The following is a 56587-nucleotide window of genomic DNA, read 5'->3' as shown; positions in this document are numbered from 1 at the left end:
TGCAGGAGCGAGCTTGCTCCTACAGGGAACGCAGCTTAGTTGCACGGTTCAGTACAAAAAATGCGATGCTGGAACATAGTTTGTTTCTGAAAGCGGGCAAATCATGGATCGTCTACAAGCAATGCGGGTGTTCGTCACGGTGGTCGACCTCGGTAGCCAGTCGGCCGCCGCCGATCATCTGGAGCTATCCCGGCCGGTAGTTTCGCGGTATCTGGCGGAGCTGGAAGACTGGGTCGGCGCGCGCTTGATGCACCGCACCAAACGCAAGTTGAGCCTGACCGCCGCCGGCAGCGAAATCCTGCCCCGATGCCGGCAAATGCTCGAATTATCCAGCGACATGCAAGCCGCCGTCAGCGAACCGGACGAAGCTCCGCGCGGCCTGCTGCGGATCAGCGTCAGTACTTCATTCGGTCAGGCGCAGCTGGCTGATGCCATGGCGGCATACGTCAAGCGCTACCCCGGCGTGAGCATCGACATGCAGATGCTCGATCGCACCGTGAACCTGGTCGATGAGCGCATCGATCTGGCGATTCGCACCAGCAATGACCTGGACCCCAACCTGATCGCCCGCCGACTGACCGTCTGCCGCTAGGTGATCTGCGCCTCCCCCGCCTACCTGCGCGAGCACCCCGCACCGCAACGGGTCGAGGACCTGAGCCAGCACAATTGCCTGACCCATTCCTACTTCGGCAAAAGCCTGTGGCATTTCGAACAGGACGGCGAAGAGGTCTCGGTGCCCGTCCAGGGCAACATCAGCGCCAATGAAGCCAGCACTCTCATGCGCGCGGCGATGGCCGGCGCCGGGGTGGCGATGCTGCCGACCTATCAGGCTGGCGTGCACATCCATAGCGGCGAGTTGGTCCGCTTGCTGCCAGGGGCCGAGCCGCGACAGATGAGCGTGTACGCGGTGTACGCCTCGCGCAAACACATGCCGGCGGCATTGCGCAGCCTGCTGGATTTTCTGGTGGTGAGATTCCCCGAAGAACCGGTGTGGGATGTCGGCCTGTAAGCTCCGTTCCCTGTACGAGCTGGCAACTCAGTAGCGCTGACCTATGCTCAAAGTAATACCGAAAGGTATTCGTTCAGAGGTCAGCGCCATGAACATCAAAACCAGAAGGTACCTCGCCATCTTCATCACCTGCGCGGTCACGCTCGGGCTCTATGGCGCTGCGGCCTGGCGGGTCGAGCAGTTACGCAACCTGCCCCGTGAATATGCCAGCTGCAACTTCGAGCGCTGCATTCCACACAACGCGACCCTCAACGCCCTGCGGTAAACGAAGAGGTCAGGCCTCGTTGCCCTGATCGGCCTTCAAGCGGTCGCGGAAAGCCTTGGGTGAGATCCCCACCCGGCGTCGGAACAGGCGCGTGAAGTTGGTCGGATCTGAAAACCCCAACACGTCGGACATTTCATAAATGGTCATGCTGGTGTAGGTCAGCAAGCGCTTGGCCTCCAGCAACTGGCGTTCGTGCATGATCTGCAACGCCGGCTGGCCGGCCAGTTCGCGACAGGTGCCATTGAGGTGGGACACGGAAATCCCCAGTCGATGGGCCAGATCCTCGACCTTGACGTGTTGGCGATAGGTTTCTTCCACCAGTTGAATGAACCCGTTGAGATATTCCCGGGCGCGTTGTGGTCGCTGCGTGGCGTTACGACGCTGAATCACCTGGCGGCTGATCCATACCATGATCACGCTGACCAGCGAATGCATGAGCATTTCCCGCGCCGGCTGGTGCCCTGTGTATTCGGCTTGCAAGGCCGAAAACAGGCTGTTGAGGTACTCGCTGTTCTCGCCCGCCGGGTAGCTCTCGGCCTGGGCCAGTGCATTTACCGACTGCCCCAGTTGCGCCTGCAGGTGGGCGATCAGCGGCGCCGCCAGGGTCACGACAAAGCCTTCGACATCTTCGGAAAAACGATAGCCATGCACCGATAACGGCGGCAGGACCAGGATCGCCGGCTCGCTCAGCTGCGTACGTTTGCCTTCGATTTCAAGCTCTGCCTGACCTTTGAACACGAAGAGCAACTGGCATAAATCGGCGTGGCGATGGGGTTTGATTTCCCATTGATGTTCGCGACTGCGTTTGGAAATGGTTTCACAGTGCAGCAAGTCCGGGGTTGGCCAATCCAGGCTTTCACCGTAGAGCTTGAACACTGGAATCGAAGGCAGGTCAGGCTTGTTCATCACTTCAATCCAGGCCTCGGAATAGATGACGGGCGATAATCGCACCGATTGGCAGAATGTACAGGTATCAGCTCAGTTTTCACCTTCAATTGACAGACCCGCAAGTGAAAAATGCAAGCACTCGATCCATAAAACTCACTCACCGACCCTGGTCGTGTGCAGCTTGCGAGTCATAAAAACAATGAAAACCCTGAAAACCCAAGTCGCCATCATTGGCGCCGGTCCTTCCGGTCTGCTGCTCGGTCAATTGCTGCACAACGCCGGCATCGACACCCTCATTCTCGAACGTCAAAGCCCGGATTATGTGCTCGGGCGAATCCGCGCCGGGGTCCTCGAACAAGGCATGGTAGAGCTGTTGCGCCAGGCCGGCGTGGGTCAGCGCATGGACGCTGAAGGATTGCCCCACGGCGGCTTCGAACTGGCCCTCGACGGACGCCGGATCCACATCGATCTGCACGCCCTGACCGGCGGAAAAAACGTGATGATCTACGGCCAGACCGAGGTCACCCGCGACCTGATGGCCGCTCGTCAGGTCGCCGGCGCCCAGACGATTTACCAGGCAAGCCACGTCGTGCCCCACGGCATGAAAACCGATGAAGCGTTTGTCACCTTTGAAAAAGACGGCGAACAGTATCGCCTCGACTGCGATTACATCGCCGGATGCGACGGCTTCCATGGCGTGGCGCGACAGTCGATTCCCGCCGAGTGCCTGAAGGTCTTCGAACGGGTCTATCCCTTCGGCTGGCTGGGGATTCTTGCCGACACGCCTCCGGTCCACGAAGAACTGGTCTATGCCCGCCACGAACGTGGTTTTGCCCTGTGCAGCATGCGCTCGGCGACCCGCACCCGTTACTACTTGCAGGTGCCGGCCGACGAAAGCGTCGAGAACTGGTCCGATCAGCGCTTCTGGGATGAGCTTAAATGCCGTCTGCCACAAGCTTTGGCAGACAACCTGGTGACCGGACCGTCGATCGAGAAAAGCATCGCGCCACTGCGCAGTTTCGTGGTTGAGCCGATGCAGTACGGGCGGATGTTCCTGGTCGGCGACGCGGCGCACATCGTCCCGCCCACCGGCGCCAAGGGCTTGAACCTGGCTGCCAGCGACGTCAGCACACTGTTCAATATCCTGCTGAAGGTTTACCGCGAAGGCCGTGTCGACCTGCTGGAAAAGTACTCCGAAGTCTGCCTGCGGCGAGTGTGGAAGGCTGAACGGTTTTCCTGGTGGATGACCTCGATGCTGCACCGCTTCGATGATCATGATGCCTTTAGCCAGCGCATTGCCGAGTCGGAGCTGGAGTACTTCGTTGATTCTGAGGCTGGCCGGAAAACCATTGCAGAAAATTATGTCGGCCTTCCGTATGAGGCTATCGAATAGCCTGCTACCGACTTACACTGGCGAGCATCCCCGCTCGCCTTGCCACTTGCGGGTTATCACTGCCCGCAGGTTTTCCTCGTGACCAATCTCAAACAGCCTGAAACGCCCAAACCGGCCATCCGTAGCGTATTGATCGCCCTGATGCTGGCGATTTTCCTCGGCGCCCTGGACCAAACCATCGTCGCCGTGTCGATGCCGGCCATTTCCGCGCAGTTCAAGGACGTCAGTCTGCTGGCCTGGGTGATTTCCGGGTACATGGTGGCGATGACGGTCGCGGTGCCGATCTACGGCAAACTGGGCGACTTGTATGGGCGTCGCAAGTTGATGCTGTTCGGCATGGGCTTGTTCACCCTCGCGTCGTTGTTCTGCGGCATGGCCCAGAGCATGGAGCAACTGGTGCTGGCGCGGATTTTTCAAGGCATCGGCGCCGGCGGCATGATCTCGGTCAGCCAGGCGATCATCGGTGACATCGTGCCGCCACGGGAACGCGGTCGCTATCAGGGCTATTTCAGCAGCATGTATGCGGTGGCCAGCGTGGCCGGTCCGGTGCTGGGTGGCTACATGACTGAGTACTTGTCCTGGCGCTGGGTGTTCCTGATCAACCTGCCGCTCGGCCTGGGTGCCTGGCTGGTGGCCAATCGCACCTTGGTCGGCTTGCCGATTCCACAGCGCAAGCCAGTCATCGATTACCTCGGCACCCTGCTGATGATCATCGGGCTGACGGCGTTGCTGCTGGGCATTACCCAGGTTGGTCAGGGTCATTCATGGCGCAGCGCCGAAGTGCTGGCCCTGCTCGGTTGCGCAGTGTTCGTGCTGGGCTTGTTCGTGGCCTATGAACGACGGGCACCGGAACCGTTGCTGCCCATGCATCTGTTCGCCAATCGCAATGCGGTCCTGTGCTGGTGCACGATTTTCTTTACCAGTTTCCAGGCGATTTCGTTGATCGTGCTCATGCCGCTGCGCTTTCAGAGCGTCACCGGTGCCGGCGCCGACAGCGCGGCCCTGCATCTGCTGCCGCTGGCCATGGGTTTGCCGATCGGTGCGTATTTCGCCGGCCGTCGTACGTCTGTGACCGGACGCTACAAACCGATGATCCTGACCGGCGCCGTGCTGATGCCGATCTCGATTCTCGGTATGGCCTTCAGCCCACCCCAGGCGTTTTTGCTCAGCAGCCTATGCATGTTGCTCTGCGGCATCGCCGGGGGCATGCAGTTTCCGACGTCACTGGTGGGCACACAGAACTCAGTGGAACAACGTGACATCGGCGTCGCCACCAGCACCACCAACCTGTTCCGGTCGCTGGGCGGCGCGGTGGGCGTTTCGGTGATGTCGGCGCTGCTGCTGGCATTGTTGCAGGATTCGAGTTTCGCGCACCTCGCCGGCTCGTCGCTGATCGCCGAAGGTCATTCGGGGAATGTGCTGCTGGACGGTTTGAACGCTGCGGCGGGTGATACACAAAACGCTCTGCGGGCCGAACTGCTGCTGACGTTTCGGCATTTATTGATGGTCAGCGCGGCGGTGTCGCTGCTGGGGCTGGCGGCGGCGATTGCCATGCCGAACATGCTGTTGCGCGGGCGTGAGGACAAAGTCCGGTAGTTGGAACGTGTCGCCTGCCATCGCGAGCAAGCTCGCGATGGCGTCATCGACAGACACCACATCCTCAAGGGCTGTAATACCCCACAGCCACCAGAAAATGCCCGACTTTCTTCAGGTAGGCGTGCTTGTCCTCGACCTTGCCGGTCACCGGATTTTTCCAACGATATTCGTACTCGCCGTAATCCTGCCTGGCGATCAATGCCAGAATCGGCTCGCCCACCGGCTTGCCTTCGGGGTCGTTGATCTTGCTGAAATCGGTGTTGATCAAGCGCAGGTTGGTGCCGTGGGCGACGTAACGCCGGGTATTGAGATCGACCACAAACACATACAGGTCATCCTGCAAATAACCACCCTTGAGGGAGTTGATGGCCTTCAGGGTGCCCTTTTCGTCCTTGGCCAGATCGGCCGCGGCTTTATTCAGCAGGGCCATGGCCTGTTCCGCCGACGCCCGGGGCAAGTAGTAACCGACCGCAATGATCCGCTGACCCACGCGCTGGTAGAACACATGCTTGCGCTCGACCTTGCCGTCGGCCCAGTTCTGCCAGCGGTATTCCGCCTGTTGAATGCCATTGCCCTCTGGCACTTTCAGGGCGTCCTTGAAGGTTTTCTGCAAATCCGGCCCGAGCACATCAGAGACATCACGGCCAATCAGCGCCGAAGACGGCCCGCCACTGGCGAGCATGACGCCCTTGGTGTCGAGCACAAAGACATAGCGGTCCTTATCGACAAATTCGCCCTGTCGGCTGAACGCCGCAAAGGCCTTGTCGCCATTCTCGTGGTAATAGGCCAGGGCTTTTTCCAGCAAGGCGATGGCCGCCTGACTGTCAGCCTTTTCTGTGTCGGCGGCTTGGACCTGGCCCAGGCACAGCAAAAGCATGCTGCCCAGCCAGGCCAACTTGTGCAGAACCCCCATTGCGCATTCCTCGTTCTTGATGGTGTTTCAAGAGCGTAGACGCGTTGGGGATATGCACGAATATTCAGGATCCGCAGTGAAGGTATCGGAGTGGCTTCGCCACCCAGCGGGAGCAAGCTCCCTCGCCACAATGTCTGCCTGCCTGCGCGATTACTGGCGGGCGCGCAGTTGCTGCTGCAGGTTCTGGATCTGCGCCTGAAGGGTATTGATATTGCGAGTGACCTGGCTGCGGAACGCATCGAACTCCGCGGTATTAGTCGAGCCTTGAACCGGCGTCGGGCGATTGTCCTGTTCGCTTTTGAGCACCACGATCTCCTGCTCCAGACGCTCGATGGCGGCGCTCGGATTGCCTTGCTTCTTCAGTGCAGTGATGTCGGCACCGAGGCTTTTCAGCTGGGCATCGAATTTTCCCGTGTCTGCCGGGGCACTCTTCAGTGCGGCCACGTCGCTGATCAACACTTTGACCTGGGCCTGCAACTGCGTGTTGGCGGCTTGGTGCTCAGTGTTTTGCGCAGTGATTTGCGCCAGGCGCTTGTCCAGATCGGTGGTTTGCGCCGTCATCTGCGCCAGGCGCTTGTCCAGTTCCGAGGTTTGCCCGGCCACGCCTTGTTGCTGCTGGCTCTGGTCCTGCAGCCTGCTTTCCAGCTGTTTGATCTGCAACTTCAGGGCTTCGCTGTCGCTGGTGACGTTGGTCTGACTGGCGACGACCTTGCCGGAAATGTCCTGCAAGCGCCCCGCCGCTTCCTCACTGATCCGGGCGAAGCTTTCCTGGGTAGCCACCAGTTGCTGCTCCATCAGCGAAATCTGTTGAAAGCTCCACCAGGCCAGCCCCGCGAAGGCAAAGAACAGAGCCCCGACCAAGGCCCACAATGGCCCGGTACTCGGGCCTTTGGCCTGCACTACCGGCACGGGCCGTGAGTGCACGGAAGTACGCTTGGTGACCGGAAAATCATCGTCGTCGAGGCTGTCGGCGCGCAGGCTCGGTACGTCGTCGAAGTCATCGTTGGCATCGTTACGCATGGACATTGAGTCAACCTTTGTGGAACGCGGTGATAACTGGATGCGGCGAGTATAACCTTCACTGCCGCACCGATTGACCTTCACCCCCCGGCTCGGTTCAGTGCCGCGCTGCTCAGCGAATATCCTGGGCCTTCCACCAGCCGCAGAACTCATCCAGCGCTGTCCACAGACTGACCTTGGGGTCGTAATCCAGATAATGCCGGGCACGGCTGATGTCCAGGGTGAAATTTTTGTTCATGACCTGCATGCCCAGCCGCGACAGGGTCGGTTCGGGGCGCCCCGGCCACACTTTGCAGACGCCCTCATTGAGTGCGGCGACGGTGTAGGCCAGGCCGTAGGAACGGTAGCGTGTTACTTGTGGGACTTCCATTTTGCGCATGACGTAATTGACCACGTCCCACAATGGAATCGGTGTTCCGTTGCTGATGTTGTAGGCCTTGCCCAAGGCCGAACCACTGGCCAGCAAACTGCTGAGCAACGCTTCATTGAGGTTCTGCATGCTGGTGAAATCGACCTTGTTCAGGCCGTTGCCGATAATTGCCAGGCGTCCCTTGCGCTGCATGTTCAGCAAGCGCGGGAAGATGCTCATGTCACCGGCACCGGTGACGAAACGCGGACGCAGGGCCAGGGTTTCGAGGCCGAACTCCTGGGCACCGAAGACCTTTTGCTCGGCCAGGTATTTGGTCGCGGCGTAAGGATGCTTGAAGCGTTTGGGCACCTGTTCTTCGGTCAACCCCAGGTGATCGCGACCATCGAAATAAATCGACGGCGACGACAAATGCACCAGCCGCCGGACCCGCTGCTTCAGGCAGGCTTCGACTACGTTTTCAGTGACCTGGACGTTGCCTTGGTGAAAGTCCTGATAACGTCCCCACAAACCGACGGCACCGGCGCAATGCACCACGGCCTCGACGTCGGAACACAGGTCGCGCGCCAGTTCAGGATCACTCAAGTCGCCCTGGATGAACTCGGCGCCGCGCCGCACCAGATGCTCCACTCCTTCGGCCCGGCGACCGTTGACCCGCACATCAAGGCCCTGCTCCAGGGCGAAACGCGCAAAACGCCCGCCAATGAAACCGCTTGCGCCGGTGACCAGAATCTTCATGTATTGCTCCGAATATTTCGTTTTGCGTATTGCGAGAGGTCTTGACGCTGCCCGTCAGTCCAACGGCACCAGCCATTGTTTCGACGCGCGCACCAATTGATCGGTAAGAAGCCCCAGCAATTGACCGCCATTGCGCCAATGATGCCAGTACAGCGGCACGTCGATCGGTTTATCTGGCAAAAGCTCCAGCAACACACCGCGCTCCAGCTGTTCACGAACCTGCAATTCGGGCACCAGCCCCCAGCCGAGGCCCGCTTCGGTGAGACGGATAAAGCCTTCAGAGGACGGGCATAAATGGTGTTCGAATCCGCCATCGACGCCGAGAGACGCCAGGTATCGATGCTGCAGGAAATCATCCGGGCCAAACACCAGTGCGGGTGTACGAGCCAACTGATCGGCGCGCACACCTTGAGGAAAATGCCGCGCAATAAACGCCGGGCTGGCCAACGCCCGGTAGCGCATCGCCCCCAGCAATACGCTACGGGCGCCCGCCACCGGCCGCTCGCTGGCACAGAGGCATGCAGCCACTTCACCGGCGCGCATGCGTTTAAGGCCCACGGTCTGGTCTTCAACCACCAGATCCATCAACAGATGTTGCTCCGCGCAAAAATCCCCCACGGCCTGCGCCCACCAAGTGGCCAGGCTATCGGCATTGAGGGCGATACGCAGGCGCTCCGGCAGGCCTTCTTCGTCCAGCGCCGGCACCAGGCTCTGCAAATCGCGCTCTAGCAAACGCACCTGCTGCACATGGTTAAGCAGACGCCGGCCGATTTCCGTCGGCGATGGCGGCGTGCCCCGCACCAGCACCGGTTGACCCACTCGCGCTTCGAGCAATTTGATGCGCTGGGAGATGGCCGATTGCGACAACCCCAGCACCTGGGCGGCGCGCTCGAACCCGGCCTGCTCGACCACGGCGGCCAGAGCCGAAAGCAATTTATAGTCGAACATCAGTTTTCCTAATGAGCGATCAGCAAGATTGGTTTTTCTTATACAGCCTGAGACCGGAGAATGACCAGCAAGAACTCTTGAACAAGGAACATCCCCATGGCTGGCGAAACTTCACTGGCAACGCTGCTGCGCAGCATGAGCCCGCAACTCAATGCCGGCGAGTACGTGTTCTGCACCTTGCGCGACGGTCAATTGCCGGCAGGCCTGGACATCATCGGCAGCTTTCGTGAGCAGGAAGGTCTGACCGTGATTCTCGAACGTTCCCGCGCCGAGCAGGCCGGTTTCGCTTTCGATTACGTCGCGGCCTGGATCACCCTCAATGTGCATTCAGCCCTCGAAGCCGTCGGCCTGACCGCCGCATTCGCCACGGCACTGGGCCAGGCCGGCATCAGTTGCAACGTGATCGCCGGCTATTACCACGACCATTTGTTCGTCGGCCAGGCCGATGCCGAACGCGCCATGCAAGTGCTGCGTGATCTGGCAGCCAACGCGGAGTAATCATTATGTGGCAAAGCTATGTGAACGGCCTGCTGGTGGCCTTCGGACTGATCATGGCGATCGGTACCCAGAATGCGTTTGTGCTGGCCCAAAGCCTGCGTCGGGAACACCACCTGCCGGTGGCGGCACTCTGTGTGGCCTGCGACGCGTTATTGGTGGCCGCCGGGGTTTTCGGCCTGGCGACGGTACTGGCGCAAAACCCGACCTTGCTGGCCGTCGCCCGCTGGGGTGGCGCGGCGTTTCTGGTGTGGTATGGCAGCCAGGCGTTGCGTCGGGCCTGCTCGAAACAAAGCCTGCAACAGGGTGGAAACCAGACCGTTCGCTCGCTGCGGGCGGTCATGCTCAGCGCGCTGGCGGTGACCCTGCTCAACCCGCACGTCTACCTGGATACCGTGCTGCTGATCGGCTCCCTCGGCGCCCAGCAGACAGAGCCCGGCGCCTATGTGGTGGGGGCGGCCAGTGCCTCGTTGCTGTGGTTTTTCACCCTGGCGCTCGGCGCGGCATGGTTGGCGCCCTGGCTGGCTCGCCCCAGTACCTGGCGCATTCTTGACCTGTTGGTGGCCGTGATGATGTTTGCCGTAGCGCTGCAACTGATTACCGCCGGGTGATTTATTCCAAACAGCTCTGGAACCTCTATTCCACACAGTTGTTGCGTGGTTATGCCGCACCCCCGGTGCTATGATCCGAGACCTGCGCCGCAAAGAGTACAAACTCCCCGGCGCTAGTCTGGCCGCCCGTGATCGGCCTTGCGCTCACCGCACCTGACCTGATTAGGAGATCCACCATGGCTTTCGAATTGCCGCCACTGCCTTACGCACACGATGCACTGCAGCCGCACATTTCCAAGGAAACTCTGGAATACCACCACGACAAGCACCACAACACCTACGTCGTGAACCTGAACAACCTGGTGCCAGGCACCGAGTTCGAAGGCAAGACCCTGGAAGAAATCGTCAAGTCTTCCTCTGGCGGTATCTTCAACAACGCCGCTCAGGTCTGGAATCACACTTTCTACTGGAACTGCCTGGCGCCAAACGCCGGCGGTCAACCAACCGGCGCTCTGGCTGAAGCCATCAACGCTGCTTTCGGTTCGTTCGACAAGTTCAAGGAAGAGTTCAGCAAGACTTCCATCGGCACCTTCGGTTCCGGTTGGGGCTGGCTGGTGAAAAAGGCTGACGGTTCCCTGGCCCTGGCCAGCACCATCGGCGCCGGCAACCCGCTGACCAACGGCGACACCCCGCTGCTGACCTGCGACGTCTGGGAACACGCTTACTACATCGACTACCGCAACCTGCGTCCGAAGTACGTCGAAGCGTTCTGGAACCTGGTCAACTGGAAATTCGTAGCTGAGCAGTTCGAAGGCAAAACCTTCACCGCCTAAGCTTGATGCCCAGTCAAAAAACCCGGCTTTTTAGCCGGGTTTTTTTATGGGGCACAGGTGAGCCACGCAGCGATGGGGCCGCCTTCGCTGGCAAGCCAGCGCCTCCAGAGAAACCCGCGTTTGCACCCTTGCTCCAGCGCCACAGCCGTCTAACATCAACAAGAAGGAAAATATCTCGCCCCCCTCCCTCAAGTTGAAGGACTCGACAACCGAAACAGTACTCATCGGGCAGTAACTCCAGCAACAGCATTTCGGCCAAGCTGCAGGCAAAATTCCGCAAGGTGAATTGTCCCTTTGACTGCCATCGCGGGATTGCCAATACTCATGGCAACTTGATGCTACCCGCACGGAACAAGGAATAACCCTTTGAAGCTGGAACTCAAGAACAGCTTGTCGGTGAAGTTGCTCCGGGTCGTGCTCCTGTCGGCATTGATCGTCGGCGTGGTCTTGAGCTGCGCGCAGATCGTTTTCGATGCTTATAAAACACGCCAGGCCGTCGCAGCCGATGCCCAACGCATCCTCGACATGTTCCGCGACCCTTCGACCCAGGCCGTCTACAGCCTGGACCGGGAGATGGGCATGCAGGTTATCGAGGGACTGTTTCAGGATGATGCCGTGCGCCAGGCCTCCATCGGCCATCCCAATGAAGCCATGCTCGCGCAAAAATCACGCGAGTTGCAGCACTCCAGGAGCCGATGGCTGACCGATCTGATCCTGGGCAAGGAGCGCACCTACACCACCCAACTGGTGGGTCGCGGCCCCTATAGCGAGTATTACGGCGACCTGAGCATCACCCTCGACACCGCCACCTACGGGCAAGGTTTCATCGTCAGTTCGGTGATCATCTTCATTTCCGGCGTGTTGCGCGCCCTGGCGATGGGCCTGGTGCTGTACCTGGTCTATCACTGGCTGCTGACCAAACCCTTGTCGCGGATTATCGAGCACCTGACCGAAATCAATCCGGACCGCCCCAGCGAACACAAGATCCCGCAGCTCAAGGGCCACGAGAAAAACGAACTGGGTATCTGGATCAATACCGCCAACCAGTTGCTGGAATCCATTGAGCGCAACACCCACTTGCGCCACGAGGCGGAAAACAGCCTGCTGCGCATGGCCCAGTACGATTTCCTCACCGGCCTGCCCAACCGCCAGCAATTGCAAACGCAACTGGACAAGATCCTCGTCGACGCCGGCAAATTACAGCGGCGGGTCGCCGTACTGTGCGTCGGTCTGGATGATTTCAAGGGCATCAACGAACAGTTCAGCTACCAGACCGGCGACCAGTTGCTGCTGGCCCTTGCCGATCGTCTGCGGGGACACAGCGGTCGCCTCGGCGCTCTGGCCCGTCTGGGCGGCGACCAGTTCGCCCTGGTCCAGGCCGATATCGAGCAACCCTACGAAGCCGCGGAGCTGGCGCAAAGCATCCTCGACGACCTGGAAGCGGCGTTTGCCCTTGATCATCAGGAAATCCGCCTGCGCGCCACCATCGGCATCACCCTCTTCCCCGAAGATGGCGACAGCACCGAGAAACTGCTGCAAAAGGCCGAGCAGACCATGACCCTGGCCAAGACTCGCTCGCGCAATCGCTATCAGTTCTATATCGCCAGCGTCGACACCGAGATGCGGCGCCGTCGCGAACTGGAGAAAGACTTGCGCGACGCCCTCATCCGCGGGCAGTTCTACCTCGTCTATCAACCGCAAATCAGCTATCGCGATCACCGGGTAGTGGGCGTGGAAGCGTTGATTCGCTGGCAGCATCCCGAGCACGGGCTGGTTCCACCCGACTTGTTCATTCCGCTGGCCGAACAGAACGGCACCATCATCGCCATCGGCGAGTGGGTGCTGGATCAGGCCTGCAAACAACTGCGCGACTGGCATGACCAGGGGTTCAGCGAGCTGCGCATGGCGGTGAACCTGTCCACCGTGCAACTGCATCACGCCGAGCTGCCGCGGGTGGTCAACAACCTGCTGCAAATGTACCGACTGCCACCGCGTAGCCTGGAGCTGGAAGTCACCGAAACCGGCCTGATGGAAGACATCAGCACCGCCGCCCAGCACTTGCTCAGCCTGCGCCGTTCCGGCGCGCTGATTGCGATCGATGACTTCGGAACCGGTTATTCATCGCTGAGCTATCTGAAAAGCCTGCCCCTGGACAAGATCAAGATCGACAAGAGCTTCGTTCAGGACCTGCTCGATGACGACGACGATGCAACCATCGTTCGCGCCATCATCCAGTTAGGCAAGAGCCTGGGCATGCAGGTGATTGCCGAAGGTGTGGAAACCGCCGAACAGGAGGCTTACATCATTTCCGAAGGCTGCCACGAAGGTCAGGGTTATCACTACAGCAAACCGCTGCCGGCGCGGGAACTGGGCGCTTACTTGAAACAGGCCCAGCGCAGCAACGCCGCTATCTTGTGATCGGGTATCAAACGCGCCTCGCTCACCACGTTAGGCGCGAGCTTGCGATGGACGTCAACGATGACGTGGGCTGTCTGAAAGAATGCAATGCCGGGACGCTGATCGTGAGCAAGCTGACTCCTGCAGGGTGGAGTGTGCTCCGGTGCGAATAAGAAATATTTTCAAGAACGACCTTTACACATAATGCGAAAGATTTGCATTATGTCGCAGTTTTGCGCGCCGGGCGCGCCCTACCACCCCCCTTTCGAAGCAGGATGTTCGCCATGATTCGTATGCCTCTGGCTACCGCCAGTCTGTTGGCCATCGCAATTTCCCTCGCCGGTTGCGGTGAAGGCAAAGACAAGGAAAAAACTGCTGCCCCCGCGCCGGCTTCCAGCACTGCCGTCGCGCCGGCCGCTGTGGGCAACGTCGACGAAGCCGCGGCCAAAGCCGTTGTCGCGCATTACGCTGACATGGTTTTTGCTGTTTACAGCGATGCCGAATCCACCGCGAAAACCCTGCAGAGCGCCGTCGACGCCTTCCTCGCCAAGCCGAACGCCGACACCCTGAAAGCGGCCAGGGCCGCCTGGGTTGCAGCCCGCGTTCCTTACCTGCAGAGCGAAGTGTTCCGCTTCGGCAATACCATCATCGACGACTGGGAAGGTCAGGTGAACGCCTGGCCACTGGACGAAGGCCTGATCGACTACGTCGACAAATCCTACGAGCATGCCCTGGGTAACCCCGGCGCCACCGCCAACATCATCGCCAACCCTGAAATTCAGATCGGTGAAGACAAGGTCGACGTGAAAGACATCACCCCGGAAAAACTCGCCAGCCTGAACGAGTTGGGCGGTTCCGAAGCGAACGTCGCCACCGGCTACCACGCCATCGAATTCCTGCTCTGGGGCCAGGACTTGAACGGCACCGGCCCTGGCGCCGGCAACCGTCCTGCCTCGGACTACCTGGAGGGCGCCGGTGCCACTGGCGGCCACAACGATCGCCGTCGCGCCTACCTCAAAGCCGTGACCCAACTGCTGGTCAGCGACCTTGAAGAAATGGTCGGGAACTGGAAGCCGAACGTGGCCGACAACTACCGCGCCACCCTGGAAGCGGAACCGGCTGAAACCGGCCTGCGTAAAATGCTGTTCGGCATGGGCAGCCTGTCCCTGGGCGAACTGGCGGGCGAGCGCATGAAGGTTTCCCTGGAAGCCAACTCCCCTGAAGACGAGCAGGACTGCTTCAGCGACAACACCCATAACTCGCACTTCTACGATGCCAAAGGTATCCGTAACGTTTACCTGGGCGAGTACACCCGCACCGACGGCACCAAAATGACCGGCGCCAGCCTGTCGTCCCTGGTGGCCAAGGCCGACCCCGCCGCCGACGCCGCACTGAAAGCCGACCTGGCCGCCACCGAAGCCAAGATCCAGATCATGGTTGATCACGCCAACAAGGGTGAGCACTACGATCAGTTGATCGCGGCCGGTAACACCGCTGGCAACCAGATCGTACGTGATGCCATTGCCGCCCTGGTCAAGCAGACCGGTTCGATCGAAACCGCCGCTGGCAAACTGGGCATCAAGGATCTGAACCCGGACAACGCTGATCACGAGTTCTGATCAACGCTGGCTGCAAAAAAGGCGACCTTCGGGTCGCCTTCTTGCCTGAATTTTCAGTGATGTTGATGACCCGACTTGCCCGTGATGGCCGTGACGCGGTCTCACCCGAATCCTGCCCCACATCAAGTAAACGATAATTCCTCTTATTCAAATTCCCATCCCCTGTTAGACTTTGCGCCCTTGTTTTGCTCGTCTTGCAGGATGTCTGATGCCCCCGCTGCCTCTTCGCTTGTCCGCACTGTTCCTGGCCCTGGGCCTGAGTGCCTGCGATGACGCCCCGCGTTTTACCAAGGCCGAACCCGGTGAAGCCCGGTCGGGGGGCAGCGCTACCGTACGCAAGACCGATCAGAACGCCTTTTCCCTGCCCTCCGCCAACCTGCCACCCTCGCGGCGCGTGGACTTCAGTGTCGGTAACAGTTTCTTCCGCAGCCCCTGGGTGATCGCCCCGTCGACCACCACCGCCCGCGACGGCCTCGGCCCGCTGTTCAACACCAATGCCTGCCAGGGCTGCCATATCAAGGATGGCCGCGGCCATCCGCCGGGGCCCGATGCGCCGAATGCCGTGTCGATGCTGGTACGCCTGTCGATCCCCGATGCCCCGGCCTACGCCAAAATCATCGAGCAACAGGGTGTCGTGCCGGAGCCGGTGTACGGCGGGCAGTTCCAGGACATGGCGATCCCCGGTGTCGCGCCGGAAGGCAAGGTACGTGTCGATTACACGCCCGTACCGATTCGCTTCAACGACGGCACCGAAATCGAGCTGCGCAAGCCGAGCCTGAGCATCACTCAATTGGGCTACGGCCCGATGCACCCTGACACCCGTTTCTCGGCCCGCGTCGCGCCGCCGATGATCGGCCTGGGCTTGCTGGAGGCGATTCCCGAAGAGGCCATCCTGGCCAATGCCGCTGCTCAGGCCAGGGACAACAACGGCATCGCCGGACGCCCGAACCGGGTATGGGATGACGCGCAACGCCAAACCGTCCTCGGGCGGTTTGGCTGGAAGGCCGGGCAACCGAATCTCAATCAACAGAACGTTCATGCGTTTTCGGGGGACATGGGCCTCACGACCAGCCTGCGCCCCTTTGATGACTGCACCGATGCGCAAACGGCCTGCAAGCAGGCGCCCAGTGGCAACGGCCCCGATGGCGAACCGGAAGTCAGCGACAACATCCTGCGCCTGATGCTGTTCTACACCCGAAACCTTGCCGTACCGGCCCGCCGCGATGTCAGCGCACCTGAAGTGCTGGCCGGCAAGAACCTGTTTTTCCAGGCCGGCTGCCAGTCTTGCCACACACCGAAATACACCACCGCCGCCAATGCCGCCGAACCTGAGCTGGCCAATCAAGTGATTCGCCCTTACAGCGACCTGCTGCTGCATGACATGGGCGAAGGTCTGGCCGACCACCGCAGTGAATTTCAGGCCGGTGGCCGCGACTGGCGCACGCCGCCGTTGTGGGGCATCGGCCTGACGCAAGCGGTCAGTGGCCACACCCAGTTCCTGCACGACGGCCGCGCCCGCAATCTGCTTGAAGCCGTGCTCTGGCATGGCGGCGAAGCCAAGGCGGCGCAGCAACAGGTTTTGACTTTCAATGCCGAGCAGCGCGCTGCGTTGCTGGCGTTTCTGAATTCCCTTTAATACGCATTCTTCCAGCGGGAGCCCGACATGTTCCGTCCCAAATTGTTGTTCACCAGCCTTGCCGCGCTAGCCTTGGGCGCTTGTTCGCCACAGGACCCGCAGGCCGTCACTTCGGCAGCCATCGCCAAATCGGTGATCCTGCCGACCTACACCCGCTGGGTCGAAGCCGACCGGCAACTGGCCGTCAGCGCCCTCGCCTACTGTGAAGGCAAGGAGTCCCTGGACACCGCCCGCGCCGATTTCCTGCACGCACAAAAAGCCTGGGCCGAGCTGCAACCGCTGCTGATCGGCCCGCTGGCCGAGGGCAACCGTTCGTGGCAGGTGCAATTCTGGCCGGACAAGAAAAACCTGGTCGGCCGTCAGGTCGAGCAACTGGTCACTGCACAACCGCAGATCGACGCCGCCGCCCTGGCCAAATCCAGCGTCGTGGTGCAAGGTTTGTCGGCCTACGAATACATTCTGTTCGACAGCAAGCCGGACATGGCCAACGCCGAACAGAAGGCCAAATACTGCCCATTGCTGATCGCGATTGGCGAGCGTCAAAAACAACTGGCCGAAGAAATTCTCAAGAGCTGGAACAACACCGACGGCATGCTCGCGCAGATGAGCAAATTCCCGAACCAGCGCTATGCCGATTCCCACGAAGCCATCGCCGATCTGCTGCGTGTGCAAGTCACCGCCATCGACACCTTGAAGAAAAAGCTCGGCACGCCGATGGGCCGCCAGAGCAAAGGCGTTCCGCAACCGTTCCTGGCTGATGCCTGGCGCAGCCAGTCTTCCCTGACCGGTCTCGAAGCCAGCCTCGCTGCCGCCAAGACCGTCTGGGAAGGTGTCGATAACAAGGGTCTGCGCAGCCTGCTGCCGAGCGAGCAAAAGCCTTTGGCCGACAAGATCGACGCTGCCTACGCCGCGTCTTTGAAACTGTTTGCCAGCACCCAGCGTTCGCTGACCGAAATGCTCGCTGACGACGCCGGTCGCCAGCAACTCAACGATCTCTATGACAGCCTCAACACCGTCCACCGTCTGCACGAGGGCGAACTGGCCAAGGCGCTGGGCATCCAACTGGGCTTCAACGCCAACGACGGTGACTGATGAGGGCGACTGCCATGCTGCGACGTCAGGCTTTGACTTTAGGTAGTTTGCTGCTCGGAGCAGTGACACTGGGCGGCTGGACGCTGTTCAAGCAAAAGGACAAAAGCCCGCTGCTGCTCTCGGCACGGGACGACACCGATGGCCAGCACTACGCCGTCGGTTATCGGCTGGACGGCACCCGGGTGTTTGCCACCCAGGTTGGCCAGCGCTGCCACGACATCATCAATCACCCGACACTGCCGATGGCGCTGTTCGTCGCCCGGCGTCCGGGCACCGAGAGCTATTTGATCGACTTGCGCGACGGCACGCTGCTGCAAACCGTGACATCGCAACCGAACCGGCACTTCTACGGTCACGCCGTGATTCACAAGAGTGGCGACTGGCTCTACGCCACCGAGAACGACACGACCGATCCCGGTCGCGGCTTGCTCGGTGTGTATAAGTTCGAAGGCGAACGGCTGGTGCATGCCGGTGAGATATCCACCCATGGCCTGGGCCCGCATCAGGTGTCGTGGATGCCCGACGGGGAAACCCTGGTGGTGGCCAACGGCGGGATTCGTACCGAGGCCGAAAGCCGCGTCGACATGAACCTCGACGCCATGGAGCCGAGCCTGGTCCTGATGCAACGGGACGGCACCCTGCTGAGCAAGGAAACCCTGGCCCAGCAAATGAACAGCGTGCGGCACCTGGCCATTGCCAGCGACGGCACCATCGTTGCCGGCCAGCAATTCATGGGGCCTGCCCACGAGTCCTCGGAGCTGCTGGCGATCAAGCGTCCGGGCCAACCGTTCGTGGCGTTCCCGGTGCCCGAGCATCAACTGCAGGCCATGGGGCATTACACCGCCAGCGTCGCGGTGCACAGTGATTTACGGCTGGTGGCCTTGACCGCGCCAAGGGGCAACCGCTTTTTCATTTGGGACCTGGACAGCGGCGAAGTGCGCCTGGACGCACCTCTTCCGGATTGCGCAGGGGTCGGCGCGGTGGCCGATGGTTTTGTCGTGACCTCGGGCCAGGGTCGATGCCGTTACTACGATTGCCGCCAGACCAATCTGGTTGCAAAACCGCTGGAGCTGCCCGCGGGGCTCTGGGACAACCATCTGCATCTGATGACCTGAACATTCCCTTGCAGGAGCTGGCTTGTCGGGTCGCCCCATCGCAGCGAAGGCATCAGAAAGATCGCCGCGAATCCAGCGACCCCTTCGCCGGCAAGCCGGCTCCTACGGTTCGCCCCCCTCTGAAACATCCATTGGAATCACCCTCTGAGTCGGGGTAAGGTTCCCGTCTGTCTCACCTGATTTTCTCCAAGGAACTGGAAATATGCTGCGTCGCCGCATGCTGATCATGTTGGGTGTTGTTCTGTTGATCGTGCTGGTCCTGGCCGGTTACAAAGCCTTCTCCATCTACACGATGATTCAAGGCTTCGCTGCGCCAAAACCACCGATCAGTGTCGCCGTGGCCACCGCCACCGAACAGCCGTGGCAGGCGCGTCTGCCGACCGTCGGCACACTCAAGGCATTACAGGGCGTGGACCTGAGTCTGGAGACCGACGGTACTGTCGTCGAGCTACAGTTCGAGTCAGGGCAGAAGGTCAAGGCCGGCCAACCCCTGCTGCGACTCGACAGCGCGGTGGAAAGTGCCCTGCTCGAAACCGCCCAGGCCGACCTGGGGCTGGCCCAACTCGATTACGGTCGCGGTAGCCAACTGGTAGGCAGCCAGGCCATTTCCAAAGGCGAGTTCGACCGACTCTCGGCAGTCCTGAAAAAGAGCAAAGCCACGGTCAATCAGCTCAAGGCGGCGCTGAGCAAGAAAAGCATCCTGGCACCGTTCAGCGGAACCATCGGCATACGTCAGGTCGACGTCGGCGACTATGTGGCCAGCGGCACCATGATCGCCACCCTGCAAGACCTCAGCAGCCTGTATGTCGACTTTTTCGTGCCCGAGCAGTCCGTGCCGAAAATCGCCATCGGCCAGCCGGTTGAAGTCATTGTCTCGGCTTATCCGACCCGGACCTTCCCCGGCACGATCAGTGCGATCAACCCGAAACTCGAGAACAGCACCCGCAACATGCAGGTCCGTGCGACGCTGGCCAACCCGGACGGCAAGTTGCTGCCGGGGATGTTCGCCAGTCTCCAGGTGATGCTGCCCGACCCGCAGGCGCACATTGTCGTGCCGGAAAGCGCGATTACCTACACGTTGTACGGTAACTCTCTGTATGTGGTCGCCCAGAAAAAGGCCGAAGACGGCAGCGTGGAAAAGGACGACAAAGGCCAGCCGGTCCTGATCGCCGAACGGCGTTTCATCGAAACCGGCGAGCGCCGTGACGGGCTGGTATTGATCACCAAAGGCGTGCAGAACGGCGAAAAAGTGGTTACAGCCGGCCAGATCAAACTGGACAACGGTGCGCACATCGCCATCAGCGACGACAAGACCCTAGCCGAGAAGATCAGTCAGCCGCGCGCTGACTGATCAAGGAACCCCCATGGCTTTTACCGATCCGTTCATCCGCCGCCCGGTGCTTGCCACCGTGGTCAGCCTGTTGATCGTACTGCTGGGCTTTCAGGCCTGGAGCAAGCTGCCGCTGCGTCAGTACCCGCAAATGGAAAATGCCCTGATCACCGTCACCACGGCCTATCCGGGGGCAAACGCCGAGACCATCCAGGGCTACATCACCCAACCGATGCAACAGAGCCTGGCCAGCGCCGAAGGCATCGACTACATGACGTCGGTCAGTCGCCAGAACTTCTCGGTGGTCTCGATCTACGCGCGCGTCGGCTCAAACAGCGATCGACTGTTCACCGAACTGCTGGCCAAGGCCAATGAGGTCAAGAACCGCCTGCCCCAGGACGCCGAAGATCCGGTCCTGAGCAAGCAGGCGGCCGACGCCTCGGCGTTGATGTACATCAGTTTCTTCAGCAAGGAGCTGAGCAACCCGCAGATTACCGACTATCTGTCGCGGGTCATCCAGCCGAAACTGGCAACCCTGCCGGGCATGGCCGAAGCCGAGATTCTCGGCAACCAGGTGTTCGCCATGCGCCTGTGGCTTGACCCGGTGAAGCTCGCCGGCTTCGGTCTGAGCGCCAGCGACGTGACCGATGCGGTGCGCAAGTACAACTTTCTTTCTGCCGCCGGTGAAGTGAAAGGCGAGTACGTCGTCACCAGCATCAACGCCAACACCGAACTCAAGTCCGCCGAGGCTTTCGCCGCGATCCCGCTCAAGGTCGAAGGCGACAGCCGTGTGCTGCTCCGGGATGTGGCGCGGGTCGAGATGGGGGCGGAAAACTACGACACCATCAGCTCTTTCGGTGGCACGCCCTCGGTGTACATCGGCATCAAGGCGACACCCGGTGCCAACCCGCTGGACGTGATCAAGGAAGTGCGCAAGATCATGCCGGACCTGCAAGCCCAGCTACCGCCGAATCTCAAGGGCGAAATTGCCTACGACGCCACACTGTTCATTCAGGCCTCAATCAATGAGGTCATCAAAACCCTGTTCGAAGCGGTGCTGATCGTGATCGTGGTCGTGTTCCTGTTCCTCGGTGCGCTGCGTTCGGTGGTGATCCCGGTGGTCACCATCCCGCTGTCGATGATCGGGGTGATGTTCTTCATGCAGATGATGGGGTACTCGATCAACCTGCTGACCCTGCTGGCAATGGTATTGGCCATCGGTCTGGTGGTGGATGACGCCATCGTGGTGGTGGAAAACATTCACCGCCACATCGAGGAAGGCAAGACGCCGCTGGACGCGGCCATCGAGGGCGCCCGGGAAATCGCCATGCCGGTGGTCTCGATGACCATCACCCTGGCAGCGGTGTATGCGCCGATCGGCTTCCTGACCGGTCTCACCGGAGCGCTGTTCAAGGAGTTCGCGCTGACCCTCGCCGGCGCGGTGGTCATCTCCGGCGTCGTCGCCCTGACGCTGTCGCCGATGATGTGCGCCCTGCTGCTGCGCCACGATGAAAACCCCAGCGGCCTGGCCCATCGCCTGGACAGGATTTTCGAAGGCCTGAAGCGCCGTTACCAAAGCATGCTGCACGGCACGCTCAACACCCGCCCGGTGGTGCTGGTGTTCGCCGTGATCGTGCTGTGCCTGATTCCGGCGCTGCTCAAGTTCACCAAATCGGAACTGGCACCGGATGAAGACCAGGGCATCATTTTCATGCTGGCCAATGCCCCGCAACCGACCAACCTTGACTACCTGAGCGCCTACACCGACGAGTTCATCACGATCTTCAAGGCGTTTCCCGAGTACTACTCTTCGTTCCAGATCAACGGCTTCAATGGCGTGCAATCCGGGGTCGGCGGCTTCCTGCTCAAGCCCTGGAACGAGCGCCACCGGACCCAGATGCAAATTCTGCCCGAGGTCCAGGCGAAACTGGCGGGCATCGCCGGGCTGCAGGTCTTCGGTTTCAACCTGCCGTCCCTCCCCGGCACTGGCGAGGGCCTGCCCTTCCAGTTCGTCATCAACACCGCCAACGATTACGAGTTGCTGCTGCAGGTGATGGACCGGGTGAAAAAGCGCGCGATGGAGTCCGGCAAGTTCGCTTTCGTCGATGTCGACCTGGCCTTCGACAAGCCAGAGGTCGTCGTGGATATCGATCGCGCCAAGGCGGCCCAGATGGGCGTGTCGATGCAGGACCTGGGCGGCACACTGGCCACCTTGCTGGGTGAAGCGGAAATCAACCGGTTCACCATCGAGGGTCGCAGCTACAAAGTCATTGCCCAGGTCGAACGAGCATTTCGCGATAACCCTGATTGGCTGAACAACTATTACGTCAAGAACAGCAAGGGTGAACTGCTGGCTCTGTCGACCCTGATCAGCGTGACTGATCGAGCGCGCCCTCGGCAATTGAACCAGTTCCAGCAACTCAACTCGGCCATTCTTTCCGGAGTGCCGCTGGTCAGCATGGGCGAAGCCATTGATGCCGTGCGCCAGATCGCCCGGGAAGAAGCCCCGGCGGGATTTGCCGTCGACTATGCCGGCGCATCGCGCCAATACGTGCAGGAAGGCAGTGCGCTGTGGGTCACCTTTGCCTTGGCATTGGCGATCATTTTCCTGGTGCTGGCCGCCCAGTTCGAAAGCTTCCGCGACCCGTTGGTGATTCTGGTCACGGTGCCGCTGTCGATCTGCGGCGCGTTGCTTCCGCTATTCCTCGGCTGGTCGAGCATGAACATCTACACCCAGGTCGGCCTGGTGACACTGATCGGTCTGATCAGCAAGCACGGGATCCTGATCGTCGAGTTCGCCAACCAGTTGCGCAAGGATAAAGGCCTGACACCCCGCGAGGCCGTAGAGGAAGCCGCAGCCATTCGTCTGCGCCCGGTGCTGATGACGACCGCCGCCATGGTTTTCGGCATGGTGCCGTTGATCATCGCCACGGGCGCGGGCGCAGTCAGCCGCTTCGATATCGGTACGGTGATCGCAACGGGGATGTCCATCGGAACGCTGTTTACGCTGTTTGTGTTGCCTTGCGTGTACACCTTGCTGGCTAAAACCGACAAGCGCTGATGCGAACGGTCGTTCCAACGCTCGGTGCGGGAACAGCAAAAAAAAGGCCTCGCACTTGCGAGGCCTTTTACCTGGGCTTCATTCTGTTCAACTTTGCGGCTTCAATCCCTGAGAGAGTCCGAACATGAACAGCAATAAATCATGGTCGGGATGGGTTGCCACGGATGCCTTGGCAACTCGCGGCAACGGACAATGGTCGTCACCGTGTACCGAGCTGAGAACTTGCATGCGGGGCTGCTCCCAGGCCGCCACCGCCAGTGAAGCGACTGCCAAGGCTCCCAGCAGAAACAAACCTCGCGCAACTTCGAGTTTCATCGCTATAAACCTTTGATAGCGCTGCCAAACGCCGTCTTGTAAAAGTAGTCGAGTTTGTTCCTGTCTGCCGTGCTGAACGACGAGTGGCGACGTACTTCAGGGGCCTGGGGTGCGATGTCCATTCCTGCTGCACTTTGCACTGCCATGCGGTCACCTCTTGCGTAAAACATAAACTCTCCACATGGAATAGAGCGGTAAAAAGTCCAGTTGTTCCTGAATCTGGAAACCGGCCTGTTCAAATTCGTTTTCTACAGTCGCGGCCGATAACACAAATCGGTTTTGGTAACCCTTCTGTCCACGGGCTTTCTCCGCGCGCTTGCGTTTCCAGGCTTTGAAATTGCCGTCCACCCATAACGAAAGGATCACGCTGTCGCGGGTCACGCGCACGAGTTCACGCAAGATGGCCAACCGATGCTCGGTTTCGCCGATGTGATGGAACAGACGCATGCAAAAAATGCTGTCAACGGCGTTATCAGGCAAGGCGATATCGAATGGGGACGTCTGCAAGGTCTGTACGCGTTTGACCACGTCGACCGGTTGCGCCTGCATGGCGATCTGCAGCAGGGCCTTGGAGTTGTCGGCACCGATGATCACGCGGTTGGTTTTTTCTGCCAGCAATGGCCAGTAGCGCCCCGCGCCGCAGGGCAAATCGAGAACCAGCCCCGGATCGCCCGCCAGCGCCAGAGCCTTGCGTGCCAATTGCTCGTCCCGCCAGTGGGACAGACGGCGCCCAAGCCCATCCGTTTGCTTGCGCAGGGTTCGTTGAGCGTGCTGGTCGTCATACTTCTCGGAGAACGCCAGCTTGATCGGGCCATCTGCCATTATCAAAGACTCCTGCTCTCGTGGTACCGACCACCATAGGTAGGGACTTGTCGGCGTCAGGTCATGCCTTTGTGAAAAAAACAGTTAAGTGAAACGCCAAATCATTTCGAAGTTTTACTGGATAACGTTTTGCTGAATAACCAGGAAGGGCCGTGAAGAGGGATCAGTTCACAGTCGAGGCCTTCAACTGCACTTCAAAACGACAGCCATTGGGTTCCATGGTCGTCAGGCTGACGCTCCAGCCCTGGTTTTCGCAAATTCGCTGGACCAAAGACAGCCCAAGCCCAAGGCCCTCACCGCGCTTTTCGGTGCCCCGGACGAAAGGTTCGAACATGGCTTCACGTTTTTCTTCGGGAATGCCGACGCCACTGTCCTCGACCAGGAACCCATTACTCGTGAGCGTCAAGCGGATGAACCCGTGCTCGGTGTAATGCAGCGCGTTTCGCAGCAGGTTGCCCATGACCGCGTGCAGGAGCGTGGCGTTGTAACCGGTGGCGGGTGGGTTACCCGGCTCGAAGATCAACTCGAGCCCCTTCTCCTCGATCGGCTCGCGCCACAGATTGAGTAGCCCATCGGCCACCTGACGAACGGATTGCTGTGGCGCCATGCTGGCGTCTTCACGCTGAGCGCGGGCCAGCATCAGGAAGGTCTGAACCAGTTCGCGCATCTCCTCACACGCGCGAGCAATGCGTTCGACCTGAGCACGGCCACGCTGATCGATCCCGGGATTTTCCAACAACAACTCGCAGGAACTGGCCAGCACCATCAAGGGCGTACGCAGTTCGTGGCTGACGTCACTGGTAAACAGCCGCTCCCGGGTCAATGCCTGCCGCAGCCGTCCAAGCGTGGCGTCGAAAGCCACCGCCAGCTCGCCCACTTCGTCGGCGGCGTAATCCGGCGCCAGAGGCGGCGCCAAACCCAACAGTTGGTCACGATGACGTACCTGACGGGCCAGGCGCACCACCGGTGCCATTACCTTGCGCGCCAGGACCCAGCCGAGGAAAACCGCCAGCGCCAGGCTGAGCACGAAGCCCACCAGCACCACGGCAAACAGGACCCGTTCGCGCTCTTCGAAGTCGCTCTGGTCCTTCAACAGCACATACCGCCGTCCGTCGACAATTTCGACTATCGCGTGGTACGACAGATTCTCGCGGAACACTTCGTGAAAACCCGCGTCCAGGTGCCGCAGATCCCTGGGCAGCTCGAAGTCGCCATGCCCGCCACTGAAATAGAACAACTGGTCCGGTTCAGGGCGATGGCGCCATTCCTCGATGTTGTCCATCAGTAACAGGCGTTGCAGGTCGCCACCCAGGCTTGCCGAAATCAGCTTTGCCTCCACCAGGTGTACGGTGGCGATAATGCCGATGGCAAAGGCGCCCGCCACCAATGCGCTCATCAACGCGAAGGCAATGATGATGCGTTGGGAAAGGCTCTGTTTAAACTCCATCACGGCCCTCGGCCAAGCGGTAACCCACGCCGTGCACCGTTTGCAGCAACGGCTTGGCGAACGGCTTGTCGATCACTTGACGCAACTGATGAACGTGGCTACGCAGACTGTCACTGTCCGGGCAGTCATCGCCCCACAGTGCTTCTTCGAGTATTTCCCGGCGCAGCACATGAGGGCTTTTCTGCATCAGCACAGCGAGCAACTTCAGGCCCACTGGATTGAGCTTGAGCAAGCGACCCTGGCGCGTGACTTCCAGCGTATCGAGGTCGTAGCTCAAGTCGCCGACCTGCAAGGTGCGGCGACCTCCACCCTGGGTACGGCGCATGACCGCCTCAATGCGCGCGGCCAGTTCTGACAGGGCAAAGGGCTTGATCAGGTAATCATCGGCACCGGACTTGAAGCCTTGCAGCCGGTCATCCAGTTGATCGCGTGCGGTGAGCATGATCACCGGCGTATCGCGACGGGCGTCTTCGCGAAGGCGTTTGCACAAGGTGTAGCCGTCGATACCGGGCAGCATGATGTCGAGCACGATCAAGTCGTAATGTTCGGTGGCCGCCAGGTGCAGGCCCGACAAACCGTCCTGCGCGCAATCCACGGTGTAACCCTTGAGCCCCAGGTAATCAGCCAGATTGGCGAGGATATCGCGGTTGTCTTCAACCAATAAAATTCGCATCGGCATCTCCTCCGTATACAGTAACCGCCGTCTTGGCCCGCGCAGCTTAAGGCCAAGTGTTGCTCACGGCTAGGGCCGCAGGACGCAGAGTCGACTTACGCGACCAAAGCAGCCAATTTACGAGTTTTTCACCCCCGAGTCACAAGCCCGCGACCGCGCCGCAAGCTGGTCGTGATTGGACATAAGGAATAGTGCGCTGGGCCTATTGATCGCCTCCGGTCTGAGTGCTCACTGCTTGCCCCTCGCGCCGTTCCTGCTGCAATTGATGACGACGTCCAACCATTGCCCCTGAACCTATCCAGACAACCGGATCGACATCAAATCCGGTAATGGCTGCGATGGCGCGGTGAAGTACACTGACCAGGCTATTGGCGAGTTTCTCGATCAGGCTCGCAAAAAGCCCCGGTTCGACAATACAATCTCTATCCTCGTCGCCGACCTTACCGCCGGCAGCACATGCTGCCGCCGAGCGTCGTCGTTGGCCATTATCAGCATCTGGGCCTGTTCGACGGCAAAAACCTGGCGATTCTGAGTCCCCGTCAGAGGCTGCGGCGTCACGATGAAGATTGACCGAGAGTCGCGAATCCACGGCCACTGACCCGCTGATCAACCAGGCAATCACCGATTACCAAACCGCCGGTTATGGCTACAAGCAACAGCTGCTTGACTGGAAAGCGCCCATGGAGGGCACCGATCAAGTCAGCGAACGTTAACCGAAAGGCCCCGGGCTGATGCCCCGGGGCTTTTTCAATTGTTCAGGATCCATCATGTCATCAACCGTTGTCCGCCCTGCCTCTCGCCCGCTCAATTTTTGGGTGTGCCTGGGCGTTCCCGCCATCACGGCGCTCATTCTTGTCCTGCTGGAACTGACTTCCCTGGACATGGATCTCGCCAGATTGTTCTATGACCCGGTAGCCGGTGAGTTCATCGGCAAGCACAGCTACTTCCTGGAAAACATCTTGCACGACCGCGCCAAGCAAGTGGTCATCGCGTTTTCGGTGTTCGCCATCCTCGGTTTCATTGCTTCGTTCTTTATGGTCAAACTCAAGCCGCTCAAACGGGAACTGGGTTGCCTGGTGCTGTCCCTGGGTTTGGCGACCTCTTTTGTCACCCCGATGAAAGCGGTGACGGCGGTGCAATGCCCGTGGAGTCTTGAGCAATTCGGCGGGCACGAGACCTACAGTGAATTGTTGAGCCCTCGCCCGCACACCGATAAACCGGGTCGCTGCTGGCCCGGCGGTCATGCGGCAACCGGCTTCACACTGTTTGCCCTGTTCTTCGTATTGCGCGACCGTCGGCCGCGCATGGCGCGCGCTGCGCTTGCCTTCGCCTTTGCCCTGGGCTCGGTGTTTTCCATCGGCAGGATGATGCAGGGTGCACACTTTTTCTCGCACAACGTGTGGACGGCAGTTTTCTGCTGGCTGATCTGTTTGGGGTCGTATTACTACATTCTTTATCGGCCAGCGATGAAGGCGCAACGCGAGGCAAAGGCAGCACCGGTCAGATCCTGATCGGACGCCATCGCGGGCACACCGCGCACCCACACTGGAGCGCGGCCTGCCCGCGGTGGTGGCGACGCGATCTACCGAGTCTCCAATGTGAAGCCAATAAAAAACCCCGCCTGCTTTCGCAGGCGGGGTTTTTTCGTACGGGGTAAGGCTGGCTTACATCATGCCGCCCATGCCGCCCATGCCGCCCATGTCTGGCATGCCGCCGCCAGCTGGTGCGTCTTCCTTGATCTCGGCGATCATGGCTTCGGTGGTGATCATCAGGCTGGCAATCGACGAAGCCGCTTGCAGAGCCGAACGAGTCACTTTGGCCGGGTCCAGGATACCCATTTCGATCATGTCGCCGTATTCGCCGGTCGCGGCGTTGTAACCGAAGTTACCTGCGCCTTGCTTGACCTTGTCGACTACAACGCTTGGCTCGTCGCCGGAGTTGGCAACGATCTGACGCAGCGGCGCTTCTACAGCGCGACGCAGCAACTGGATGCCCACGTTCTGGTCATCGTTGTCGCCTTTCAGCTCGCTGATGGCTTGCAGGGCACGAACCAGTGCCACGCCGCCGCCAGGTACCACGCCTTCTTCAACGGCTGCACGGGTAGCGTGCAGGGCGTCTTCAACGCGGGCTTTCTTCTCTTTCATTTCTACTTCGGAGCCAGCGCCAACCTTGATCACTGCTACGCCGCCGGACAGCTTGGCCAGACGCTCTTGCAGTTTTTCACGGTCGTAGTCCGAGGAAGTTTCAGCAACCTGGGCGCGAATCTGGGTGATGCGCGCTTCGATGTCGCCTTGTACGCCAGCACCGTCAACGATGATGGTGTTTTCCTTGGACAGGGTGACGCGCTTGGCATTACCCAGGTGCTCCAGGGTAGTGCTTTCCAGGCTCAGACCGATCTCTTCGGAGATCACGGTACCGCCGGTCAGAACAGCGATGTCCTGCAGCATGGCCTTGCGACGGTCGCCGAAGCCTGGAGCCTTGACGGCTGCGACTTTAACGATGCCACGCATGTTGTTCACAACCAGAGTCGCCAGGGCTTCGCCTTCAACGTCTTCGGCCACGATCAGCAGTGGACGGCCGGCTTTGGCAACGGCTTCCAGCACTGGCAGCATTTCGCGGATGTTCGAGATTTTCTTGTCGACCAGCAGGATCAGCGGACCGTCGAGTTCGGCAGTCATGGTTTCCGGCTTGTTGACGAAGTACGGGGACAGGTAGCCACGGTCGAACTGCATGCCTTCTACAACCGACAGTTCGTTTTCCAGGCCCGAGCCTTCTTCAACGGTGATCACGCCTTCTTTACCGACTTTTTCCATGGCTTCGGCAATGATGTCGCCGATGGAGCTGTCGGAGTTGGCGGAGATGGTGCCGACCTGAGCGATTGCCTTGGTGTCAGCGCATGGCTTGGACAGGCCTTTCAGTTCTTTGACGATCGCGATGGTCGCTTTGTCGATACCGCGCTTCAGGTCCATCGGGTTCATGCCGGCAGCGACGGCTTTCAGGCCTTCGTTGACGATCGATTGAGCCAGAACGGTAGCGGTGGTGGTGCCGTCGCCCGCGTCATCGTTGGCACGGGAGGCAACGTCTTTGACCAGCTGCGCGCCCATGTTTTCGAAACGGTCTTTCAGTTCGATTTCTTTGGCTACGGAAACGCCATCCTTGGTGATGGTCGGAGCGCCGAAGCTCTTCTCGATGATCACGTTACGGCCTTTCGGGCCCAGGGTCGCTTTTACTGCGTCGGCCAGGACGTTAACGCCGGTCAGCATTTTCTTGCGGGCGGAATCGCCGAATTTAACTTCTTTAGCAGCCATGATCGATATTCCTTAAATACTTTGTAGTAGCGGGAAAATGAGCGGGGAATCAGCCTTCGACAACAGCGAGGATTTCGTTCTCGCTCATTACCAGCAGGTCTTCGCCATCGACTTTCACAGTGTTGCTGCCGGAGTAAGGACCGAACACAACCTTGTCGCCCACTTTCACGGACAGTGCACGCACTTCACCGTTTTCCAGTACGCGGCCGTTGCCTACAGCGAGGATTTCGCCGCTGTTGGCTTTTTCAGCAGCCGAACCTGGCAGGACGATACCGCCAGCGGTTTTCTTTTCTTCTTCGCTGCGACGGATGACGACGCGGTCATGCAGAGGACGAAGCTTCATTGTCGATCTCTCCTAATTGTGGTTTTCATCGGCCGGTGTGGTCCCGGCGGGTTTAACAAAGTCCGGCGGTGCCGGGTGCGGTTCGTCGAGCGAACCGCGGAAGTCTGTCTGGCTTATCACCAGAAACCTTGCGGTGACCGTTACATAAGGGCGCATAAGGTTATTACAAGGGCGGCGATCGAAAAAATTTCATCTCGATGCTCCGCAAACGAACACGGCACCCGAAGGTGCCGTGTCGATATAGGGCGTTACTTGGTATCGCGGTGTTCGAATTCGCCTTCGATCACGTTGGGCTCGCGGCCCAACGGTTCGCGTGGCGCAGGGCCGCCGCGGGACTGAAGGTCATCGGCGAAGGCGCGTTGACGGATCGCTTGTTCCTCGGCGCGCTGACGCATTTTGTTGGCCACCAGCCGACGGGAGAGCGGCAGCAGCATGATCAGACCCAGCACGTCGGTGACGAAGCCGGGCAGGATCAACAGACCGCCAGCCAGGGCCAGCATCAGACCTTCGAGCATGGTCTGGGCGGGCAGTTCGCCTCGATTCAGACTTTCACGGGCACGCAACGCAGTTGCCAGGCCGGCGATCCGCAGCACGAACACGCCGAGCATCGAGCCGAGAATGATCAGCAGCAGGGCCGGGAAAAACCCGATCGCCCCGGCCACCTTGACGAAAACGAACAGCTCCAAAACCGGGAGCAGTACAAAGAGCAACAGAAAAGGGCGCATCAAATGGTTCCTCAACGCAAGAATGCCTTGCCAGTAATCCCTAGATGACGTCGCCGTTTCGTGAATTCAAGCGTCGGCTACTTCATTTTTCGGCCAATGCTCGGCGTGAGCCAGGAAAACCAAGGCTTCGCGAACTTGTGTCGGCGTATTACACAGTGCCGGGAATGCCAGCCAGTAGAGTCCCTGGCCAATGCGCAGATGCATGCCCTCACTGTCGATGCCAACCATCTGTGCCGCTACGGTTTTCGGCAATCCGCTCAAATCGACGTAATGGGCAATGGCCTTGGCGTGATCGGCATTCATGTGTTCGACCATGCTCACTTCGGCCTTGCCGGCAAAAGGGTTGACCAGGGTCAGTTCGTTGACCCAGTGAATGGCGCCGAAACCGCCGATGTAACGATGGCGCACGGGCTTGAGCACCCAGAAATCGAAATCATGGGCCTGATGATAGTTCTGCGATTCAGGAAAATAGCGATAGTAACGTTCAGCGGCCGCTTCGATGGCCGCCTCGTCCTCAAGCTGTTGCGCCTCAGCCAGGTAAGTCAGACGGCCGACGGCTTGTACATCTTCAGCCCCACGCTCCCCGACAAAGAGCGAGCATTTCGGGTCTTTTTGCAGGTTATGGGTGTGCTGGGCGATACGGCTGATGAGGATCAGCGGCCGGCCCTGCTCGTCCAGGCAATAAGGAACCACGGAACCGAATGGAAAACCGGGCATCGCTTTGGAGTGCGTGGAGAGCACCCCACGGTATTCCTTGAGCAGCAATTCTCGTGCATGCTTGGCAGCTTCAACGCTCAATTTATGACTCCTTATATAGAATCCGTCACAAAAGCGGACAGGCGATCGCCAATAGATCCAGATCGCCATCGGGGCAGTTCTCATGTGCAGCCAGGCCACGTCGGGCGCAGATCGAGAGGCTCTCTACAAGGAAACCACTCCAGACCTGCTACCGGGGCATGCGAATGCAACTCACTGACAAAGTAATCATTATCACTGGCGGTTGCCAGGGTTTAGGCCGCTCCATGGCCGAGTATTTCGCCGACAAGGGCGCAAAACTGGCGCTGGTGGACCTTAACCAGGACAAGCTCGACGACGCCGTGGCGGCCTGCAAGGCCAAGGGTGTCGAAGCCCGCGCCTACCTGTGCAACGTCGCCAACGAAGAACAAGTGACTCACATGGTGGCCCAGGTCGCCGAAGACTTCGGCGCGATCCATGGACTGATCAATAACGCCGGGATCCTGCGTGACGGCCTGCTGCTCAAGGTCAAGGATGGCGAAATGACCAAGATGAGCCTGGCCCAATGGCAAGCGGTCATCGACGTCAACCTGACCGGTGTGTTCCTGTGCACCCGTGAAGTCGCGGCGAAAATGGTCGAGCTGAAGAACAGCGGCGCGATCATCAATATCTCCTCGATTTCCCGTGCCGGCAACGTCGGTCAGACCAACTACTCCGCCGCCAAGGCCGGTGTTGCAGCCGCCACCGTGACCTGGGCCAAGGAACTGGCGCGCTACGGCATTCGTGTCGCCGGCATTGCGCCAGGCTTTATCGAAACCGAAATGACCCTGGGCATGAAACCGGAAGCGCTGGAGAAGATGACGTCTGGAATTCCGCTCAAGCGCATGGGCAAACCGCAAGAGATCGCCCATTCGGCGGTGTACATCTTCGAGAACGACTACTACACCGGGCGGATCCTGGAAATGGATGGCGGGTTGCGCATCTAAAGCCCACGCAAAACAACGGTAGGAGCGAGTTTGCTCGCGATGGACTTGATGGCGATGCGTTTTTCCAGAAAAAACGCGTCATCGTTTACGTCCATCGCGAGCAGGCTCGCTCCTACAGACCGCACATCAATCGTCGCTGACAGTGATGTTCGGCATCGCCGGCGTCGCAGCTTCCTGCAACACGATGCGCGCGCCGACATGGCGGGCGAGCTCCTGGTAGACCAGCGCAATCGGGCTGTCCGGCTCGGCGATCACCGTTGGCTTGCCACCGTCGGCCTGTTCACGGATAGCCATCGCCAGCGGCAATGAGGCCAGCAGTTCAACGCCATACTGGTTGGCCAACTTCACACCACCGCCCTCACCGAACAGATGCTCGGCATGTCCGCAGTTGGAGCAGATGTGCACGGCCATGTTTTCCACCACGCCGAGCACCGGAATGTTCACTTTGCGGAACATTTCCACGCCCTTGCGCGCGTCGAGCAAGGCCAGGTCTTGCGGCGTGGTAACGATCACCGCACCGGCCACAGGGACTTTCTGCGCCAGCGTCAGCTGGATGTCACCGGTGCCTGGCGGCATGTCGATCACCAGGTAATCCAGATCGCCCCATGCGGTCTGTGTCACCAGTTGCAACAAGGCACCGGAGACCATCGGCCCACGCCAGACCATCGGCGTGTTGTCGTCGGTCAGGAACGCCATGGACATCACTTCGACACCATGGGACTGGATCGGCACGAACCATTTCTGATCCTTGATCTGCGGCCGGATGCCTTCGGCGATGCCGAACATGATGCCCTGGCTTGGACCGTAAATGTCCGCATCCAGAATGCCCACTTTGGCGCCTTCGCGAGCCAGCGCCAATGCCAGGTTGGCAGCAGTGGTGGATTTGCCCACGCCCCCCTTGCCGGACGCCACGGCGACCACGTTCTTGACGTTGGCCAGGCCGGGAATCTGAGCCTGGGCCTTGTGCGCGGCAATCACGCTGGTGATCTCGACACGCGCAGTCGTCACGCCGTCCAGGCCTTCGATAGCCATCTGCAACATTTGCGCCCAGCCACTTTTGAACAGGCCGGCGGCATAGCCCAGTTCGAGCTGGACGCTGACGCGGTCGCCAGCAATATCGATGCTGCGCACACATCCGGCGCTGACCGGGTCCTGGTTCAGATAAGGGTCGGTGTACTGGCGAAGAACGGCTTCCACCGCTGCGCGATTGACGGCGCTCATGGGCAACTCCGATAACAAGACTGGAAAATCAGGCGGGTATCCTACGCCGGACACGGATTTGTGGCGAGGCTGGAAAGTTGCCTGTGGCGAGAGGGCTTGCCCCCCGTTGGGGCGCGAAGCGGCCCCGAATAAACCCACACCGTGTTCAAGACTTGACTCATTCGCCTTCTCGCAGCCATCGGGGGCAAGCCCCCTCGCCACATAAAGCGCATTTGCAACACAACTCCCCCGAGCCACGGGGTGAAAAATCTGCGCCAGCCCTTTATAGTGACCGACCTCCGTTTCATCAAGTAGCCGAGCCCCATGTCCGAGCCACGCAAGATTCTCGTCACCAGCGCCCTGCCCTATGCCAATGGTTCGATCCATCTCGGCCATATGCTGGAATATATCCAGACCGATATGTGGGTGCGCTTCCAGAAGCACCGCGGCAACCAATGCATTTATGTCTGCGCCGACGACGCCCACGGTTCGGCGATCATGCTGCGCGCGGAAAAGGAAGGCATCACCCCGGAACAACTGATCGCCAACGTCCAGGCTGAACATAGCGCCGACTTTGCCGATTTCCTGGTGGACTTCGACAACTTCCACTCCACTCACGCCGAAGAAAACCGTGAGCTGTCGAGCCAGATCTACCTGAAGCTGCGGGACGCCGGGCACATCGCTACCCGCTCGATCACCCAGTATTTCGACCCGGAAAAGAAAATGTTCCTGGCCGACCGCTTCATCAAGGGCACTTGCCCGAAATGCGGTACCGAAGACCAGTACGGCGATAACTGCGAAAAATGCGGCGCGACCTACGCACCGACCGACCTGAAAGATCCGAAGTCGGCGATTTCCGGTGCCACCCCGGTACTCAAGGATTCCCAGCATTTCTTCTTCAAGTTGCCGGACTTCCAGGAAATGCTGCAAACCTGGACCCGCAGCGGCACCCTGCAAGACGCCGTCGCCAACAAGATCGCCGAGTGGCTGGACGCGGGCCTGCAACAGTGGGACATCTCCCGCGATGCGCCGTACTTCGGTTTCGAGATCCCCGACGAGCCGGGCAAATACTTCTACGTCTGGCTGGACGCACCGATCGGCTACATGGCGAGCTTCAAGAACCTGTGCAACCGCACGCCGGAGCTGGACTTCGATGCGTTCTGGGGCAAGGACTCCACCGCCGAGCTGTATCATTTCATCGGCAAGGACATCGTCAACTTCCACGCCCTGTTCTGGCCAGCGATGCTTGAGGGTGCGGGTTACCGCAAGCCGACCGGCATCAACGTGCACGGCTACCTGACCGTCAACGGCCAGAAAATGTCCAAGTCCCGCGGCACGTTCATCAAGGCCCGGACCTATCTGGACCACCTGTCGCCGGAATACCTGCGCTACTACTACGCGGCCAAGCTGAGCCGTGGCGTCGATGACCTCGACCTGAACCTCGAAGACTTCGTGCAGAAGGTCAACTCCGACCTGGTGGGCAAAGTCGTCAACATCGCCAGCCGTTGCGCCGGCTTCATCCACAAAGGCAATGCCGGCGTGATGGTCGACACCAACGCCGCGCCGGAACTGACCGATGCGTTCCTGGCCGCCGCGCCAGGCATTGCCGACGCCTATGAAGCCCGAGACTTCGCCCGCGCCATGCGCGAGATCATGGGCCTGGCCGACCGCGCCAACGCCTGGATCGCCGACAAGGCACCGTGGTCGCTGAACAAACAGGAAGGCAAGCAGGACGAGGTCCAGGCCATCTGCGCCACGGGCGTCAATCTGTTCCGCCAACTGGTGATCTTCCTCAAGCCGGTCCTGCCGCTGCTGGCCGCCGACGCCGAGGCGTTCCTCAATGTCGCCCCGCTGACCTGGAACGACCATGCGACCTTGCTCGGCAACCATCAGCTGAACGAGTTCAAGGCGCTGATGACCCGTATCGACCCGGTCAAAGTGCAAGCCATGACCGATGCTTCGAAAGAAGACCTGACCGCCAGTCAGACCGATACCGGCGCAGCTGCACCGGCCGGCAATGGCGAACTGGCCAAGGACCCGCTGTCACCGGAAATCGATTTCGACACCTTTGCGGCGGTCGACCTGCGCGTCGCCCTGATCGTCAAGGCCGAACACGTGGAAGGGGCCGACAAGCTGTTGCGCCTGACCCTCGACATCGGTGACGAGCAACGCAACGTATTCTCCGGCATCAAGAGTGCTTACCCGGACCCGTCCAAGCTCGATGGTCGGCTGACCATGATGATCGCCAACCTCAAGCCCCGCAAAATGAAGTTCGGGATCTCCGAGGGCATGGTGATGGCGGCGGGTCCCGGCGGTGAAGAAATCTACCTGCTGAGCCCTGACAGCGGCGCCAAGCCTGGCCAGCGGATCAAGTAAGGTCACTGCGGCCAATCGATCCCACAGTCGTGCCTGGCGCGACTGTGGGATTTTCATGTCTGGCCCACCCTCCGCCCTTGCCGGATAATGCCTAAGCTTTTTAGACCGCTTTCGTTAAAAAGCCCCGTTCTAGCCGGCACGATCATGACCGAAACGCTCCTTACACTTGTCAGTGCAGCCTTGATCAACAACCTCGTGTTGCACTGGCCGCTGGGCGTCGATCCGCTGTTGGGCAGCGAACGCCAGCAGGTCCATGCACTCGGCATCGCGACCACCTGCTTGATGCTGATCGCCGGCATACTCGGCTACGCGCTCTACCACTGGTTGCTGGTGCCGCTGGACATGGCATCACTGCGCCTGTTTGTGTTTCTGCCATTGAGCGTGTTGTTGATCACTCCGTTGCTGAAATTGCTGGGGAGGATGCTCCCGACACTTTCCTTCGATGGTCTCTGGCTGTTGCTGCTGGGCAATGCGGGCGTGCTTGGCGTAGCGCTGCTCAACGTCGAGGATGACCATGGATTCTTTCACGCCACGGCCATGAGCCTGGGTGCCGGGCTGGGCTTCTGGCTGGTGCTGAGCCTGTTTCAAGACCTGCGCCAACGCACACTCAATAATGATATCCCCCTGCCCTTCCGCGGCTTGCCGATCGATCTGATCAGCGCCGGCCTGATCGCGGTGGCCTTTCTCGGATTCAGCGGACTGATCAAAACATGAGTCTGATTCAAAGCATCGACGCCCTCTTGCCACAGACTCAATGCGGCAAGTGCGGCCATCCCGGATGCAAGCCCTACGCCGAAGGCATCGCCAACGGCGAGCCCATCAACAAGTGCCCGCCGGGCGGCAGCGAAACCATCAACGCCCTGGCCGAACTGCTGCACATACCGGTGCTGGAACTGGACACCAGCCGTGGTTCGGCTCCGGCGCAGATCGCCTATATTCGCGAGGCGGAATGCATTGGTTGCACCAAATGCATCCAGGCCTGCCCGGTAGACGCCATCGTCGGCGCGGCCAAACTGATGCACACAGTCATCATCGACGAGTGCACCGGTTGCGACCTCTGCGTGGCACCCTGCCCGGTCGATTGCATTGAAATGCGTCCGTTGCCGATATCCACAGTGCTGCCGATTGTTGGAGGCCTGGCATTCAGCCTTGAAGAGCAACGCGCCCGCACCGCCAAACGCAATCGGGCACGGCGCCGTTTCGAGCAGCGCAATGCGCGGTTGCAGCGTGAAGAAGAAATGAAGGCCGCCGAACGCCAGGCCCGGGCGCAACGTGCCGCCCAACCCAGCGTAGCGACGCTCGACCCGGTGCACGCCGCCCTTGAACGCGTGCGCGCCCAGAAGGCCGCCACTGCCGACGCAGCATTGAAAAAAGCCAAGATCGATCTGGCGATGAGCCGGGCGCAATTGAACAAATCGCTCAAGGCCTTCGGCCATCCGCCGACCTTCGAGCAGCAATCGCAACTGATCGTCCTGCAACAGCAGTTCGAGGCGGCCGAGCAAGCCTTGATGCAGCTGGAAAATACCGCTGTGCCCGCCCCGGCGCCCGCCGTTACACCAGTAAAAGATGCCGATCTGAAACGGGCCAAGATCCAGCTGGCCATGCGCCGCGCCGAACTCAAGAAAGCTCAGACCCATCAAGCGCCCACTGAACAGATCGAAACGCTGGAGCGCGCGCTCAGCGAGGCCGAGCAAGCCTTGCATGCCGCCGAAGCCCTCAGTGAACAACCCTTGCCTGACCTGGCTCGCGTGGAAAAGCGTCCGATCGACAGCCAGCTTCGGCAACTGAAGACCGAACTGGCCTATGCCAGGGCCGACGTCAGCAAACTCGAACGTCGCGCCGATACTCCCGCCGAACTGATGGAAAAGGCCCGCGCTCGCCTGCAGGAAGCCGAGCGTCAGGTGAACGCCCATGTCACCCCTTGAACCGGTCGACGAGCGCCTTCAGCAGGCCATGCAGCGGGTGCTCCTGGCTACGTTGCCGGGCACGCTCGCGTTGTTCTGGCTGTATGGCTGGGGGGTCCTGATCAATCTGGTTCTGGCGGCAGTGGGCGCTCTGGCCGCTGAAGCGGCTGTGCTGAAGTTGCGCAAGCGCTCACTCAAGCCAAGCCTGAGCGACGGCAGTGCATTGGTCAGCGCGACATTGCTGGCCCTGGCTCTGCCGCCTTACTGCCCTTGGTGGTTGACGGTCAGTGCCGCCACTTCAGCCATGCTGTTCGGCAAGCACTTGTATGGCGGCGTCGGCAAGAATCCATTCAATCCGGCAATGCTTGGTTTTGCCTTGGTGCTGGTGACGTTTCCGCAACAAATGACGCACTGGCCAACCTCCCACGGCATGGACCTGATGGGTGGCCTTCAGCAGGTTTTCAGTATTGGTCAGTTGCCGGATGCCTGGGTTCAGGCCACGGCGCTGGACAGCTTGCGGATCAACAAAAGCCTGACCATGGATGAACTGTTCGCTACCAACCCTGCATTTGGCCATTTCGGTGGTCGAGGTGTGGAATGGGTGAATCTGGCGTTTCTGGCGGGCGGCGCGTTTTTGCTGCAACAGCGCGTGTTCAGTTGGCACGCGCCGGTTGGCATGCTCGCCAGCCTGTTCGTTATCAGTTTGTTGTGCTGGAACGGTTCGGGCTCCGATTCCCATGGTTCGCCTCTGTTTCACCTGCTCAGCGGCGCCAGCATGCTGGGCGCGTTTTTCATCGTTACGGAACCGGTGTCCGGCGCGAAAAGCCCCGGCGCCCGACTGCTGTTTGGCGTGGGTGTCGGGCTGCTGACATATTTGATTCGCACCTGGGGTGGTTACCCCGACGGCGTGGCGTTTGCCGTGCTGATGATGAACCTGTGTGTACCGGCGCTGGAGCGGCTTGTCGCGTCCAGGCAGGAGCGGACAGTGCCATGAACAAAGTATCGAGTGTTGCGATCCTGGCACTGCTGGCATGCCTTGGTATTGGCGCGACGTACTTTGTGCAGCACAGCAGTGCTTCGCGTATTGCGGCCGAGCAGCGCCTGATCGACAGTCGCAACCTCCTGGACCTGCTGCCGCCTGACAGTTATGACAATCAACCTCTGGAAAAACCGCTCATGCTCGAAGACACAGCGCTGGCCAATAGCACAGTGCTGAGTGGTTACCTGGCAAGCAAATCCGGCCAACCCTGCGCGGTTTTGCTGCGTAGCCAGACCCTGGGCTACGCCGGTGCCATCGAGTTGCTGATCGCCATCGACGCCCATGGCAGGTTGGTAGGGGTCAAAACCCTGAAGCAATCGGAAACGCCGGGACTTGGCGCCCGGATCGCCGATTGGCCCAACGCCTGGCTGCAAGTGTTTTCCGGCAAGTCTCGTACGGATCCGGGCGATAACGGCTGGGCGCTGAAAAAGGATCAGGGACAATTCGATCAGATCGCGGGGGCGACCATCACTTCAAGGGCGGTGATTAACGCCACCCATGACGCACTGCGCTATTTCGATGAGCACCGGCAAGCTCTGCTTGGGGAGGCGTCCCATGATTAAGTCACCGTTTCTGCGGAACTCGCTGATGCTGGCACCACTGATTGGCGCTACCGACTCACTGGTGACCGCTGCGGGTGTGTGGCTGATGTTCATGGCGGTCACCAGTGCTTTTGGCCTGAGCATGAACGCGTTGCGGCCCCGACTGCTGTCCGCAACACACCTTTTGGCGAGCGTGCTGATCGCTGCGACATTAACCAGTTGTGCAGAACTCGGCGCACAAGCCTGGTCGCTGCAATGGCATCAACAAATGGGCGTGTATGCAGGCTTGATCGCGGTGCAATGTGTCCTGTTGGAACACTCCGGTTATTTCCAGAGCTCACTGGCCGATCGCTTGCGCATGTGCGGTGTGTTCGGTGTGCTGATGGCGGGCCTGGGCCTGCTACGCGAGCTGATTGGCTACGGGACTATCGCTCGCCATCTGCCTTGGCTCGCCGGTACGCCGCAAGCGGATTGGCAGGGCTGGGCATTGACCGCCGATGGTGGCTTGCGCTTGGCCACACTGGCCCCGGGAGGATTCATTCTGTTGGGAATGCTGGTTGCCGGTTGGCAGATCTGGCACCGTCCAGCACCTTAAACTGACCGCTTTCGAGGAAACGTACCGCCCATGAATGCCGCAAAACGTCTGGAAATTTTCCGCAGACTGCATGAAGACAACCCGGAACCAAAGACCGAACTGGCCTACTCATCACCGTTCGAGTTGCTGATCGCGGTGATTCTTTCGGCACAATCGACCGATGTCGGCGTCAACAAGGCCACGGCAAAGCTGTTCCCGGTTGCCAACACCCCGGCGGCGATTTACGCCTTGGGCGTCGAAGGGTTGTCGGAATACATCAAGACCATCGGCCTGTACAACAGCAAAGCAAAAAACGTGATCGAAACCTGTCGCTTGCTGCTGGAGCGCCACGCTGGCGAAGTGCCGCAAACTCGCGAGGAACTGGAAGCACTGCCCGGCGTGGGACGCAAAACGGCTAACGTAGTGCTCAATACCGCCTTTCGCCAACTGACCATGGCCGTGGACACCCACATCTTTCGGGTCAGTAACCGCACCGGCATCGCGCCTGGCAAGAATGTGGTGGAGGTCGAAAAGAAGCTGATGAAATTCGTGCCCAAGGAATACCTGCTCGATTCCCATCACTGGCTGATCCTTCACGGGCGCTACGTATGCCTGGCCCGCAAGCCTCGCTGTGGCAGTTGCCGCATCGAAGATTTGTGCGAATACAAGCACAAAACCTCCGACGATTGAGGCGCTATTGGATTTATTGATTTATCGATTGAAAAAATCTTTTTTACCCGCCGGGAGATTATCGATATAAGGAGCCCCAAAGGCAGTCTTAGCCTGGAGTAACTAAATGAGCACTGGCAAAGAGCAATTGGACGTAGAAGACGACTTTACCCCCGTTGAGGCCGATGACGCTGAACCTGTGGTTGAAGTGGCGAAAACCAACCTGAGCAAACGCCGTACCATCGACAATCTGCTGGAGGAGCGCCGACTGCAAAAGCAATTGGCCGATTACGATTTTGACTTATGACACCTGAAAGCCTCCCGAAACGGAGGCTTTTTACTTTGACCGTACCGCGATAAATGCCCGTTCATCGCACTTCGCCAAATACTGATGCCATCACACCAGTCCGTTACGTTGTGCCAATTCAATCAGGTCAACCAGAGAGCGCGCATTAAGTTTCAACAGCAAACGGGTCTTGTAAGTACTGACAGTCTTGTTACTCAAGAACATTCCATCGGCAATCTCCTTGTTAGTCTTGCCCTTGGCCAACTGTTGCAAGACCATCATTTCCCGCCCCGACAGACGATCCACCATATCGGCTTCACTCGCGTTCCCCAGACTTGCACGAACCGTGTGCAACGCCTGATTGGGAAAGTAACTGTAGCCGGATAAAACAGCTTTTATTGCACTGAGCAACTCAGTCAAATCCTGTTGTTTGCAAACATACCCGGCAGCCCCCGATTGCATGCAACGCATGGAAAAATGTCCTGGCGCCTGGGATGTCAATATCAACACTTTCATGGGCATCGTAGGCGTTGCCAATCGAGCAATGACTTCCAACCCATCCAGTTTCGGTATTCCAATATCCAGAATAACAATATCCGGCATATGTTCACGGGCAAGTTGCAATGCATCCACGCCATTGTCTGTTTCTGCAACGACTTCGTAGCCATGACGCTCCATCAGCATACGTACCGCAAGACGAATGACGGGGTGATCATCCACGATCAGCACTTTATTCATGGGCAGTCCAATTTTCGCTGTTCGAATTTTTAGAGCCCGCACAATAGCCTAGTCGTTTCACCCATGGCATGCCGCTCCCCCCAGCCACCCACACCGAGAGACATTCCCTACAAACATCGCGGATTAGTCTTACAAAAAAACCGCCTTCAAAATGCATCGGAAACAAAATTCGTGTGAAGACAATTCGATTCTCAACGGCTTTTTGTATCCACTTACGACCAAAAAAAATGATCACGACTGCGGGAAAGCGGTAGTCCAACAGATACAAATCATTCAATCACACCTAAAAAGTAACTGATATTTTCCACATCTATTTTCTTACCAGAAATATCACACACCCAGCATCCGCTTACTCTTACAGCAGGAAAATTATTATGCGCGATATATTAAAAAATACGACAACCCAGCAACCAACCCCAATACACGCACAGAACACCACCCATTAAATTAGATAAATCGAAATTGCCAACACATGGACACCATGACAACACCCATCCAAAATCAATTTATCAACCCACCGAGAAGACCAACTTAAATGAGCAGACACCATGACAAAACTAACAAGCAAGATCACCAACCCCATGACTGTCATCGCGATATTCGCAACATTATCCGAAACATCAGCAGCCATTTCCCTGCCTTTTCTGGACAATAAGGACAGAGAAATCTACATATGGTTTCTGATCAGCTTCCCCTTTTATTTGCTGCTTCTTTTCTTCGTCACACTCAATTTCAATTATCGGTCGCTATACGCCCCATCGGATTTTGAAAAGGGAAAGCACTTCCTGAAAGCTCTGGATAATACCGAGCCTTCGGCAAACAACGATTCATCGGTATCGAGGGAAAACACCAAGCGACATAAGCCAACGGATGACCGGCGATCCACTTCGCCTTCTTCCCCCACTCAGACGCCGACGGCGGGCCCAGGCGTACAGCAGCGCATCCAACAGGCCGAGGTGCTGAATGATCTTTGCATCATTGATGCACGCTGGCTTGGCAAAAAAACTCAGTTCAGCGCTTTGCTGGAGAAAATCCAGAAGCCGCAGGAAAGACAGACACACATCATTTTGTTTCTCACCTGTGCTGAATCGGAGACGGCACTGAAAGAAAGCGCATTCAAACATTCAAGTCAGGCACGAAAACACGACAAGGCCGCATTTTATGCTGCTTACAATTTGAATTCACATGAGGTGACAGTGATTGATCAGAGCGACCAACGATAAGCAGGTCGTAACGCAGGACACGTGAAGCGGAATTAAAGAGGGAAGGTATCGACAAGTGACAGGTAGATCGTGGTATCGCAACGCCAGGTAAAAACAAATTCCGGGCTTGTGGCCTCGTCAATGACGAGGCCACAAATCCATTACCCACTCAAAGGCCTCAGAAAAGCTTCCGGCCTTTGTTAGCGGCAATGCGCATGCGCAATGCGTTGAGCTTGATGAAGCCCGCCGCATCAGCCTGATTGTAGGCGCCGCCATCTTCCTCGAACGTGGCAATGTTGGCGTCGAACAACGACTCGTCGGACTTGCGGCCGGTGACGATCACGTTGCCCTTGTACAGCTTCAGGCGCACAACACCGTTCACGTGAGCCTGGGACGCGTCGATCATCTGCTGCAGCATCAGACGCTCAGGGCTCCACCAGTAGCCGGTGTAGATCAGGCTGGCGTACTTCGGCATCAGCTCATCCTTGAGGTGAGCCACTTCGCGGTCCAGGGTGATCGATTCGATCGCACGGTGGGCGCGCAGCATGATGGTGCCACCAGGTGTCTCGTAGCAGCCACGGGATTTCATGCCCACGTAACGGTTCTCGACGATGTCCAGACGACCGATGCCGTGTTCGCCACCGATACGGTTCAGCGTTGCCAGCACAGTGGCCGGAGTCATTTCGACGCCGTCCAGTGCGACGATGTCGCCGTTGCGGTAGGTCAGCTCCAGGTACTGCGGCTTGTCAGGTGCCTTCTCGGGGGAGACGGTCCAACGCCACATGTCTTCTTCGTGCTCGGTCCAGGTGTCTTCCAGCACGCCGCCTTCATAGGAGATGTGCAGCAGGTTGGCATCCATCGAGTACGGAGATTTTTTCTTGCCGTGACGTTCGATCGGGATGGCGTGCTTCTCGGCGTAGTCCATCAGCTTCTCGCGGGACAGCAGGTCCCACTCACGCCAAGGGGCAATCACCTTCACGCCTGGTTTCAAGGCATAGGCACCCAGTTCGAAACGAACCTGGTCGTTGCCTTTGCCGGTGGCACCGTGGGAAATGGCGTCTGCGCCGGTTTCGTTGGCGATTTCGATCAGGCGTTTGGCGATCAACGGACGAGCGATGGAAGTACCCAGCAGGTACTCGCCTTCGTAAACGGTGTTGGCGCGGAACATCGGGAAAACGAAATCGCGCACGAATTCTTCGCGCAAGTCGTCGATGTAGATCTCTTTCACGCCCATGGCCTGTGCCTTGGCGCGTGCCGGTTCGACCTCTTCGCCCTGACCCAGGTCAGCGGTGAAGGTCACCACTTCACAGTTATAAGTATCCTGCAGCCACTTGAGGATCACCGAAGTGTCCAGGCCGCCGGAATACGCCAGAACGACCTTGTTTACGTCCGCCATGCCATCACTCCACGGGGTTCTACGGAAAGCCGGGAAGTCTACCGCTCATGCAGGATAATTTACAGAGGCGCGACAGCTTATGACGACGAAGCGACAGATTATGTCGAGGGCGCGACGATGACCGGTGAGTCAGGAAGTCGCCGATGTAGTGGGCTTCGTGGCTTGCGGGGCGACTTGTTCCGGCGCTGCGCCTCGCTCCAGGCGCACCGCAACTCGACGGTTCTTGGCCCGGTTGGCGTTGTTGGTGTTAGGTGCCAACGGGTAGCGCTCACCGTGAAACCGCATGGTGACCTGGGATTCCTGAATGCCATTGGCCTTGAAGAACTCCATGACCGCCAGGGCCCGGCGCCGTGACAGCTCACGATTGGTCAGGCGATTGCCGCTGTTGTCGGAGTGTCCATCGAGCTCGATGTGATTGACCGTCGGATCGGCCTTCATATACTCGAGCATCACCTGCAACTTGGCTTTCGCGGCAGCGTCCAGATCAATTCCGCCGCCGGGGAAGCCCACTTCGGATTGCTTCACCTGCTCGAAGTTTTTCGGCAATAACTTGGCCACGCACCCCTGATAGTCGGCGAACGCCTTGCTGAACTTTACCGGCAGCAGTCGCACTTCCGACACGCGGCCATCGCCCGATGAATGGCGGACCACAGGACTGCGCCCGTCCATCAGGCCGCTGATCAATCGCCCGGCCTGCGCCTGCGAACTGTTGAACAGCACGTTGCCACTGCCGATGCTCACCGTACCCAGGTTGATGTCGCCACGCCCCGGCTGCCAAGGCGCAGCCGCCGCCAGCAAGGTGGCTGAACCGCCCCCCATCATCGCGTTGTAGGCTTTCAGACGAAACGTCGCCTGCTCGCCGGCACGACGCACGAACTCACCCGAACCGAAGTCAGTGATCGGCTGGGTCAGCCTGCATTCGAACTTGTCACCTTCGACCGTCCACTCGATGCTCTCCAGTCGGGTCTGGAAAGTGAGCGCCATCGCAGGGAGGCTGGCAAACACACTGAGCAAGGCTAAATAACGCTGGCGCACGGGAGGCTCCACTGGCTTCTACAACAAAAAGACCGACATACATATGTTTACGGCATACCTGTTGGATATCGGAAGCTTCCCGCAAAACTTGATAGCGAGTGCCTGCAAGAGTCTTTTCCGGTAGCATTCCCCTCAGTTTGACCCGCCTGGAATCCCCTCATGTCCGACCGCCTGACCCTGCTGCGTCCCGACGACTGGCACATTCATCTTCGCGATGGTGCCGTGTTGACCAATACCGTTGCGGATGTTGCGCGCACCTTTGGTCGCGCCATCATCATGCCCAACCTGGTTCCGCCGGTCCGCAATGCGGCTGAGGCCGACGGCTATCGCCAGCGGATTCTCGCTGCTCGCCCGGCCGGCAGCCCGTTCGAACCGCTGATGGTCCTGTACCTGACCGATCGCACCCAACCTGAAGAAATTCGCGAGGCCAAGGCCAGCGGTTTCGTCCATGCCGCCAAGCTGTACCCGGCCGGCGCGACCACCAACTCGGACTCTGGCGTGACCAGCATCGACAAGATCTTTCCTGCACTGGAGGCCATGGCCGAAGTCGGAATGCCCCTGTTGATTCACGGTGAAGTCACCCGTGGCGATGTCGACGTGTTCGACCGCGAAAAGATCTTCATCGATGAGCACATGCGCCGTGTGGTCGAGCGTTTCCCGACCCTGAAAGTGGTGTTCGAACACATCACGACCGCGGACGCCGTGCAGTTCGTCAACTCGGCTCCGGCCAACGTGGGCGCAACCATCACCGCGCATCACCTGCTGTACAACCGCAACCACATGCTGGTGGGCGGGATTCGGCCGCACTTCTACTGCCTGCCGATCCTCAAGCGCAATACGCACCAGGAAGCCCTGCTCGACGCCGCCACCAGCGGCAGCGAGAAGTTCTTCCTCGGCACGGACTCGGCGCCCCATGCCCAGCACGCCAAAGAAGCCGCTTGTGGCTGCGCTGGCTGCTACACCGCCTATGCCGCCATCGAGTTGTATGCCGAAGCCTTCGAACAGCGCAATGCGCTGGACAAGCTGGAAGCCTTCGCCAGCCTCAACGGCCCGCGTTTCTATGGCCTGCCGGCGAACACCGATCGCATTACCCTGGTCCGCGAAGAATGGACCGCCCCAACCAGCCTGCCGTTTGGCGAGCTGACCGTTATCCCGCTGCGCGCCGGTGAAAAACTGCGCTGGCGCCTGCTGGAGGAACACGCGTGAGTGAAGAGCATTTCGACGACGAACAGGATGGTCATGGCGGCGGAGGCGGTCCACGTCATCCAATGGCTGCCAGGTTCCGTGGTTACCTGCCTGTTGTCGTCGACGTAGAAACCGGTGGCTTCAACTCGGCCACCGACGCCCTGCTGGAAATCGCCGCGACCACCATCGCCATGGATGAAAAGGGTTTTGTGTACCCGGATCACACCTACTTTTTCCGTGTCGAGCCGTTTGAAGGTGCGAACATCGAAGCAGCAGCCCTGGAATTCACCGGCATCAAGCTCGATCACCCATTGCGTATGGCCGTGAGTGAAGAAACAGCCCTGAACGACATTTTCCGTGGCGTGCGCAAGGCCCTGAAGGCCAACGGCTGCAAGCGGGCGATCCTGGTCGGGCACAACAGCAGCTTCGACCTGGGCTTCCTCAACGCTGCGGTCGCGCGCCTGGACATGAAACGCAACCCGTTTCACCCGTTCTCCAGTTTCGATACGGCAACCCTGGCCGGTCTGGCTTACGGTCAAACCGTGCTGGCCAAGGCCTGTCAGGCAGCCGATATCGACTTCGACGGTCGCGAGGCTCACTCGGCTCGCTACGACACCGAGAAGACGGCCGAGCTGTTCTGCGGCATCGTCAATCGCTGGAAGCAAATGGGCGGCTGGGAAGATTTCGACGATTGACCTGCAGGAGCGCGCTTGCTCGCGATGGTAGTCAACGATAACGCGGGGGATCTGCCTCCCTGCGGTGTCCAGAGTTCATCGCGAGCAGGCTCGCTCCTACAGAGCGCATAAAAATCACCCATAAAAAAACCGGCCTCTCAGAGGCCGGTTTTTTTTGGGAGCGTGCCTTACAGCGCAGCAGCGTGCTCGGTCAGGTAAGCCGCAACGCCTTCTGGCGAAGCGTTCATGCCCTTGTCGCCTTTTTTCCAGTTGGCAGGGCAGACTTCGCCGTGCTCTTCGTGGAATTGCAGAGCGTCGACCAGGCGAATCAGCTCTTCCATGTTACGGCCCAGTGGCAGGTCGTTGACGATCTGCGAGCGAACAACGCCTTTGTCGTCGATCAGGAACGCGCCACGGAAAGCAACGCCGTCAGCGGACTGAACGTCGTAGGCCTTCATGATTTCCTGCTTGATGTCGGCAGCCATGGTGTAACCCACCTGGCCGATACCGCCGTTGTTCACCGGGGTGTTGCGCCATGCGTTGTGGGTGAAGTGCGAGTCGATCGACACAGCGACCACTTCCACGTTGCGCGCCTTGAAGTCAGCCAGGCGGTTGTCCAGAGCGATCAGCTCGGACGGGCAAACGAAGGTGAAGTCCAGTGGGTAGAAGAACACCAGGCCGTATTTGCCTTTGATGGCCGAAGACAGGGTGAAGCTGTCAACGATTTCGCCATTGCCGAGTACGGCCGGTACGGTGAAGTCAGGGGCTTGTTTGCCTACGAGTACGCTCATTGGATATCTCCTGGTGTAGAAACGTAAAAAACAAGGTTGGTGCCAGCCTGCCACCCTCAGGCGACAGCCCTGTGACACAAACCCGTTTCGAAAAGACCGGTCATCATACACTGCGTTTTTGGCCTGTCCTCAACGCTTTTTTCCCTCCGCCCTGAAAATGCGCGGCCGGATTTTGTTTCTCACGCCCAGAGACGAACCGTTCGTCAGTACCGGAAAAAGCCTTCCGAAAGCACTTTGACAATCATTCTCGTTAACATTAAGATCCATCGCATTCCAGACATAAACAAGCGACGGTCTTCACTTATGTATGTTTGCCTCTGCACTGGCGTCACCGACGGCCAAATCCGCGATGCGATCTATGAAGGATGCTGCAGCTACAAGGAAGTCCGCCAGGCTACCGGCGTTGCCAGTCAATGTGGCAAATGTGCCTGCCTCGCCAAGGAAGTGGTCCGCGAGACCCTGACAAAACTGCAAACGGCCCAGGCCGCGATTCCTTTTCCAGCAGAATTTACAGCAGCATAATTACCGCATTTCAAAAAACCGGACGCCAGTCCGGTTTTTTTATGCCTGCAAATCAATCGCTTATGCTCCAGACGCGGAACACAAACATTCTTATTCCTATTAATTTTTCATATAAGTTTCAATAACTTAGGTTTGACACTATTAAGTGCGCGGCTCAAACTCAGGCTTATTGACAGCTAATAAAGGGCAGGACCCCATCATGAAAGGCGACGTAACAGTCATCCAGCATCTCAACAAAATCCTTGGCAATGAACTGGTCGCAATCAATCAGTACTTTCTGCATGCGCGCATGTATGAGGACTGGGGCCTGAACAAACTCGGCAAGCACGAGTACCACGAATCCATCGACGAGATGAAGCACGCGGACAAGCTGATCAAGCGTATTTTATTCCTGGAAGGCCTGCCGAACGTTCAGGACCTGGGCAAGCTGCACATCGGCGAACACACCAAGGAAATGCTTGAATGCGACCTGCGCATCGAGCGCACCGGTCATGCCGACCTCAAGGTTGCCATTGCCCATTGCGAAACCGTGGGTGACTTCGGCAGCCGTGAACTGCTGGAAGATATCCTCGAGTCCGAAGAAGAACATATCGACTGGCTGGAAACCCAACTTGGCCTGATCGACAAAATCGGTATCGAGAACTACCTGCAATCGCAGATGGGCGAAGACGAGTAAGTTCCGGCCATTAATCACGATGCAATAAAAAGCCCCGCTCTCTTTCAAGAGGCGGGGCTTTTTTGTGCCGTCTGCAGGAGCGAGCTTGCTCGCGATGGTCGTTAACGATAACGCTGGGGCCTGACACTCCGCGGCGCTCTTTAGTCCATCGCGAGCGAGCTCGCTCCTACAGGAAGCGAATCAGGCTTCGGTCTTCTGAGCAGCAGCCTTGGCGGCAGCGTCCTTGATCAGCGCCTGCAGCGAACCATCAGCGGACATTTCAGTCATGATGTCGCTACCGCCAACCAGCTCGCCAGCCACCCACAGTTGCGGGAAGGTTGGCCAGTTGGCGTATTTTGGCAGGTTGGCGCGGATTTCCGGGTTCTGCAGGATGTCCACGTACGCAAACTTTTCACCACACGCCATCACGGCCTGCGCGGCTTTCGCGGAGAAGCCGCACTGCGGGGCATTTGGCGAGCCTTTCATGTAAAGCAGAATGGTGTTGTTGGCAATCTGCTCTTTAATCGTTTCGATGATATCCATGGAGCACCTCGGCTGAACTTTCCGACTCATGGGTCGGCACGGTGGCGCATTGTAACGGAAAGCCGAGCGCCCTGCTCGGTCTCTCCGTCAGATACGATCAGGCGGCCGCCACGGTCACCGGAACGCCATTCAACGCCGCATTGCCCGACAGCTCATCGAGCTGACACTCGTCCGTCAGGTCATTGGCGCTGGATCCCGGCTGACCACTGGCAATGGTCATTTGCACACCCGGTCGAGCATGGCCCCAACCGTGCGGAAGACTGACCACTCCTTTCATCATATCCAGGCTGCCAAGCACTTCAACTTCGATCGTGCCGACCCGCGAACTCACCCGAACCCGCTGCCCGTCGCTCAAGTCGCGACTGGCCAGGTCATCCGGATGCATCAGCAACTGATGACGCGGCTTGCCTTTCACCAGGCGGTGATAGTTGTGCATCCACGAGTTATTACTGCGCACATGCCGCCGACCAATCATCAACAATTCATCGGCGGCCGGCGCCTGCAGTGCCGCAAAGCGCGCCAGGTCAGCGAGGATCACTGTGGGAGCGGCCTGTACGCGCTGACTGGCGGTTTTCAGGCGTGGCGTCAGGTTGGGCTTCAGCGCCCCCAGATCGACCCCATGGGGATGATCGAACAGCGTTGCCAAAGACAGTTTGTGTTCCGAGGCATCACCATACATCCCCATGCGCAAGCCGTGATCGATCATCTGCGAAGGGGCGATGGTCGGTTTCAATTCCTTGCCGGTCTTCGCGGCGAAGGCCTTGGCCAACCCGACAAAAATCTCCCAGTCATGTAGCGCGCCTTCGGGTTTGGCCAGAATTGCGCGGTTGAAACGCGTGACGTTGCGCACGGCAAACAGGTTGAACGTGGTGTCGTAGTGGTCATTTTCCAGCGCCGAGGTAGACGGCAGGATCAGGTCGGCATAGCGCGTGGTTTCATTGATGTACAAGTCGACACTGACCATGAACTCCAGTCCGTCCAGCGCTTGCTCCAACTGCCTGCCGTTGGGCGTGGACAACACCGGATTGCCGGCCACGGTGATCAGCGCACGAACCTGCCCTTCCCCCTCGGTCAGCATCTCTTCGGCCAGCGCCGATACGGGTAACTCGCCCGCATATTCGGGGCGCCCCGAAACGCGGCTCTGCCATAGATTGAAATGTCCGCCCGATGTGGAGGCCACCAGGTCCACCGCCGGCTCGGTGCACAACGCACCACCGACGCGATCGAGGTTACCGGTGACCAGATTGATCAACTGCACAACCCAGTGGCACAGCGTGCCGAACGCCTGGGTCGAGACGCCCATACGGCCATAGCAAACCGCGCTTGGCGCTGCGGCGAAGTCCCGCGCCAACTGGCGAATCTGCTCGGCGGGCACCGCACACAACGGACTCATGGCCTCGGCAGTGAAACCTGCAACAGCCTCGCGCACCTCATCCAGGCCTTCCACCGGCAAATGACTGTCGCGGGTCAGTCCTTCGGTGAACAAGGTATTGAGCAGGCCAAACAGCAGAGCCGCATCGCCACCCGGACGCACGAACAGGTGCTGGTCGGCAATCGCCGCCGTCTCGCTGCGGCGCGGGTCGACTACCACCACTTTGCCACCCCGGCCCTGGATCGCTTTCAAGCGTTTTTCCACATCCGGTACGGTCATGATGCTGCCGTTGGAGGCCAGCGGATTACCGCCGAGGATCAGCATGAAGTCAGTGTGATCGATGTCCGGTATCGGCAGCAGCAGGCCGTGGCCATACATCAAATGACTGGTCAAGTGATGAGGCAATTGATCGACCGATGTCGCAGAAAACCGGTTGCGGGTTTTCAGCAGACCGAGGAAGTAATTGCTGTGGGTCATCAATCCATAGTTGTGCACGCTGGGGTTGCCTTGATAGACCGCCACCGCATTTTGCCCATGACGCTCCTGAATCGCCGCCAGGCGTTCAGCCACAAGGTTGAAGGCGTCCTGCCACTCGATGGGCTGCCACTCACTGCCCACCCGCAACATGGGTTGATGGAGACGGTCAGGGTCGCTCTGAATGTCCTGCAGGGCGACGGCCTTGGGGCAGATATGCCCACGGCTGAACGTATCCAGCGGATCGCCCTTGATCGAGGTGATCTGCACCCTGCCTTCGAGCTCGGTGGTTTCGATGGTTAGGCCGCAGATGGCTTCACACAGGTGGCACGCACGGTGATGGAGAGTCTTGGTCATGGCCAGTCTCTGTCTTGTTCTGAGCGGGCAATGTCAGCCGCGGGAACAAAACTATGGCGCCTGCCCCGCGACCGCGCCAGCGACGTTTGTCTCGTGAATTGCTGGCCATCAGGCGGGCCGATGGCGCCTGCCTATCAGCTCGACGGCAGCCTGGGTGGCGCCTGCGACTGGATTTGTTGAAGGGTTTCGATGGGGTCGTGGGCGGCCTGCACACCGGTCAGCTCGCCGATCAGGCGCCAATGCTCATCCAGCCCGGCGCTGATGGTAACCATGCGATCGATCATGCGTCGCCCGGCTTCCCGGGTCACTTTGTCGTCACTTCGCAAGAGTTCGAAGGACATCGAGGTCATCGAGGCGGTCAGGTGAGTCAGGGAGCGGGCCGTAAGGCCGAGCAATTCCATCAACTGCTGTTCTTTCGATTCCATGCTGAAGCTTCCTGCATCACTCGTGATTTATTTATAACCCAGCACTTTGCATTAGCAAGTGTTTCAAATCGCAAGTGCCATGCGCGAGCAGCGAACAGCAGGTCAGAAACCGACCGTCAGCTTGCCGCCACCGTCTCGCCTGATTGCCAAGCTGAGCGGGGGCGGTGTACAAATGGCCAGCTGCTGTCAGGAAACAGGCTTCAAAAGCGCTACTGCGGTTATCCCGTAGCCCCTCTGAAATCCCCTAAAAACCGTAGCCCTATTGGTAAGACGCGACATTTAATTATAAGATCGCGCCTTCCCCTATTTCGTCGCCCCGTGCGGCTTACGCCGCAGGTCTCGCCCGTTGTTCCGTTAAACAAGGCTTTGAGCATCTGCGGTTTGTAGCAAAAAGGTAGTCAATGATGAGCGCAAGGCACTTTCTCTCCCTGATGGATTGCACGCCCGAAGAGCTGGTCAGCGTGATCCGTCGAGGCGTTGAGCTCAAGGACCTGCGTAACCGCGGCGTACTGTTCGAGCCCCTGAAAAACCGCGTGCTCGGGATGATTTTCGAGAAGTCCTCGACTCGCACCCGCATTTCGTTCGAAGCCGGCATGATCCAGCTCGGTGGCCAGGCGATCTTCCTGTCGCCGCGTGACACCCAACTGGGCCGTGGCGAGCCGATCAGCGACTGCGCCATCGTCATGTCGAGCATGCTCGATGCGGTGATGATCCGTACCTTTGCCCACAGCACCCTGACCGAATTCGCCGCCAACTCGCGCGTACCGGTGATCAATGGCCTGTCCGACGACTTGCACCCGTGCCAGTTGCTGGCTGACATGCAGACGTTCCTCGAACACCGTGGCGCCATCCAGGGCAAGACCGTGGCCTGGATCGGCGACGGCAACAACATGTGCAACAGCTATATAGAAGCGGCGATCCAGTTCGACTTCCAATTGCGCGTTGCCTGCCCGGAAGGTTACGAGCCGAACCCCGAGTTCATGGCCATGGCCGGCGACCGCGTCACCATCGTCCGCGACCCCAAGGATGCCGTTCGCGGCGCCCATCTGGTGAGCACCGACGTCTGGACCTCCATGGGCCAGGAAGAGGAAACCGCCAAGCGTCTCGAGCTGTTCGCGCCATACCAGGTCAATCGCGCCCTGCTCGACCTGGCTGCCCCGGACGTTCTGTTCATGCATTGCCTGCCGGCGCATCGCGGCGAAGAGATCAGCGTCGACCTGCTTGACGACCCACGCTCGGTGGCCTGGGACCAGGCTGAAAACCGTCTTCACGCACAAAAGGCACTGCTCGAATTTCTCGTTGAGCCGGCCTATCACCACGCATGAGCCACCCATTACTGCTCAACCTGCGCAACCTGGCTTGCGGCTATCAAGACCAGCGCGTGGTGCAGAACCTCAACCTGCATTTGAACGCCGGTGATATCGGCTGCCTGCTGGGCTCTTCAGGGTGCGGCAAGACCACCACCCTGCGCGCGATTGCCGGGTTCGAACCGGTGCACGAAGGTGACATCCAGCTGGTGGGCGAAACGATTTCCAGCGCCGGTTTCACCCTTGCCCCGGAAAAACGCCGCATCGGCATGGTGTTTCAGGACTATGCCCTGTTTCCGCATTTGAGCGTGGCCGACAACATCGCCTTCGGGATCCGCAAGCACCCGCAAAAGGATCGCGTCACCGAAGAGCTGCTTGAGCTGGTCAACCTGAAAAACCTCGGCAAGCGCTTCCCCCATGAGCTTTCCGGCGGCCAACAGCAACGCGTCGCCCTGGCCCGCGCCCTGGCGCCAGAGCCGCAATTGCTGCTGCTCGACGAACCGTTTTCCAACCTTGATGGCGAATTACGCCGCAAGCTCAGCCATGAGGTTCGTGACATCCTCAAGGCCCGAGGCACCAGCGCGATATTGGTGACCCACGACCAGGAAGAGGCGTTCGCCGTCAGCGATCACGTGGGCGTGTTCAAGGAGGGTCGACTGGAGCAGTGGGATACGCCCTACAATCTCTATCACGAACCGCTGACGCCCTTTGTGGCCAGTTTCATCGGCCAGGGGTATTTCATCCGTGGCCAGTTGAGCAGTCCTGAGTCGGTGCAGACCGAACTGGGCGAATTGCGCGGCAACCGTGCCTACACCTGGCCGGTCGGCGGTGCGGTGGATGTGCTGTTGCGTCCGGACGATATCGTTTATGCGCCGGATAGCCCGTTGAAGGCGCGGATCGTCGGCAAGACCTTCCTTGGTGCTTCAACCTTGTATCGCTTGCAACTGGTGACCGGCGCACAACTGGAGTCGATCTTCCCGAGCCACGTCGATCATCAGGTTGGCGTAGAAGTGGGCATTCGGGTCGCGGCGGAACACCTGGTACTGTTCCAGGCATCCGGCAGCACAGCGGCACAGATTCCGGCCGTAGAATCCGGTGTCCGGCGGTACAGCACCACTCACTGAGAAACACAATCCCTGTGGGAGCAAGCTTGCTCGCTCCCACCAAGGAATCTGTTTAACCCAGCATCAGCGCTCCGCTCGCCACCAGCGTCGCATTCCCACCGATCTTCACCCGTTCCCCCTCCAATCGGCAGAACAACGCTCCGCCGCGGGCCGAACATTGATAAGCCGTCAGGCTCGACTTGCCCAACCGCGCCGACCAATAAGGAATCAGGCTGCAATGGGTCGACCCGGTCACGGGATCTTCATTGATGCCAATGGCCGGTGCGAAATAGCGCGAAACGAAATCGTGCTTGCTGCCCCGGGCGGTCACGATCGCCCCCAGCCACGGCAGCTTCGCCAGGGCAACCATGTCCGGCTTGCAGTCGAGCACTGCCTGCTCGGACTCCAGCACCACGAACAACTCATTGGACCCCAACACTTCGACAGCTTCGACACCGAGTGCACGTTTGACATCCAGGGTCGCGCCGACTGCCGACGGTACGATCACCGGAAAATCCAGCCACAGGCGCTCACCCTCACGGCTCACACTGAGCGGACCGGACTTGCCGATGAAGTCCAGGCGCTCGACCGGTTCCTTATGGATCTCAAACAAGACATAAGCACTGGCCAGGGTTGCGTGACCGCACAACGGCACCTCGGTGGTCGGGGTGAACCAACGAATGTGCCAGACCTGCCCTTCGCGCACCACGAAGGCGGTCTCGGCGAGATTGTGCTCGGCGGCGATTTTTTGCATCAACTCATCGGCGAGCCAGGCGTCCAGCCGATAAACCATTGCCGGATTGCCGCCAAATGGCCGATCACTGAACGCATCGACCTGATGAAACGCTAGCTGCATAACCTTCTCCCTTTTGTCAGGTCAGCGAGCATGGAGCCGTCGAAACAAACGCACCAGTGACAGAACCGACGTATTTCCACCATACAGCGGCGAGTGATGCCGTTCAGGCGCGACCGATATCGGCAAACTTCGCCTGGGTATGTTCGGCCAACACGGCGGGAGCCAATTCAACTTCCAGACCGCGTCGCCCAGCGCTGACAAAAATGCTCGCAAAGGGCTGAGCCGTATTATCGATAAACGTGCGCAAGCGCTTCTTCTGCCCCAACGGACTGATCCCGCCCAACAGGTAACCGGTTGAACGCTGCGCCGCCGCAGGGTCGGCCATCTCGACCTTTTTCACCCCGGCCGCGTGAGCCAGGGCCTTCAAGTCCAGGCTGCCGGCAACCGGCACTACCGCTACCAGCAACTCTCCTTTCTCACTGGCCGCCAGCAGGGTCTTGAACACCTGAGCAGGGTCGAGCCCGAGTTTTTCCGCCGCTTCCAACCCATAGGAGGCGGCCTTCGGGTCATGTTCATAACTGTGCACTCGGTGTTCGGCACGAACTTTTTTCAACAAATCCAATGCGGGTGTCATGACAGCTCCAGACTTGGCGGCAGCAAAAAATACTGCGCCGGATTCTAGGACATTGATCCACAAAAGGCTCTATCGCAGACTGTGTGAAAACCTAGCAATCTGCGCAGCGCTCAAAGAAAATGCTCCGTATCGAAAGATACGGAGCATTTTTCGTTATGGCCTACATCC

General features: G+C 59.2%; 53 protein-coding genes and 3 pseudogenes. 32 read left to right on the top strand and 24 right to left on the bottom strand.

Translation table 11 applies throughout. The features are described from left to right. Positions 1–103: 103 nt before the first annotated feature. Positions 104–1009: pseudogene (locus ACVWYU_RS25925) on the top strand (LysR family transcriptional regulator). 88 nt (positions 1010–1097) lie between these two features. Further along, positions 1098–1274 (top strand): hypothetical protein, encoded by a 177-nt coding sequence (locus tag ACVWYU_RS25920; protein WP_162837843.1) that lies wholly within the window; start codon positions 1098–1100, stop codon positions 1272–1274. 9 nt (positions 1275–1283) lie between these two features. On the opposite strand, the gene ACVWYU_RS25915 is transcribed toward ACVWYU_RS25920, so the two are convergent. After that, positions 1284–2180: a helix-turn-helix domain-containing protein gene (locus ACVWYU_RS25915; RefSeq protein ID WP_090324844.1), complete on the bottom strand. Its 897-nt coding sequence runs from the start codon at positions 2178–2180 to the stop codon at positions 1284–1286. 190 nt (positions 2181–2370) lie between these two features. On the opposite strand from ACVWYU_RS25915, the gene pobA reads away from it, so the two are divergent. Both pobA and ACVWYU_RS25905 read left to right on the top strand, forming a co-directional pair. Beyond that, positions 2371–3555 (top strand): 4-hydroxybenzoate 3-monooxygenase, encoded by a 1185-nt coding sequence (gene pobA, locus ACVWYU_RS25910; RefSeq protein ID WP_174552504.1) that lies wholly within the window; start codon positions 2371–2373, stop codon positions 3553–3555. A 78-nt stretch (positions 3556–3633) separates the two neighbouring features. Continuing rightward, positions 3634–5151 (top strand): MDR family MFS transporter, encoded by a 1518-nt coding sequence (locus tag ACVWYU_RS25905; RefSeq protein ID WP_247257369.1) that lies wholly within the window; start codon positions 3634–3636, stop codon positions 5149–5151. A 64-nt stretch (positions 5152–5215) separates the two neighbouring features. Here the strand turns inward: ACVWYU_RS25905 and ACVWYU_RS25900 are convergent, their stop codons facing one another. The 4 genes from ACVWYU_RS25900 to ACVWYU_RS25885 all read right to left on the bottom strand — a co-directional run bounded on the left by ACVWYU_RS25900 (position 5216) and on the right by ACVWYU_RS25885 (position 9137). Further along, entirely contained in the window at positions 5216–6064 is an 849-nt protein-coding gene (locus tag ACVWYU_RS25900; RefSeq protein ID WP_247257370.1) for a cache domain-containing protein, read from the bottom strand. Positions 6065–6214: 150 nt separating this feature from the next. Then, on the bottom strand, positions 6215–7090 hold the full coding sequence (locus tag ACVWYU_RS25895; protein WP_457374046.1) for an ATPase: 876 nt from the start codon (positions 7088–7090) through the stop codon (positions 6215–6217). A gap of 106 nt (positions 7091–7196) precedes the next feature. After that, positions 7197–8189 carry an NAD-dependent epimerase/dehydratase family protein gene (locus ACVWYU_RS25890; protein WP_247257372.1) on the bottom strand — a complete coding sequence of 331 codons (993 nt, stop codon included), beginning with the start codon at positions 8187–8189 and terminating at the stop codon, positions 7197–7199. A gap of 54 nt (positions 8190–8243) precedes the next feature. Continuing rightward, on the bottom strand, positions 8244–9137 hold the full coding sequence (locus tag ACVWYU_RS25885; RefSeq protein WP_247257373.1) for a LysR family transcriptional regulator ArgP: 894 nt from the start codon (positions 9135–9137) through the stop codon (positions 8244–8246). A 96-nt stretch (positions 9138–9233) separates the two neighbouring features. On the opposite strand from ACVWYU_RS25885, the gene ACVWYU_RS25880 reads away from it, so the two are divergent. The 10 genes from ACVWYU_RS25880 (at position 9234) to ACVWYU_RS25835 (ending at position 23266) form a co-directional block, all read left to right on the top strand. After that, on the top strand, positions 9234–9635 hold the full coding sequence (locus ACVWYU_RS25880; RefSeq protein WP_457374045.1) for an ACT domain-containing protein: 402 nt from the start codon (positions 9234–9236) through the stop codon (positions 9633–9635). Positions 9636–9640: 5 nt separating this feature from the next. Beyond that, positions 9641–10243 carry a LysE/ArgO family amino acid transporter gene (locus ACVWYU_RS25875; protein WP_457374044.1) on the top strand — a complete coding sequence of 201 codons (603 nt, stop codon included), beginning with the start codon at positions 9641–9643 and terminating at the stop codon, positions 10241–10243. 176 nt (positions 10244–10419) lie between these two features. Beyond that, a complete protein-coding gene (locus ACVWYU_RS25870) occupies positions 10420–11016 on the top strand; it encodes a superoxide dismutase (RefSeq protein WP_008156084.1) in 597 nt (198 codons plus the stop codon). 366 nt (positions 11017–11382) lie between these two features. Further along, positions 11383–13434 (top strand): putative bifunctional diguanylate cyclase/phosphodiesterase, encoded by a 2052-nt coding sequence (locus tag ACVWYU_RS25865; protein WP_090324858.1) that lies wholly within the window; start codon positions 11383–11385, stop codon positions 13432–13434. A 263-nt stretch (positions 13435–13697) separates the two neighbouring features. After that, complete coding sequence (locus tag ACVWYU_RS25860; protein WP_457374043.1) at positions 13698–15032, top strand: imelysin family protein; 1335 nt, start codon at positions 13698–13700, stop codon at positions 15030–15032. Between the two features lie 208 nt (positions 15033–15240). After that, positions 15241–16668 carry a di-heme oxidoreductase family protein gene (locus ACVWYU_RS25855; RefSeq protein WP_457374042.1) on the top strand — a complete coding sequence of 476 codons (1428 nt, stop codon included), beginning with the start codon at positions 15241–15243 and terminating at the stop codon, positions 16666–16668. A 27-nt stretch (positions 16669–16695) separates the two neighbouring features. Then, positions 16696–17760, top strand: a complete 1065-nt coding sequence (locus ACVWYU_RS25850; protein ID WP_090324862.1) for an imelysin family protein — start codon at positions 16696–16698, stop codon at positions 17758–17760. A gap of 14 nt (positions 17761–17774) precedes the next feature. After that, on the top strand, positions 17775–18875 hold the full coding sequence (locus tag ACVWYU_RS25845) for a DUF1513 domain-containing protein (protein ID WP_457374041.1): 1101 nt from the start codon (positions 17775–17777) through the stop codon (positions 18873–18875). 202 nt (positions 18876–19077) lie between these two features. After that, positions 19078–20226 (top strand): efflux RND transporter periplasmic adaptor subunit, encoded by a 1149-nt coding sequence (locus ACVWYU_RS25840; RefSeq protein WP_457374040.1) that lies wholly within the window; start codon positions 19078–19080, stop codon positions 20224–20226. 13 nt (positions 20227–20239) lie between these two features. Then, positions 20240–23266: a multidrug efflux RND transporter permease subunit gene (locus ACVWYU_RS25835; RefSeq protein WP_457374039.1), complete on the top strand. Its 3027-nt coding sequence runs from the start codon at positions 20240–20242 to the stop codon at positions 23264–23266. An 87-nt stretch (positions 23267–23353) separates the two neighbouring features. Here ACVWYU_RS25835 and ACVWYU_RS25830 read toward each other — a convergent pair whose 3' ends face one another. The 5 genes and pseudogenes from ACVWYU_RS25830 to colR form a co-directional block, all read right to left on the bottom strand. After that, positions 23354–23581: a hypothetical protein gene (locus ACVWYU_RS25830; RefSeq protein ID WP_090324868.1), complete on the bottom strand. Its 228-nt coding sequence runs from the start codon at positions 23579–23581 to the stop codon at positions 23354–23356. Positions 23582–23583: 2 nt separating this feature from the next. Beyond that, positions 23584–23676: pseudogene (locus ACVWYU_RS25825) on the bottom strand (lipopolysaccharide kinase InaA family protein); the annotation flags it as partial. A 55-nt stretch (positions 23677–23731) separates the two neighbouring features. Next, on the bottom strand, positions 23732–24403 hold the full coding sequence (locus ACVWYU_RS25820) for a class I SAM-dependent methyltransferase (RefSeq protein ID WP_390957168.1): 672 nt from the start codon (positions 24401–24403) through the stop codon (positions 23732–23734). 163 nt (positions 24404–24566) lie between these two features. Continuing rightward, positions 24567–25850, bottom strand: coding sequence for a sensor histidine kinase (locus ACVWYU_RS25815; RefSeq protein WP_390957169.1), 1284 nt, complete (start codon positions 25848–25850; stop codon positions 24567–24569). Then, entirely contained in the window at positions 25840–26523 is a 684-nt protein-coding gene (colR, locus tag ACVWYU_RS25810; RefSeq protein WP_457374038.1) for a two-component system response regulator ColR, read from the bottom strand. The genes ACVWYU_RS25815 and colR overlap by 11 nt, the downstream gene beginning before the upstream one ends. A gap of 247 nt (positions 26524–26770) precedes the next feature. Between colR and ACVWYU_RS25805 the strand changes: the two are divergent. Both ACVWYU_RS25805 and ACVWYU_RS25800 read left to right on the top strand, forming a co-directional pair. Beyond that, a pseudogene (locus tag ACVWYU_RS25805) lies at positions 26771–27236 on the top strand (sulfatase-like hydrolase/transferase); the annotation flags it as partial. Positions 27237–27290: 54 nt separating this feature from the next. Continuing rightward, positions 27291–28034 carry a phosphatase PAP2 family protein gene (locus tag ACVWYU_RS25800; protein WP_247257383.1) on the top strand — a complete coding sequence of 248 codons (744 nt, stop codon included), beginning with the start codon at positions 27291–27293 and terminating at the stop codon, positions 28032–28034. A gap of 153 nt (positions 28035–28187) precedes the next feature. Here the strand turns inward: ACVWYU_RS25800 and groL are convergent, their stop codons facing one another. From groL to ACVWYU_RS25780, 4 genes are all read right to left on the bottom strand, one after another. Further along, the gene (gene groL / locus ACVWYU_RS25795; protein WP_090324874.1) at positions 28188–29831 is read right to left on the bottom strand and encodes a chaperonin GroEL; all 1644 of its coding nucleotides are present in this window, start codon (positions 29829–29831) and stop codon (positions 28188–28190) included. A gap of 49 nt (positions 29832–29880) precedes the next feature. Further along, a complete protein-coding gene (locus ACVWYU_RS25790; protein WP_457374037.1) occupies positions 29881–30174 on the bottom strand; it encodes a co-chaperone GroES in 294 nt (97 codons plus the stop codon). A gap of 248 nt (positions 30175–30422) precedes the next feature. After that, the gene (locus ACVWYU_RS25785) at positions 30423–30899 is read right to left on the bottom strand and encodes an FxsA family protein (RefSeq protein WP_090324876.1); all 477 of its coding nucleotides are present in this window, start codon (positions 30897–30899) and stop codon (positions 30423–30425) included. A gap of 66 nt (positions 30900–30965) precedes the next feature. Next, positions 30966–31697, bottom strand: a complete 732-nt coding sequence (locus ACVWYU_RS25780) for a HugZ family pyridoxamine 5'-phosphate oxidase (protein ID WP_457374036.1) — start codon at positions 31695–31697, stop codon at positions 30966–30968. 164 nt (positions 31698–31861) lie between these two features. Here ACVWYU_RS25780 and ACVWYU_RS25775 point away from each other — a divergent pair, with 164 nt between their 5' ends. Beyond that, complete coding sequence (locus tag ACVWYU_RS25775; RefSeq protein ID WP_247257385.1) at positions 31862–32620, top strand: SDR family oxidoreductase; 759 nt, start codon at positions 31862–31864, stop codon at positions 32618–32620. Positions 32621–32746: 126 nt separating this feature from the next. Here ACVWYU_RS25775 and apbC read toward each other — a convergent pair whose 3' ends face one another. Further along, positions 32747–33841, bottom strand: coding sequence for an iron-sulfur cluster carrier protein ApbC (apbC, locus tag ACVWYU_RS25770; protein WP_457374035.1), 1095 nt, complete (start codon positions 33839–33841; stop codon positions 32747–32749). A gap of 303 nt (positions 33842–34144) precedes the next feature. Between apbC and metG the strand changes: the two genes are divergently transcribed. The 8 genes from metG (at position 34145) to ACVWYU_RS25730 (ending at position 41231) form a co-directional block, all read left to right on the top strand. Then, entirely contained in the window at positions 34145–36196 is a 2052-nt protein-coding gene (gene metG / locus ACVWYU_RS25765; protein ID WP_457374034.1) for a methionine--tRNA ligase, read from the top strand. 144 nt (positions 36197–36340) lie between these two features. Next, the gene (locus ACVWYU_RS25760; RefSeq protein ID WP_248916066.1) at positions 36341–36910 is read left to right on the top strand and encodes an electron transport complex protein RnfA; all 570 of its coding nucleotides are present in this window, start codon (positions 36341–36343) and stop codon (positions 36908–36910) included. Further along, a complete protein-coding gene (rsxB, locus tag ACVWYU_RS25755) occupies positions 36907–38121 on the top strand; it encodes an electron transport complex subunit RsxB (RefSeq protein ID WP_457374033.1) in 1215 nt (404 codons plus the stop codon). Before ACVWYU_RS25760 ends, rsxB begins: the two co-directional genes overlap by 4 nt. Continuing rightward, positions 38108–39094 (top strand): RnfABCDGE type electron transport complex subunit D, encoded by a 987-nt coding sequence (locus ACVWYU_RS25750; protein WP_457374032.1) that lies wholly within the window; start codon positions 38108–38110, stop codon positions 39092–39094. Before rsxB ends, ACVWYU_RS25750 begins: the two co-directional genes overlap by 14 nt. Beyond that, complete coding sequence (locus ACVWYU_RS25745; RefSeq protein ID WP_457374031.1) at positions 39091–39702, top strand: RnfABCDGE type electron transport complex subunit G; 612 nt, start codon at positions 39091–39093, stop codon at positions 39700–39702. Before ACVWYU_RS25750 ends, ACVWYU_RS25745 begins: the two co-directional genes overlap by 4 nt. Continuing rightward, on the top strand, positions 39695–40276 hold the full coding sequence (locus ACVWYU_RS25740) for an Rnf-Nqr domain containing protein (protein WP_390957179.1): 582 nt from the start codon (positions 39695–39697) through the stop codon (positions 40274–40276). Before ACVWYU_RS25745 ends, ACVWYU_RS25740 begins: the two co-directional genes overlap by 8 nt. A 30-nt stretch (positions 40277–40306) precedes the next feature. Then, positions 40307–40945: an endonuclease III gene (gene nth / locus ACVWYU_RS25735; RefSeq protein ID WP_090324892.1), complete on the top strand. Its 639-nt coding sequence runs from the start codon at positions 40307–40309 to the stop codon at positions 40943–40945. A gap of 106 nt (positions 40946–41051) precedes the next feature. Beyond that, positions 41052–41231, top strand: coding sequence for a PA3496 family putative envelope integrity protein (locus ACVWYU_RS25730; RefSeq protein ID WP_007898493.1), 180 nt, complete (start codon positions 41052–41054; stop codon positions 41229–41231). A gap of 90 nt (positions 41232–41321) precedes the next feature. Here the strand turns inward: ACVWYU_RS25730 and ACVWYU_RS25725 are convergent, their stop codons facing one another. After that, positions 41322–41948, bottom strand: a complete 627-nt coding sequence (locus ACVWYU_RS25725; protein WP_090324894.1) for a response regulator transcription factor — start codon at positions 41946–41948, stop codon at positions 41322–41324. 548 nt (positions 41949–42496) lie between these two features. Here ACVWYU_RS25725 and ACVWYU_RS25720 point away from each other — a divergent pair. Next, positions 42497–43171 carry a hypothetical protein gene (locus ACVWYU_RS25720; protein ID WP_390957180.1) on the top strand — a complete coding sequence of 225 codons (675 nt, stop codon included), beginning with the start codon at positions 42497–42499 and terminating at the stop codon, positions 43169–43171. Positions 43172–43328: 157 nt separating this feature from the next. Here ACVWYU_RS25720 and ACVWYU_RS25715 read toward each other — a convergent pair whose 3' ends face one another. Both ACVWYU_RS25715 and ACVWYU_RS25710 read right to left on the bottom strand, forming a co-directional pair. Beyond that, on the bottom strand, positions 43329–44546 hold the full coding sequence (locus ACVWYU_RS25715) for an argininosuccinate synthase (RefSeq protein WP_020799894.1): 1218 nt from the start codon (positions 44544–44546) through the stop codon (positions 43329–43331). A 129-nt stretch (positions 44547–44675) separates the two neighbouring features. Beyond that, positions 44676–45581, bottom strand: coding sequence for a flagellar protein MotY (locus ACVWYU_RS25710; RefSeq protein ID WP_248916072.1), 906 nt, complete (start codon positions 45579–45581; stop codon positions 44676–44678). A gap of 159 nt (positions 45582–45740) precedes the next feature. On the opposite strand from ACVWYU_RS25710, the gene pyrC reads away from it, so the two are divergent. Both pyrC and rnt read left to right on the top strand, forming a co-directional pair. After that, on the top strand, positions 45741–46787 hold the full coding sequence (gene pyrC / locus ACVWYU_RS25705) for a dihydroorotase (protein WP_247257395.1): 1047 nt from the start codon (positions 45741–45743) through the stop codon (positions 46785–46787). Continuing rightward, complete coding sequence (gene rnt, locus ACVWYU_RS25700) at positions 46784–47461, top strand: ribonuclease T (RefSeq protein WP_090324901.1); 678 nt, start codon at positions 46784–46786, stop codon at positions 47459–47461. Before pyrC ends, rnt begins: the two co-directional genes overlap by 4 nt. A gap of 167 nt (positions 47462–47628) precedes the next feature. Here the strand turns inward: rnt and ACVWYU_RS25695 are convergent, their stop codons facing one another. After that, positions 47629–48231, bottom strand: coding sequence for a peroxiredoxin (locus ACVWYU_RS25695; RefSeq protein WP_090324903.1), 603 nt, complete (start codon positions 48229–48231; stop codon positions 47629–47631). Between the two features lie 303 nt (positions 48232–48534). Between ACVWYU_RS25695 and ACVWYU_RS25690 the strand changes: the two genes are divergently transcribed. Both ACVWYU_RS25690 and bfr read left to right on the top strand, forming a co-directional pair. After that, complete coding sequence (locus ACVWYU_RS25690; protein WP_090324905.1) at positions 48535–48753, top strand: bacterioferritin-associated ferredoxin; 219 nt, start codon at positions 48535–48537, stop codon at positions 48751–48753. A gap of 199 nt (positions 48754–48952) precedes the next feature. After that, positions 48953–49429 carry a bacterioferritin gene (gene bfr / locus ACVWYU_RS25685; RefSeq protein WP_090324906.1) on the top strand — a complete coding sequence of 159 codons (477 nt, stop codon included), beginning with the start codon at positions 48953–48955 and terminating at the stop codon, positions 49427–49429. A gap of 180 nt (positions 49430–49609) precedes the next feature. Here the strand turns inward: bfr and grxD are convergent, their stop codons facing one another. The 3 genes from grxD to ACVWYU_RS25670 all read right to left on the bottom strand — a co-directional run bounded on the left by grxD (position 49610) and on the right by ACVWYU_RS25670 (position 52579). Beyond that, positions 49610–49951, bottom strand: a complete 342-nt coding sequence (grxD, locus tag ACVWYU_RS25680; protein WP_047532696.1) for a Grx4 family monothiol glutaredoxin — start codon at positions 49949–49951, stop codon at positions 49610–49612. 97 nt (positions 49952–50048) lie between these two features. Further along, positions 50049–52154 (bottom strand): molybdopterin oxidoreductase family protein, encoded by a 2106-nt coding sequence (locus ACVWYU_RS25675; protein WP_457374030.1) that lies wholly within the window; start codon positions 52152–52154, stop codon positions 50049–50051. Positions 52155–52288: 134 nt separating this feature from the next. Next, on the bottom strand, positions 52289–52579 hold the full coding sequence (locus ACVWYU_RS25670) for a hypothetical protein (protein ID WP_090324909.1): 291 nt from the start codon (positions 52577–52579) through the stop codon (positions 52289–52291). Positions 52580–52983: 404 nt separating this feature from the next. Here ACVWYU_RS25670 and argF point away from each other — a divergent pair, with 404 nt between their 5' ends. Both argF and ACVWYU_RS25660 read left to right on the top strand, forming a co-directional pair. After that, positions 52984–53904 (top strand): ornithine carbamoyltransferase, encoded by a 921-nt coding sequence (argF, locus tag ACVWYU_RS25665; protein WP_090324911.1) that lies wholly within the window; start codon positions 52984–52986, stop codon positions 53902–53904. After that, positions 53901–55010, top strand: a complete 1110-nt coding sequence (locus ACVWYU_RS25660) for an ABC transporter ATP-binding protein (protein ID WP_457374029.1) — start codon at positions 53901–53903, stop codon at positions 55008–55010. The genes argF and ACVWYU_RS25660 overlap by 4 nt, the downstream gene beginning before the upstream one ends. A gap of 52 nt (positions 55011–55062) precedes the next feature. Here the strand turns inward: ACVWYU_RS25660 and ACVWYU_RS25655 are convergent, their stop codons facing one another. Continuing rightward, positions 55063–55845: a PhzF family phenazine biosynthesis protein gene (locus tag ACVWYU_RS25655; RefSeq protein ID WP_457374028.1), complete on the bottom strand. Its 783-nt coding sequence runs from the start codon at positions 55843–55845 to the stop codon at positions 55063–55065. Between the two features lie 103 nt (positions 55846–55948). Continuing rightward, positions 55949–56419 carry a Cys-tRNA(Pro) deacylase gene (ybaK, locus tag ACVWYU_RS25650; protein ID WP_090324916.1) on the bottom strand — a complete coding sequence of 157 codons (471 nt, stop codon included), beginning with the start codon at positions 56417–56419 and terminating at the stop codon, positions 55949–55951. Positions 56420–56587 lie beyond the last annotated feature (168 nt).

It is taken from the genome of Pseudomonas sp. TE12234 (genome assembly GCF_054061835.1).
The sequence above is the reverse complement of the archived record's forward strand: the minus strand, read 5'-3'. Positions and strand labels throughout refer to the sequence as shown.

Coding starts and splice junctions, on each gene's coding strand:
- argF (WP_090324911.1), top strand. CDS start 52,984: ATGAGCGCAAGGCACTTTCTCTCCCTGATGGATTGCACGCCCGAAGAG.
- ACVWYU_RS25850 (WP_090324862.1), top strand. CDS start 16,696: ATGTTCCGTCCCAAATTGTTGTTCACCAGCCTTGCCGCGCTAGCCTTG.
- ACVWYU_RS25715 (WP_020799894.1), bottom strand. CDS start 44,546: ATGGCGGACGTAAACAAGGTCGTTCTGGCGTATTCCGGCGGCCTGGAC.
- metG (WP_457374034.1), top strand. CDS start 34,145: ATGTCCGAGCCACGCAAGATTCTCGTCACCAGCGCCCTGCCCTATGCC.
- ACVWYU_RS25760 (WP_248916066.1), top strand. CDS start 36,341: ATGACCGAAACGCTCCTTACACTTGTCAGTGCAGCCTTGATCAACAAC.
- ybaK (WP_090324916.1), bottom strand. CDS start 56,419: ATGACACCCGCATTGGATTTGTTGAAAAAAGTTCGTGCCGAACACCGA.
- ACVWYU_RS25855 (WP_457374042.1), top strand. CDS start 15,241: ATGCCCCCGCTGCCTCTTCGCTTGTCCGCACTGTTCCTGGCCCTGGGC.
- ACVWYU_RS25800 (WP_247257383.1), top strand. CDS start 27,291: ATGTCATCAACCGTTGTCCGCCCTGCCTCTCGCCCGCTCAATTTTTGG.
- ACVWYU_RS25870 (WP_008156084.1), top strand. CDS start 10,420: ATGGCTTTCGAATTGCCGCCACTGCCTTACGCACACGATGCACTGCAG.
- ACVWYU_RS25785 (WP_090324876.1), bottom strand. CDS start 30,899: ATGCGCCCTTTTCTGTTGCTCTTTGTACTGCTCCCGGTTTTGGAGCTG.
- ACVWYU_RS25745 (WP_457374031.1), top strand. CDS start 39,091: ATGAACAAAGTATCGAGTGTTGCGATCCTGGCACTGCTGGCATGCCTT.
- nth (WP_090324892.1), top strand. CDS start 40,307: ATGAATGCCGCAAAACGTCTGGAAATTTTCCGCAGACTGCATGAAGAC.
- ACVWYU_RS25790 (WP_457374037.1), bottom strand. CDS start 30,174: ATGAAGCTTCGTCCTCTGCATGACCGCGTCGTCATCCGTCGCAGCGAA.
- ACVWYU_RS25675 (WP_457374030.1), bottom strand. CDS start 52,154: ATGACCAAGACTCTCCATCACCGTGCGTGCCACCTGTGTGAAGCCATC.
- ACVWYU_RS25660 (WP_457374029.1), top strand. CDS start 53,901: ATGAGCCACCCATTACTGCTCAACCTGCGCAACCTGGCTTGCGGCTAT.
- ACVWYU_RS25875 (WP_457374044.1), top strand. CDS start 9,641: ATGTGGCAAAGCTATGTGAACGGCCTGCTGGTGGCCTTCGGACTGATC.
- ACVWYU_RS25900 (WP_247257370.1), bottom strand. CDS start 6,064: ATGGGGGTTCTGCACAAGTTGGCCTGGCTGGGCAGCATGCTTTTGCTG.
- ACVWYU_RS25815 (WP_390957169.1), bottom strand. CDS start 25,850: ATGGAGTTTAAACAGAGCCTTTCCCAACGCATCATCATTGCCTTCGCG.
- ACVWYU_RS25750 (WP_457374032.1), top strand. CDS start 38,108: ATGTCACCCCTTGAACCGGTCGACGAGCGCCTTCAGCAGGCCATGCAG.
- bfr (WP_090324906.1), top strand. CDS start 48,953: ATGAAAGGCGACGTAACAGTCATCCAGCATCTCAACAAAATCCTTGGC.
- pyrC (WP_247257395.1), top strand. CDS start 45,741: ATGTCCGACCGCCTGACCCTGCTGCGTCCCGACGACTGGCACATTCAT.
- ACVWYU_RS25740 (WP_390957179.1), top strand. CDS start 39,695: ATGATTAAGTCACCGTTTCTGCGGAACTCGCTGATGCTGGCACCACTG.
- ACVWYU_RS25830 (WP_090324868.1), bottom strand. CDS start 23,581: ATGAAACTCGAAGTTGCGCGAGGTTTGTTTCTGCTGGGAGCCTTGGCA.
- ACVWYU_RS25880 (WP_457374045.1), top strand. CDS start 9,234: ATGGCTGGCGAAACTTCACTGGCAACGCTGCTGCGCAGCATGAGCCCG.
- ACVWYU_RS25725 (WP_090324894.1), bottom strand. CDS start 41,948: ATGAATAAAGTGCTGATCGTGGATGATCACCCCGTCATTCGTCTTGCG.
- ACVWYU_RS25835 (WP_457374039.1), top strand. CDS start 20,240: ATGGCTTTTACCGATCCGTTCATCCGCCGCCCGGTGCTTGCCACCGTG.
- ACVWYU_RS25775 (WP_247257385.1), top strand. CDS start 31,862: ATGCAACTCACTGACAAAGTAATCATTATCACTGGCGGTTGCCAGGGT.
- ACVWYU_RS25840 (WP_457374040.1), top strand. CDS start 19,078: ATGCTGCGTCGCCGCATGCTGATCATGTTGGGTGTTGTTCTGTTGATC.
- grxD (WP_047532696.1), bottom strand. CDS start 49,951: ATGGATATCATCGAAACGATTAAAGAGCAGATTGCCAACAACACCATT.
- apbC (WP_457374035.1), bottom strand. CDS start 33,841: ATGAGCGCCGTCAATCGCGCAGCGGTGGAAGCCGTTCTTCGCCAGTAC.
- ACVWYU_RS25690 (WP_090324905.1), top strand. CDS start 48,535: ATGTATGTTTGCCTCTGCACTGGCGTCACCGACGGCCAAATCCGCGAT.
- rsxB (WP_457374033.1), top strand. CDS start 36,907: ATGAGTCTGATTCAAAGCATCGACGCCCTCTTGCCACAGACTCAATGC.
- ACVWYU_RS25695 (WP_090324903.1), bottom strand. CDS start 48,231: ATGAGCGTACTCGTAGGCAAACAAGCCCCTGACTTCACCGTACCGGCC.
- ACVWYU_RS25730 (WP_007898493.1), top strand. CDS start 41,052: ATGAGCACTGGCAAAGAGCAATTGGACGTAGAAGACGACTTTACCCCC.
- ACVWYU_RS25890 (WP_247257372.1), bottom strand. CDS start 8,189: ATGAAGATTCTGGTCACCGGCGCAAGCGGTTTCATTGGCGGGCGTTTT.
- ACVWYU_RS25920 (WP_162837843.1), top strand. CDS start 1,098: ATGAACATCAAAACCAGAAGGTACCTCGCCATCTTCATCACCTGCGCG.
- ACVWYU_RS25820 (WP_390957168.1), bottom strand. CDS start 24,403: ATGGCAGATGGCCCGATCAAGCTGGCGTTCTCCGAGAAGTATGACGAC.
- ACVWYU_RS25670 (WP_090324909.1), bottom strand. CDS start 52,579: ATGGAATCGAAAGAACAGCAGTTGATGGAATTGCTCGGCCTTACGGCC.
- ACVWYU_RS25655 (WP_457374028.1), bottom strand. CDS start 55,845: ATGCAGCTAGCGTTTCATCAGGTCGATGCGTTCAGTGATCGGCCATTT.
- ACVWYU_RS25860 (WP_457374043.1), top strand. CDS start 13,698: ATGATTCGTATGCCTCTGGCTACCGCCAGTCTGTTGGCCATCGCAATT.
- ACVWYU_RS25885 (WP_247257373.1), bottom strand. CDS start 9,137: ATGTTCGACTATAAATTGCTTTCGGCTCTGGCCGCCGTGGTCGAGCAG.
- ACVWYU_RS25720 (WP_390957180.1), top strand. CDS start 42,497: ATGACAAAACTAACAAGCAAGATCACCAACCCCATGACTGTCATCGCG.
- colR (WP_457374038.1), bottom strand. CDS start 26,523: ATGCGAATTTTATTGGTTGAAGACAACCGCGATATCCTCGCCAATCTG.
- ACVWYU_RS25845 (WP_457374041.1), top strand. CDS start 17,775: ATGCTGCGACGTCAGGCTTTGACTTTAGGTAGTTTGCTGCTCGGAGCA.
- ACVWYU_RS25895 (WP_457374046.1), bottom strand. CDS start 7,090: ATGTCCATGCGTAACGATGCCAACGATGACTTCGACGACGTACCGAGC.
- groL (WP_090324874.1), bottom strand. CDS start 29,831: ATGGCTGCTAAAGAAGTTAAATTCGGCGATTCCGCCCGCAAGAAAATG.
- ACVWYU_RS25915 (WP_090324844.1), bottom strand. CDS start 2,180: ATGAACAAGCCTGACCTGCCTTCGATTCCAGTGTTCAAGCTCTACGGT.